The sequence below is a fragment of the Streptomyces coelicoflavus genome (assembly GCF_003112555.1).
Classification (GTDB): Bacteria; Actinomycetota; Actinomycetes; order Streptomycetales; family Streptomycetaceae; genus Streptomyces; species Streptomyces coelicoflavus.
This window is the reverse complement of sequence record NZ_BEWB01000009.1, coordinates 339,925-396,478: the sequence shown is the minus strand read 5'-3', so window position 1 is coordinate 396,478 and position 56,554 is coordinate 339,925. Positions and strand designations below refer to the sequence as shown.

47 protein-coding genes and 2 tRNA genes (2 of these 49 running past the window's edge) are annotated in these 56,554 nt (G+C 73.1%); 19 read left to right on the top strand and 30 right to left on the bottom strand.

Features of this window, described 5'->3' with window-relative positions:
• A protein-coding gene (locus tag Sco07f_RS23580; RefSeq protein ID WP_108989106.1) for a DUF309 domain-containing protein crosses the window boundary here: on the bottom strand, positions 1-38 show its beginning. 502 nt of this gene lie to the left of the window's left edge; 38 of the gene's 540 nt are visible here — the first part of the coding sequence; its start codon is at positions 36-38; its stop codon lies beyond the left edge, outside the window.
• 99 nt (positions 39-137) lie between these two features.
• Between Sco07f_RS23580 and Sco07f_RS23575 the strand changes: the two genes are divergently transcribed.
• Positions 138-211, top strand: a tRNA-Pro gene (locus tag Sco07f_RS23575).
• A gap of 623 nt (positions 212-834) precedes the next feature.
• On the opposite strand, the gene Sco07f_RS23570 is transcribed toward Sco07f_RS23575, so the two are convergent.
• From Sco07f_RS23570 to iolC, 6 genes are read right to left on the bottom strand one after another with little or no spacing between them, the layout of a single operon-like run.
• On the bottom strand, positions 835-1,257 hold the full coding sequence (locus Sco07f_RS23570; RefSeq protein ID WP_108989105.1) for an ankyrin repeat domain-containing protein: 423 nt from the start codon (positions 1,255-1,257) through the stop codon (positions 835-837).
• A 43-nt stretch (positions 1,258-1,300) separates the two neighbouring features.
• Positions 1,301-2,086: a GntR family transcriptional regulator gene (locus Sco07f_RS23565; protein ID WP_007389178.1), complete on the bottom strand. Its 786-nt coding sequence runs from the start codon at positions 2,084-2,086 to the stop codon at positions 1,301-1,303.
• Between the two features lie 52 nt (positions 2,087-2,138).
• Positions 2,139-4,013 (bottom strand): 3D-(3,5/4)-trihydroxycyclohexane-1,2-dione acylhydrolase (decyclizing), encoded by a 1,875-nt coding sequence (iolD, locus tag Sco07f_RS23560; RefSeq protein WP_108989104.1) that lies wholly within the window; start codon positions 4,011-4,013, stop codon positions 2,139-2,141.
• Complete coding sequence (gene iolB / locus Sco07f_RS23555) at positions 4,010-4,906, bottom strand: 5-deoxy-glucuronate isomerase (protein ID WP_108989103.1); 897 nt, start codon at positions 4,904-4,906, stop codon at positions 4,010-4,012. The genes iolD and iolB overlap by 4 nt, the downstream gene beginning before the upstream one ends.
• Before the next feature lie 25 nt (positions 4,907-4,931).
• Entirely contained in the window at positions 4,932-5,828 is an 897-nt protein-coding gene (locus tag Sco07f_RS23550; protein ID WP_054101918.1) for a Cgl0159 family (beta/alpha)8-fold protein, read from the bottom strand.
• A gap of 13 nt (positions 5,829-5,841) precedes the next feature.
• The gene (gene iolC, locus Sco07f_RS23545; RefSeq protein WP_007389140.1) at positions 5,842-6,804 is read right to left on the bottom strand and encodes a 5-dehydro-2-deoxygluconokinase; all 963 of its coding nucleotides are present in this window, start codon (positions 6,802-6,804) and stop codon (positions 5,842-5,844) included.
• 252 nt (positions 6,805-7,056) lie between these two features.
• Between iolC and Sco07f_RS23540 the strand changes: the two genes are divergently transcribed.
• From Sco07f_RS23540 to Sco07f_RS23520, 5 genes are all read left to right on the top strand, one after another.
• Positions 7,057-8,079, top strand: a complete 1,023-nt coding sequence (locus Sco07f_RS23540) for a sugar ABC transporter substrate-binding protein (RefSeq protein ID WP_108989102.1) — start codon at positions 7,057-7,059, stop codon at positions 8,077-8,079.
• Positions 8,079-9,155: an ABC transporter permease gene (locus tag Sco07f_RS23535; protein ID WP_007389142.1), complete on the top strand. Its 1,077-nt coding sequence runs from the start codon at positions 8,079-8,081 to the stop codon at positions 9,153-9,155. Before Sco07f_RS23540 ends, Sco07f_RS23535 begins: the two co-directional genes overlap by 1 nt.
• Before the next feature lie 6 nt (positions 9,156-9,161).
• A complete protein-coding gene (locus Sco07f_RS23530; protein WP_108989101.1) occupies positions 9,162-10,169 on the top strand; it encodes an ATP-binding cassette domain-containing protein in 1,008 nt (335 codons plus the stop codon).
• Between the two features lie 2 nt (positions 10,170-10,171).
• Positions 10,172-11,074, top strand: a complete 903-nt coding sequence (locus tag Sco07f_RS23525; protein ID WP_108989100.1) for a sugar phosphate isomerase/epimerase family protein — start codon at positions 10,172-10,174, stop codon at positions 11,072-11,074.
• Between the two features lie 134 nt (positions 11,075-11,208).
• A complete protein-coding gene (locus Sco07f_RS23520) occupies positions 11,209-11,622 on the top strand; it encodes a VOC family protein (RefSeq protein WP_054101922.1) in 414 nt (137 codons plus the stop codon).
• Positions 11,623-11,655: 33 nt separating this feature from the next.
• Here the strand turns inward: Sco07f_RS23520 and Sco07f_RS23515 are convergent, their stop codons facing one another.
• Positions 11,656-12,660, bottom strand: a complete 1,005-nt coding sequence (locus Sco07f_RS23515) for a Gfo/Idh/MocA family protein (protein ID WP_007389145.1) — start codon at positions 12,658-12,660, stop codon at positions 11,656-11,658.
• Between the two features lie 71 nt (positions 12,661-12,731).
• Positions 12,732-13,895: a phytanoyl-CoA dioxygenase family protein gene (locus Sco07f_RS23510; protein ID WP_108989099.1), complete on the bottom strand. Its 1,164-nt coding sequence runs from the start codon at positions 13,893-13,895 to the stop codon at positions 12,732-12,734.
• 130 nt (positions 13,896-14,025) lie between these two features.
• On the opposite strand from Sco07f_RS23510, the gene Sco07f_RS23505 reads away from it, so the two are divergent.
• Positions 14,026-15,060: a LacI family DNA-binding transcriptional regulator gene (locus Sco07f_RS23505; RefSeq protein WP_108989098.1), complete on the top strand. Its 1,035-nt coding sequence runs from the start codon at positions 14,026-14,028 to the stop codon at positions 15,058-15,060.
• A gap of 110 nt (positions 15,061-15,170) precedes the next feature.
• Here the strand turns inward: Sco07f_RS23505 and Sco07f_RS23500 are convergent, their stop codons facing one another.
• From Sco07f_RS23500 to Sco07f_RS23490, 3 genes are all read right to left on the bottom strand, one after another.
• Entirely contained in the window at positions 15,171-16,334 is a 1,164-nt protein-coding gene (locus tag Sco07f_RS23500; RefSeq protein WP_108989097.1) for a Gfo/Idh/MocA family protein, read from the bottom strand.
• 101 nt (positions 16,335-16,435) lie between these two features.
• Positions 16,436-17,236 carry an ABC-2 transporter permease gene (locus Sco07f_RS23495; RefSeq protein ID WP_108989096.1) on the bottom strand — a complete coding sequence of 267 codons (801 nt, stop codon included), beginning with the start codon at positions 17,234-17,236 and terminating at the stop codon, positions 16,436-16,438.
• A 6-nt stretch (positions 17,237-17,242) separates the two neighbouring features.
• Positions 17,243-18,199 carry an ATP-binding cassette domain-containing protein gene (locus Sco07f_RS23490; RefSeq protein ID WP_108989095.1) on the bottom strand — a complete coding sequence of 319 codons (957 nt, stop codon included), beginning with the start codon at positions 18,197-18,199 and terminating at the stop codon, positions 17,243-17,245.
• A 135-nt stretch (positions 18,200-18,334) separates the two neighbouring features.
• On the opposite strand from Sco07f_RS23490, the gene Sco07f_RS23485 reads away from it, so the two are divergent.
• The gene (locus Sco07f_RS23485; protein WP_108989094.1) at positions 18,335-20,062 is read left to right on the top strand and encodes a sensor histidine kinase; all 1,728 of its coding nucleotides are present in this window, start codon (positions 18,335-18,337) and stop codon (positions 20,060-20,062) included.
• 89 nt (positions 20,063-20,151) lie between these two features.
• A complete protein-coding gene (locus Sco07f_RS23480) occupies positions 20,152-20,808 on the top strand; it encodes a response regulator (RefSeq protein WP_007389157.1) in 657 nt (218 codons plus the stop codon).
• Here Sco07f_RS23480 and Sco07f_RS23475 read toward each other — a convergent pair.
• Together Sco07f_RS23475 and Sco07f_RS23470 are read right to left on the bottom strand one after the other, a co-directional pair.
• A complete protein-coding gene (locus Sco07f_RS23475; protein WP_108989093.1) occupies positions 20,778-21,152 on the bottom strand; it encodes a cupin domain-containing protein in 375 nt (124 codons plus the stop codon). The two genes, Sco07f_RS23480 and Sco07f_RS23475, sit on opposite strands and share 31 nt — an antisense overlap.
• 165 nt (positions 21,153-21,317) lie before the next feature.
• The gene (locus tag Sco07f_RS23470; RefSeq protein WP_108989092.1) at positions 21,318-22,304 is read right to left on the bottom strand and encodes a bile acid:sodium symporter family protein; all 987 of its coding nucleotides are present in this window, start codon (positions 22,302-22,304) and stop codon (positions 21,318-21,320) included.
• Between the two features lie 142 nt (positions 22,305-22,446).
• Here Sco07f_RS23470 and Sco07f_RS23465 point away from each other — a divergent pair.
• Positions 22,447-22,520, top strand: a tRNA-Pro gene (locus tag Sco07f_RS23465).
• Positions 22,521-22,748: 228 nt separating this feature from the next.
• On the opposite strand, the gene absR1 is transcribed toward Sco07f_RS23465, so the two are convergent.
• Positions 22,749-23,828 carry a beta-glucuronidase AbsR1 gene (gene absR1 / locus Sco07f_RS23460; RefSeq protein WP_007389156.1) on the bottom strand — a complete coding sequence of 360 codons (1,080 nt, stop codon included), beginning with the start codon at positions 23,826-23,828 and terminating at the stop codon, positions 22,749-22,751.
• 72 nt (positions 23,829-23,900) lie between these two features.
• Between absR1 and Sco07f_RS23455 the strand changes: the two genes are divergently transcribed.
• Positions 23,901-25,751 (top strand): LuxR family transcriptional regulator AbsR2, encoded by a 1,851-nt coding sequence (locus Sco07f_RS23455; RefSeq protein ID WP_108989091.1) that lies wholly within the window; start codon positions 23,901-23,903, stop codon positions 25,749-25,751.
• A gap of 64 nt (positions 25,752-25,815) precedes the next feature.
• Here the strand turns inward: Sco07f_RS23455 and Sco07f_RS23450 are convergent, their stop codons facing one another.
• Complete coding sequence (locus tag Sco07f_RS23450; protein WP_167468196.1) at positions 25,816-28,497, bottom strand: CHAT domain-containing protein; 2,682 nt, start codon at positions 28,495-28,497, stop codon at positions 25,816-25,818.
• A 194-nt stretch (positions 28,498-28,691) separates the two neighbouring features.
• Here Sco07f_RS23450 and Sco07f_RS23445 point away from each other — a divergent pair, with 194 nt between their 5' ends.
• From Sco07f_RS23445 to Sco07f_RS23435, 3 genes are all read left to right on the top strand, one after another.
• Entirely contained in the window at positions 28,692-30,125 is a 1,434-nt protein-coding gene (locus Sco07f_RS23445) for a S8/S53 family peptidase (protein ID WP_108989089.1), read from the top strand.
• A gap of 71 nt (positions 30,126-30,196) precedes the next feature.
• Entirely contained in the window at positions 30,197-30,772 is a 576-nt protein-coding gene (locus Sco07f_RS23440; RefSeq protein WP_042822734.1) for an RNA polymerase sigma factor, read from the top strand.
• A complete protein-coding gene (locus Sco07f_RS23435) occupies positions 30,769-31,284 on the top strand; it encodes a hypothetical protein (protein WP_087788643.1) in 516 nt (171 codons plus the stop codon). The genes Sco07f_RS23440 and Sco07f_RS23435 overlap by 4 nt, the downstream gene beginning before the upstream one ends.
• Before the next feature lie 26 nt (positions 31,285-31,310).
• Here the strand turns inward: Sco07f_RS23435 and Sco07f_RS23430 are convergent, their stop codons facing one another.
• Both Sco07f_RS23430 and Sco07f_RS23425 read right to left on the bottom strand, forming a co-directional pair.
• The gene (locus Sco07f_RS23430) at positions 31,311-32,534 is read right to left on the bottom strand and encodes a cytochrome P450 (protein WP_087788642.1); all 1,224 of its coding nucleotides are present in this window, start codon (positions 32,532-32,534) and stop codon (positions 31,311-31,313) included.
• 107 nt (positions 32,535-32,641) lie between these two features.
• Positions 32,642-33,439, bottom strand: coding sequence for an N-formylglutamate amidohydrolase (locus tag Sco07f_RS23425; protein WP_108989088.1), 798 nt, complete (start codon positions 33,437-33,439; stop codon positions 32,642-32,644).
• 78 nt (positions 33,440-33,517) lie between these two features.
• Between Sco07f_RS23425 and Sco07f_RS23420 the strand changes: the two genes are divergently transcribed.
• Complete coding sequence (locus Sco07f_RS23420) at positions 33,518-33,859, top strand: DUF5713 family protein (protein WP_007389191.1); 342 nt, start codon at positions 33,518-33,520, stop codon at positions 33,857-33,859.
• A 67-nt stretch (positions 33,860-33,926) separates the two neighbouring features.
• Here Sco07f_RS23420 and Sco07f_RS23415 read toward each other — a convergent pair whose 3' ends face one another.
• From Sco07f_RS23415 to Sco07f_RS23400, 4 genes are all read right to left on the bottom strand, one after another.
• Positions 33,927-36,146, bottom strand: a complete 2,220-nt coding sequence (locus tag Sco07f_RS23415) for an NADP-dependent isocitrate dehydrogenase (protein ID WP_108989087.1) — start codon at positions 36,144-36,146, stop codon at positions 33,927-33,929.
• A 113-nt stretch (positions 36,147-36,259) separates the two neighbouring features.
• A complete protein-coding gene (locus Sco07f_RS23410) occupies positions 36,260-37,321 on the bottom strand; it encodes a mechanosensitive ion channel family protein (RefSeq protein WP_108989154.1) in 1,062 nt (353 codons plus the stop codon).
• 172 nt (positions 37,322-37,493) lie between these two features.
• Positions 37,494-39,008: an amino acid permease gene (locus Sco07f_RS23405; RefSeq protein WP_007389187.1), complete on the bottom strand. Its 1,515-nt coding sequence runs from the start codon at positions 39,006-39,008 to the stop codon at positions 37,494-37,496.
• Between the two features lie 97 nt (positions 39,009-39,105).
• Positions 39,106-40,116, bottom strand: coding sequence for a hypothetical protein (locus Sco07f_RS23400; RefSeq protein WP_087788638.1), 1,011 nt, complete (start codon positions 40,114-40,116; stop codon positions 39,106-39,108).
• Positions 40,117-40,388: 272 nt separating this feature from the next.
• Between Sco07f_RS23400 and Sco07f_RS23395 the strand changes: the two genes are divergently transcribed.
• The 3 genes from Sco07f_RS23395 to Sco07f_RS23385 all read left to right on the top strand — a co-directional run bounded on the left by Sco07f_RS23395 (position 40,389) and on the right by Sco07f_RS23385 (position 44,783).
• Positions 40,389-41,828 (top strand): FGGY family carbohydrate kinase, encoded by a 1,440-nt coding sequence (locus Sco07f_RS23395; protein WP_108989153.1) that lies wholly within the window; start codon positions 40,389-40,391, stop codon positions 41,826-41,828.
• Between the two features lie 259 nt (positions 41,829-42,087).
• Positions 42,088-43,491 (top strand): FAD-dependent oxidoreductase, encoded by a 1,404-nt coding sequence (locus Sco07f_RS23390; protein ID WP_108989086.1) that lies wholly within the window; start codon positions 42,088-42,090, stop codon positions 43,489-43,491.
• The gene (locus Sco07f_RS23385) at positions 43,488-44,783 is read left to right on the top strand and encodes an NAD(P)/FAD-dependent oxidoreductase (RefSeq protein WP_108989085.1); all 1,296 of its coding nucleotides are present in this window, start codon (positions 43,488-43,490) and stop codon (positions 44,781-44,783) included. Before Sco07f_RS23390 ends, Sco07f_RS23385 begins: the two co-directional genes overlap by 4 nt.
• 85 nt (positions 44,784-44,868) lie before the next feature.
• Here the strand turns inward: Sco07f_RS23385 and Sco07f_RS23380 are convergent, their stop codons facing one another.
• Entirely contained in the window at positions 44,869-45,768 is a 900-nt protein-coding gene (locus Sco07f_RS23380) for a lysylphosphatidylglycerol synthase transmembrane domain-containing protein (protein WP_108989084.1), read from the bottom strand.
• Positions 45,769-45,963: 195 nt separating this feature from the next.
• Between Sco07f_RS23380 and Sco07f_RS23375 the strand changes: the two genes are divergently transcribed.
• Positions 45,964-47,844, top strand: a complete 1,881-nt coding sequence (locus Sco07f_RS23375) for an ABC transporter ATP-binding protein (RefSeq protein ID WP_167468183.1) — start codon at positions 45,964-45,966, stop codon at positions 47,842-47,844.
• 42 nt (positions 47,845-47,886) lie between these two features.
• Here the strand turns inward: Sco07f_RS23375 and Sco07f_RS23370 are convergent, their stop codons facing one another.
• From Sco07f_RS23370 to Sco07f_RS23340, 7 genes are all read right to left on the bottom strand, one after another.
• The gene (locus tag Sco07f_RS23370; protein ID WP_007389195.1) at positions 47,887-49,668 is read right to left on the bottom strand and encodes an ATP-binding SpoIIE family protein phosphatase; all 1,782 of its coding nucleotides are present in this window, start codon (positions 49,666-49,668) and stop codon (positions 47,887-47,889) included.
• 116 nt (positions 49,669-49,784) lie between these two features.
• Entirely contained in the window at positions 49,785-51,389 is a 1,605-nt protein-coding gene (locus tag Sco07f_RS23365) for a glycoside hydrolase family 13 protein (RefSeq protein WP_108989082.1), read from the bottom strand.
• Positions 51,390-51,533: 144 nt separating this feature from the next.
• Positions 51,534-52,409 (bottom strand): carbohydrate ABC transporter permease, encoded by an 876-nt coding sequence (locus Sco07f_RS23360; protein ID WP_007389199.1) that lies wholly within the window; start codon positions 52,407-52,409, stop codon positions 51,534-51,536.
• Positions 52,410-52,427: 18 nt separating this feature from the next.
• Positions 52,428-53,387 (bottom strand): carbohydrate ABC transporter permease, encoded by a 960-nt coding sequence (locus Sco07f_RS23355; RefSeq protein ID WP_007389200.1) that lies wholly within the window; start codon positions 53,385-53,387, stop codon positions 52,428-52,430.
• 67 nt (positions 53,388-53,454) lie between these two features.
• Complete coding sequence (locus Sco07f_RS23350; RefSeq protein ID WP_007389201.1) at positions 53,455-54,870, bottom strand: extracellular solute-binding protein; 1,416 nt, start codon at positions 54,868-54,870, stop codon at positions 53,455-53,457.
• Positions 54,871-55,021: 151 nt separating this feature from the next.
• The gene (locus Sco07f_RS23345; RefSeq protein ID WP_108989081.1) at positions 55,022-56,035 is read right to left on the bottom strand and encodes a LacI family DNA-binding transcriptional regulator; all 1,014 of its coding nucleotides are present in this window, start codon (positions 56,033-56,035) and stop codon (positions 55,022-55,024) included.
• 94 nt (positions 56,036-56,129) lie between these two features.
• Positions 56,130-56,554 carry the 3' end of a discoidin domain-containing protein gene (locus tag Sco07f_RS23340; protein WP_108989080.1) on the bottom strand. It continues 3,865 nt past the right edge of the window, so only the last 425 of its 4,290 coding nucleotides appear in the window; its start codon lies off the right edge, out of view — the gene reads right to left on this strand; it ends in the stop codon at positions 56,130-56,132.

Here is a 56,554-nt window from a genome sequence, read left to right as displayed (position 1 = left end):
GCGGTGCGGTCCATGGGGCTGTCGGCAGGGCTGTCCATGGCACCGATTGTCCCTCGCCCGAGCCCGCTTAGGCGCGGCCCGGTGTGTGGGGTAAAGTGCTGTCGCGTGATCACGCGGTGCACCGCGTGTGAGCACACCGGGACGTGGCGCAGCTTGGTAGCGCACTTGACTGGGGGTCAAGGGGTCGCAGGTTCAAATCCTGTCGTCCCGACTCATAAGAGTCGCAGGTCAGGGGCCGTTTCAGAGAGATCTGAAACGGCCCCTGACCAGTTTCAGCACGATCGGGCTGCGGTGCTCGAGGTTGGAGTGACCGCAGGCTTCGGCGCACAGCGGGATGATCCGGTGCCCGAAACGCTGCCCGAAGAGCCCTTCCCCCGACCGGCGTCGGAACACGTAGGTCAGTAGGACGGCTGTGATTTCCGGACGGGCTCTTTTCCATGCGCACGCGACATCCAGGCAGGACACCCGACGAGGATCGGGACTCGGCACGCCTTGGCGTGCCCCTCTCCACCCAGGACGCGCGCCTGGCTCCGTCCACCGTGCAGCGCTCGGCCGCGCGCGATGCCACGATGCCGGTGCAGCGGATGGCGGCGGGTCACATGGTCCAGCGCTGGCACAACGACAGGTCGCGAAAGTGAGTGCGAACTCGCCCTGGACAACTTCCCGGTCCAGGAGTTGGCCAAGCAGCTGAGGGCCAAGACCGCGTGGATCGAGGAAGAGGTCGAAGCAGCCACGGCCCGTTCACGTGCCCTGGCCGGCGGCGGCCGACAGGGCATCGCCGCGACCACGGCCCGTCAGCAACGGTGCTGGACGGCGCACGGTTCCCGCCGGCGGTCAGTCCCGGGGCCGCGCCCCCGCCGCGACGAGCAGGTCCACCGTCTCCTGGTGCGAGCCGTGCGAGGCCCACTCCAGCGGCGTCCAGCCGGTGCCGTGGTCCTCGCGCAGGTTCGGGTCGGCTCCGTGCTCGAGGAGTGCGCGGACCGCCTCGACGTGCCCCCAGCAGGCGGCCCCGCACAGCGGTGTGCCCTCCGAGCCGATCCCGCTCTCCGTGTCGGGCCGGGCCCCGGCCGCGAGCAGCACGCGGACGATGCCGGCGTCCCCGTTCACGGACGCGAGGTACAGCGGGGTGCTCCCCGCCGGGTCCGCCGTCTCGGCCGGTGCCCCGGCCCGCAGCGCCGCCCGCACCCGCGACTGGTCACCGACGAGCGCGGCGTCGGTGAGCCGCCGGGACAGCTTCTTGTGCTTTCGCCTGTTCACCCGCGCCAGCCTATGCCGCGCGGTCGCGGCTCGGGCCGTCCGGTCAGTTCCTGACCAGGAGCTGGAAGTCGAACGCGTACCGGGACGCGCGGTAGACGTGTGTGCCGTACTCGACCGCCCGGCCGGTGTCGTCGTACGCGGTGCGCTGCATGGTGAGCAGTGCGGCGCCCTCCGTCTCGCCGAGGCGTTCGGCCTCGCCGGGGGAGGCGATGCGGGCGCCGACGGTCTGGCGGGCGCTGTGCAGGGTGATGCCGGACGCGCGCATCATCCGGTACAGGCCGGTCGACTCCAGCCGGGCGTCGTCGAGTTCCAGCAGGCCCGCCGGAAGGTAGTTGCACAGCATCGCCACCGGCTGGCCGTGGGTGAGGCGCAGTCGTTCGAGGACGGTGACCTCGGCGCCCTCCGCGACGCCGAGGGCCGCCGCGACCTCGGCGGCGGCCGGGACGCCCTCGTTGCGCACCACCCGGGTGCCCGGGCCCTGCCCGGCCGCCTCCAGGTCGTCGTAGAGGCTGCTCAGTTCCAGGGGGCGCTTGACCTGGCTGTGCACCACCTGGGTGCCGACCCCGCGCCGCCGCACCAGGAGCCCCTTGTCGACCAGGGACTGGATGGCCTGCCGGACCGTGGGCCGGGACAGGCCGAGGCGGACGGAGAGGTCGACCTCGTTGCCCAGCAGGTTCCCCGGTGCGAGGACGCCGTGCTCGATCGCCGCCTCCAGCTGCTGGGCCAGCTGGTAGTAGAGCGGCACCGGACTGCCCCGGTCCAGGGCGAAGTCCAGGGCGCCGGTCGCGGGGGCGGTCACGGCACGTGCGGGGTCGCCGGTCTTCGCCATGGACCTACCTCCCTTGGGTGGGTGATGTGTGTCGGGGCGGCGGGCGGAGCGGTCAGAGGTGGTGGCGGCGGTCGGCGACCGCGCGCTCGTAGCTCTTCCGCGCGCCGGTGGCGGCCTCGCGCCCCGACACCTCGGCCACCGGCACGTCCCACCAGGCCTCCGCCGGGAGAGCGGTCCGCGCGGGCGCCGTCTCGACGTACACACACGTCGGGCGGGTCGCCGCCCGCGCCGTCGTCAGCGCCTCGCGCAGCTCCCGCACCGTCTTGGCGCGCAGGACGTCCATGCCGAGGCTGGCCGCGTTGGCGGCGAGGTCGACGGGGAGCGGGGCGCCGGTGAAGGAGCCGTCGGCGACGCGGTGGCGGTAGTCGGTGCCGAAGCGCTCGGCGCCCACCGACTCGGACAGGCCGCCGATGGACGCGTAGCCGTGGTTCTGGACGAGGACCAGCTTCACCGGCAGGTTCTCCTGGACGGCCGTGACGATCTCCGTCGGGTTCATCAGGTACGTGCCGTCGCCGACCAGGGCCCACACGGGGGTGCCGGGCGCGGCCTGCTGGACGCCGAGCGCGGCCGGGATCTCGTAGCCCATGCAGGAGTAGCCGTACTCCAGGTGGTACTGGCGCGGGGAGCGGGCCCGCCACAGCTTGTGCAGGTCGCCGGGGAGCGACCCGGCCGCGTTGATCACCACGTCCTCGTCGCCGACCACCGCGTCCAGCGCGCCCAGCACCTGCGTCTGGGTCGGCACCGCGCCGTCGTCGTTGGCCCGGAAGACGGCCTCGACCGTCTCCTCCCAACGGGCCTTCCCGGCGCGGTACTCCGTCTCGTAGGCCGCGTCCACGCGGTGGCCGGGCAGGGCCTCCGCCAGCGCCGTGAGCCCGGCCCGCGCGTCGCACACCAGGGTGCCGGCGGCGAGCTTGTGGGCGTCGAAGGCGGTGATGTTGAGGTTCAGGAAGCGGACGCCCGGGTGCTGGAAGAGGGTGCCCGAGGCGGTGGTGAAGTCCGAGTAGCGGGTGCCGACGCCGATCACCAGGTCGGCGGTGCGGGCGAGTTCGTCGCTCACCGCGGTGCCGGTGTGGCCGATGCCGCCGAGGTCGGCCGGGTGGTCGTGGCGCAGGGCGCCCTTTCCGGCCTGGGTGGAGGCGACCGGGATACCGGTGGCGTCCACCAGCGTCCTCAGGGCCCCCTCGGCCTCGCTGTGGTGGACGCCGCCGCCCGCGACGATCAGCGGGCGGGCGGCGGAGCGGATCGCCTGGACGGCCTCGGCCAGTTCCGCCGGGTCGGGCGCGGGGCGGCGTACCCGCCAGATCCGGTCGGCGAAGAACTCCTCCGGCCAGTCGTACGCCTCGGCCTGCACGTCCTGCGGCAGCGCGAGGGTGACCGCGCCGGTCTCCGCCGGGTCGGTCAGTACGCGCATCGCCTTGAGCGCGGAGGCGAGCAGCGCCTCGGGGCGGGTGATCCGGTCGAAGTACCGGGACACGGGCCGCAGGGCGTCGTTGACCGACACGTCGGCCTCGACGGGATGCTCCAGCTGCTGGAGCAGCGGGTCGGCGGCGTGCGAGGCGAAGTAGTCGCCGGGGAGGAGCAGGACCGGCAGGCGGTTGACCGTGGCGAGGGCGGCGCCGGTGACCAGGTTGGTGGCGCCAGGGCCGATGGAGGTCGTCACGGCCTGGGCGGACAGGCGGTTGAGTTGGCGGGCGTGGCCGACGGCCGCGTGCACCATGGCCTGCTCGTTGCGGCCCTGGTGGTACGGCATCGCCTCGCGGTACTCGACGAGTGCCTGGCCGAGGCCGGCCACGTTGCCGTGGCCGAAGATGCCCCAGGTACCCGCGATCAGGCGGTGCCGCGCGCCGTCGCGTTCGGTGTACTGCGCGGCCAGGAAGCGCACCAGGGCCTGGGCGGTGGTCAGTCGGCGGGTGGCGGCGACGCTCATGCGGACCTCTCCGGTGCGGTGTAGAGCGGGAGTCGGGGGTCGACCGGCTGGTCGGGCCAGGTGTCCCGGATCCAGGCGTGGTCGGGGTGGTCGCTGATCAGCCAGGCGCGCTCGGGCTCCGGGCCGGCCATGACGTTGAGGTAGTACATGTGGTGGCCGGGGACCGCCATCGACGGTCCGTGCCAGCCGTCGGGGATCAGTACGACGTCCCCGTTGCGCACTTCGGCCAGCACGTCCGTGCCCTGTCCCCGGCCGGAGGGGGAGACGCGCTGGTAGCCGAGGCCCGGGATGCCGTCGTGGTCCGTGAACTCGAAGTAGTAGATCTCCTCGAGCACCGACTCCTCGCCGGGCCGGTGCTCGTCGTGCTTGTGGGGCGGGAAGGAGGACCAGTTGCCGCCCGGGGTGAGCACCTCGACCGCGATCAGCCTGTCGCACTCGAACACCCCTGCCGCGCCGAAGTTGTTGACCTGCCGCGAACAGTTCCCCGTGCCGCGCAGCTCCACCGGGACCGAGGACGCCGGGACGTACCGGGCGGGCAGGCGCCGGGTGCAGCGGGCGCCGGTCAGGGCGAACCGGCCGCCGCCGGCGGACGTCACCGTCGTACGGGCGTCGCGCGGCACGTACGCGAAGTCGGTCACGCCGCCGAACACGCTGTCCCGGCCGGTGAGTTCGAAGGTGTCCTCGCCGGAGTCGTCGGCGACCCCGACCGTGCAGCCGCCGCTCAGCGGCAGGACGATCCACTCGCTCCCGCCGCTGTCGAAGGTGTGGCCGCCGCCGGGCGGCAGGTTCACCACGCGCAGGCTGGAGTAGCCCCAGCCCGCGCTCTCGGGTGTCACGTCCACGGCGTACGGGCCGTCCGCAGCGGCCTTGCCCGCGGGAAGGTGATACGTCATCCCCTGCTCCTCCGCCTCTCCTCGTTCACAGCAGTCCGACGGCCGTGTCCACCGCCTGTTCCACGCTGCCCTCGGCCGGGTAGAGCAGCGAGCGGCCGACCACCATGCCCTGCACGGTGGGGAGCCTCAGGGCCTTGCGCCAGCGTTCGTAGGCCGCGCTCTGGTCCGCGGGGGAGCCGCCTATGTCGCCGCCGAGCAGGACGGCGGGCAGCGTGGAGGTCTCCAGGACCTCCGCCATGTCGTCCGGGTCGTGGGTGACGGGCAGTTTCAGCCAGGTGTAGGCGGAGGTGCCGCCGAGGCCCGAGGCGATGGCGATGGACCGGGTGACGGCCTCGGCGGACAGGTCGTTGCGGACCCGCCCGTCGACCCGGCGGGAGATGAACGGCTCGACGAACAGGGGCAGTCCACGTGCCGCCATGGCGTCGACCGCCCGGGCGCTCGCCTCCATCGTGTCCAGTGAGCCGGGGTCGTCGTAGTCGATGCGCAGCAGCAGCTTGCCCGCGTCGAAGCGCAGCCGGTCGATGTCCTCGGCGCGGTGGCCGGTGAAGCGGTCGTCCATCTCGAAGGCGGCGCCCGCGAGGCCGCCCCGGTTCATCGATCCCATGACGACCTTGTTCTCCAGCACCCCGAGCAGGAGCAGGTCCTCGAGGACGTCGGCGGTGGCCAGCACCCCGTCGACGCCGGGGCGGGACAGCGCGGTGCACAGGCGTTCCAGCAGGTCGGCCCGGTTGGCCATGGCGAGCCCGCGGGCGCCGACGCCGAGCGCGCCGCGCGCCGGGTGGTCGGCGGCCACGATCATCAGGCGGCCGGAGTCGCCGATCAGCGGGCGGCGCACCCGGCGGGCCGCGGCCTCGGCGATCGCCTCCGGGTGCCGGGCCCTGACCGCGGTGAGGTCCGGGATGCTGGAGATGCTGGGGGACAAGACGTGGCTCCGTTCAGGGAGTGGCTCGCGCGAGGAGGTCGTCGACCTCCGCCTCGGTGGGCATCGCGGAGGAACAGGCGAGGCGGGAGGCGACGAGGGCGCCGGCCGCGTTGGCGTACCGCATGATCCGCTCCAGCTCCCAGCCGGAGAGCAGACCGTGGCACAGGGACCCGCCGAACGCGTCGCCCGCGCCGAGGCCGTTGACCACCTCGACCGGGACCGGCGGCACCTCGGCGGACCGGCCGTCGCGGTGGACGGCGAGGACACCCTTCGGACCCTGCTTGACGACGGCCAGCTCCACACCGGCCGCCAGCAGTGCCTCGGCGCAGGCCCGGGGTTCGCGCACGCCCGTGGCGATCTCGCACTCGTCCAGGTTGCCGACCGCGACGGTCGCGTGCCCGAGCGCCTCGGCGTAGTACGGGCGGGCCTCGTCGGGGTCGGTCCAGAACATGGGGCGCCAGTCCAGGTCGAAGACCGTGGTGCCGGACTTCGCACGGTGGGCGAGCGCCGCCAGCGTCGCCGTACGGCTCGGCTCCTCGCTCAGCCCGGTGCCGGTCATCCAGAAGATCGAGGCCGCGCGGACCGCGTCCAGGTCCAGCTCCTCCGGGTGGATCTCCAGGTCCGGGGCCTTGGGGCGGCGGTAGAAGTACAGCGGGAAGTCGTCCGGCGGGAAGATCTCGCAGAACGTCACCGGGGTCGGGTACGCGGCGACCGGGGTGACCCAGCGGTCGTCGACGCCGAACTCCTTCAGCGCGCCGTGCAGATAGGCCCCGAAGGGGTCGTCGCCCGTGCGGGTGATGACGGCCGCCGTGCGGCCGAGCCGGGCGGCGGCGACCGCCACGTTGGAGGCCGATCCGCCGAGGAACTTGCCGAAGGTCTCAACCTCGGCCAGGGGCACGCCCGTCTGGAGAGGGTAGAGGTCGACCCCGATGCGGCCCATCGTGATCAGATCGAAACGCGGGACTGACTCGGCCATGTGCGACGCTCCTTTGGCTGGGCGGGGGCCTGCCGCCTCCCAGGTGTATGACTCCCGGACGACACTGTCAAGACTTTGTACTTACATTCGGACCTGCGAGTGAAATGATGTCTTGACAAAGTATTGACAGTGGGCGTCACAAGGACTTGTATCCGGTCCCAGCGCAGCAACAGCCATTCTTCTCGGGTCCGGCACCCGGGTCTGGTACACGGCTCTCCCGTCGCACAGTCGCACAGTGAGGTGCAGGAAAAGATGGACCGCTCTTCGCACGCCCGCTCCCGCAGATTCGCCCCCGCCGTGGCCCTCGCCGCCGCCGCGGCCCTGACCCTCGCCGGCTGCTCCAGCAGCTCGGGCGGCAAGAAGGCCGACGAGGAAGGCGACTCGGGGGCATCCGCGGGCAAGGCGAACACCCCCCGCATGACCGTCGCCCTGGTCACCCACCAGGCACCCGGCGACACCTTCTGGGACATCGTCCGCAAGGGCGCCCAGGCCGCCGCCGACAAGGACAACGTCAAGCTCGTCTACTCGGCCGACCCGAACGCGGGCAACCAGGCCAACCTGGTGCAGAACGCGATCGACCAGAAGGTCGACGGCATCGCCGTCACCCTCGCCAAGCCGGACGCCCTCAAGAGCGTCCTCGCCAAGGCGGAGAAGGCCGGCATACCCGTGGTCGGGCTCAACTCCGGTCTGGCGGACTGGCAGAAGCTCGGCCTGATGGAGTTCTTCGGCCAGGACGAGAGCGTGGCGGGCGAGGCGCTCGGCAAGCGGCTCAACGAGGACGGTGCCAAGAAGGCCGTCTGCGTCATCCACGAGCAGGGCAACGTCGGTCTGACCCAGCGCTGCGACGGCGTGAAGAAGACCTTCGAGGGGTCCATCGAGAACCTCTACGTCAACGGCACCGACATGCCCTCGGTGAAGTCGACCATCACCGCCAAGCTCAAGCAGAGCAGCGACATCGACCACCTCGTCACGCTGGGCGCCCCCTTCGCCATGACCGCCGTGCAGTCCGTGGACGAGTCCGGCAGCAAGGCCGAGGTCGCCACCTTCGACCTCAACAAGGAACTGACCGGCGCCATCGAGAAGGGTGACATCGAGTTCGCCGTCGACCAGCAGCCCTACCTCCAGGGCTACCTCGCCGTCGACGGACTGTGGCTCTACAAGAACAACGGCAACTACAGCGGCGGCGGTGAGCAGCCGGTGCTGACCGGCCCGGCCTTCGTCGACAAGTCCAACGTGAAGGCCGTCGCCGAGTTCGCCTCGAAGGGCACCCGGTGATGAGCATGGCCCCACAGGCTGAGCCGGCGGTGGTCGCACCGCCGGCCCCCGGCCCCAAGGAGACCGACGGACGCACCCGTGAACGCCCCCTGGCGCTGCGGCTGCTCGCCCGGCCCGAGGTCGGGGTCTTCCTCGGCGCGGTCGCCGTGTTCGTCTTCTTCCTGATCGCCGCCCCCACGCTCCGCGACGGCGGCTCCATGGCGACGGTGCTGTACCAGTCGTCGACCATCGGCATCATGGCGCTGCCCGTCGCCCTGCTGATGATCGGCGGCGAGTTCGACCTGTCGGCCGGTGTCGCCGTGGTCACCTCGGCGCTCACCGCCGCCATGCTCAGCTACCAGCTGACCATGAACGTCTGGATGGGCGTGATCGTCGCCCTCGTGGTCTCGCTCGCCGTCGGCGCCTTCAACGGCTGGGTGCTGGTGAAGACCGGACTGCCGAGCTTCCTGGTCACGCTGGCCACCTTCCTGGTCCTCCAGGGCGTCAACCTCGCGGTCACCAAGCTCGTCACCGGCAACGTCGCCACCGACAACATCAGCGACATGGACGGCTTCGACCAGGCCAAGGCCCTGTTCGCCTCCTCCTTCGACGTGGGCGGCGTCGAGGTGAAGATCACGGTCGTGTGGTGGCTGGTCTTCGCCGCCCTCGCCACCTGGGTGCTGCTGCGCACCAAGTACGGCAACTGGATCTTCGCCGTCGGCGGCAGCCAGGAGTCCGCCCGCGCGGTCGGCGTGCCGGTCACCTTCACCAAGATCACACTGTTCATGCTGGTCGGCTTCGGCGCCTGGTTCGTCGGCATGCACCAGCTGTTCTCCTTCAACACCGTGCAGTCGGGTGAGGGCGTCGGCCAGGAGCTGATCTTCATCGCCGCCGCGGTCATCGGCGGCTGTCTGCTGACCGGCGGCTACGGCTCCGCGATCGGCCCCGTCTTCGGCGCCTTCATGTTCGGCATCGTGAACCAGGGCATCGTCTTCGCGGGCTGGAACCCGGACTGGTTCAAGGCCTTCCTCGGCGTGATGCTCCTCGGCGCCGTCCTCATCAACCTGTACGTCCGCCGCGCCGCGACCCGGAGGTGATCGGAAATGACCAGCAAGACCCCCGGGACCCCTCGCACCGACGGAACCCCCGGCACCCACGGCACCGTCCTGGCCGACCCCGCGCCCGAGCGGGGCCGTCCCCTCGTGGAACTGCGCGATGCCGGCAAGGCGTACGGCAACATCCGCGCCCTGCACGGCGTCGACCTCGCCGTCCACCCCGGCAGGGTGACCTGCGTGCTCGGTGACAACGGTGCCGGCAAGTCCACCCTCATCAAGATCATCTCCGGGCTGCACCAGCACACCGAGGGCGAATTCCTCGTCGACGGCGAGGCCGTGCGCTTCGGCAGCCCGCGCGACGCCCTCGACCGCGGCATCGCCACGGTGTACCAGGACCTCGCCACCGTCCCGCTGATGCCGGTGTGGCGGAACTTCTTCCTCGGCTCCGAGATGACCAAGGGCCCCTGGCCCGTGCGCCGCCTCGACATCGCCCGCATGAAGCGGACCGCCGACGAGGAACTGCGCAACATGGGCATCGTCCTGGACGACCTCGAACAGCCCATCGGCACCCTCTCGGGCGGCCAGCGCCAGTCCGTCGCCATCGCCCGCGCCGTCTACTTCGGCGCCCGCGTCCTCATCCTCGACGAGCCCACCGCCGCCCTCGGCGTCAAGCAGTCCGGCGTGGTGCTCAAGTACATCGCCGCCGCCCGCGAACGCGGCCTCGGCGTCGTCTTCATCACCCACAACCCCCACCACGCCTACATGGTCGGCGACCACTTCAGCGTGCTGCGCCTGGGCACCCTCGAGCTCAGCGCCGCGCGCGCCGACATCACCCTCGAAGCGCTCACCAACCACATGGCGGGCGGCGCCGAACTGGCCGCCCTCAAGCACGAGCTGGCGCAGGTCGGCGGCGTCGACGTGGAGGCGCTCCCCGACGACGCGGCCGCTGCGGCGAAGGCCGCCGCACCCGATACTGCCGAGAGGACCGACGCCGCCGAGTCCGACGCCGCCGTGTCCGACAGCACCGCATCCGGCACCGCCGAAGGGAAGGCCTGAGCATGCCCTCTGCCCTCGACCGCATCCGCGTCGGCTCGGCCCCCGACTCCTGGGGCGTCTGGTTCCCCGACGACCCCCAACAGGTCCCCTGGGAACGGTTCCTGGACGAGGTCACCGAGGCCGGCTACGACTGGATCGAGCTGGGCCCCTACGGCTACCTCCCCACCGACCCGGCCCGGCTCACCGACGAGGTGACCCGGCGCGGCCTGAAGGTCTCCGCGGGCACCATCTTCTGCGGGCTGCACCGCGGCCCCTCCGAGTGGGACGCCACCTGGGAGCAGGTCGGCCGCGTCGCCGCCCTCACCCGGGCGATGGACGCGAATCACCTCGTCGTCATCCCGTCCTTCTGGCGCGACGACAAGACCGCCGAGATCCTGGAACCGCCGGAGCTGACCGGCGAGCAGTGGACCCACCTCACCCGGGGCATGGAACGCCTCGGCCGCGAGGTGCGGGAGACCTACGGCCTGGACATCGTCGTCCACCCGCACGCCGACACCCACATCGACACCGAGGAGCACGTCGAGCGCTTCCTCGACGCCACCGACTCCGACCTCGTCAACCTGTGCCTGGACACCGGTCACTACGCCTACTGCGGCGGCGACAGCGTCAAGCTGATCGAGACCTACGGCGAGCGCATCGGCTACCTCCACCTCAAGCAGGTCGACCCGGAGATCCTCGCCGGGGTGCGGGAGGGCGGGGTGCCGTTCGGGCCGGCGGTGCAGCGCGGCGTGATGTGCGAGCCGCCCGGCGGCGTGCCGGAGCTGGGCCCGGTGCTCACGGCGGCCCAGGAACTCGGCGTGGACCTCTTCGCCATCGTCGAGCAGGACATGTACCCCTGCGAGCCGGACAAGCCGCTGCCCATCGCGGTGCGCACCCGGAAGTTCCTGCGGTCCTGCGGCGCCTGAGCCGGGGGTGCCGGCGGGCGGTGGCCGGCGGGCGGCCGTCCCGCCGGCGCGCCGCTCGGCGGGCCGTTGTCAGTGCCGCGCGCTAGCGTGCGCAGCACTGACACCCATACCTCGGCCCGCTCAGGGAGGCAGCCATGACCTCGCGTCTCAACCCGTACCTCAGCTTCGACGGCGACGCCCGACAGGCGATGGAGTTCTACGAGCAGGTGTTCGGCGGCACCCTGGCGCTGAACACGTTCGGCGAGTCCGGCATGCCGGACCCCGCCTTCGCCGACAAGGTCATGCACGCCATGCTGGAGACGCCGGGCGGCTTCACCCTGATGGCCGCCGACACCCCGCCCGGAATGGAGTACCGGCCGGGCAGCAACTTCTCGGTGAGCCTCAGCGGCGACGACGCGACCGAGCTGCGCGGATACTGGGAGAAGCTGTCCGCCGGCGGTTCCGTCGCCGTGCCCCTGGAGAAGCAGATGTGGGGCGACGTCTTCGGCATGTGCACGGACCGGTTCGGCGTCCCCTGGATGGTGAACATCAGCGAGCCGGCGAGCTGACCCCGCCGGCCCGCCAGGACCCCGTGCGCCCGCTCAGCCGCGCCGCACCTCGGCGATCGTCACCGGCCGGTGCTCGTGCAGCGACAGCGTGCACGCCTCGGCGATCCAGCCCGCCTCCAGCGCGTCCTCGACCGTGCAGGGGGAGGTGCGGGTACCGGCGACGACCTCGGTGAACGCGGTCAGCTCGGCGCGGTAGGCGGCGGCGAAGCGGTCCATGAAGAAGTCGTGCGGAGTACCGGCCGGGAAGGTCGCGCCGGGCTCCACCGAGCGCAGCGGCAGCTTGTCCTCCAGGCCGACGGCGATCGAGTCGTCGAAGCCGTGGATCTCCATGCGGACGTCGTAACCACGGGCGTTGTGACGGCTGTTGGAGACGACGGCGATGGTGCCGTCGTCCAGGGTGAGGATCGCGCCGGTGGTGTCCGCGTCGCCCGCCTCCCGGATGAAGCCGGCGCCGCGGTTGCCGCCGACGGCGTACACCTCGCTCACCTCCCGGCCGGTCACCCAGCGGATGACGTCGAAGTCGTGCACCGAGCAGTCTCGGAAGATGCCCCCGGAGGCGGCGACGTAGGCGGCCGGCGGCGGCGCCGGGTCCAGCGTGGTCGACCGTACGGTGTGCAGCGTGCCCAGCTCACCGCCGAGCACCGCGGCCCGCGCGGCGGCGAACCCGGCGTCGAAGCGGCGGTTGTAGCCGATCTGGACCGGCACGTCGTGGCCCGCGAGCGCCTTGAGCACCTCGACGCCCTCCGTCATGGTGCGGGCGACGGGCTTCTCGCAGAAGACGGGCACGCCCGCCTCGACGGCGGCGAGGATCAGAGCCGGGTGGGCGTCCGTCGCCGCCGCGACCACCACACCGTCCACGCCTGCCGCCAGCACCGCCTCGGGGGAGTCCGCGACCTCGGCGCCGAACCGCTCGGCGGCTGCCCGCGCGGCGTCCGCGAACGGGTCGGCGACGACCAGCGAGCCGACGGCTTCGAGTCCGGCGAGGGTCTCGGCGTGGAAGGCGCCGATGCGGCCGAGGCCGAGGATTCCGATACGCATGCGCTTCGCTGCTCCTTGTGTGGGGTGGTGCGGGGTGTCCGTGCCGGGGTCCGCGCCCCGCCGGGCCCCGGTCACCGGCTCTCGCGTCGTTCGTGGCCCGCCCGCAGCTCCGCGCGGAGCGCGTCCGGTGTCCACTCCTCGCGCAGCGCCCGCCGTACGAGGTCCGCCTGGGAGGGCGGGGCGAGACCGTCGACCGGCGGGTCCCGGTCGAGGTTGGTGGGGAAGGGGTAGCCCTCCGCGCTCGCGGCGATCACCCGCTCCAGCCATCCCTCGCCCACGCCCTCCGCCTTCCGTCTCAGCAGCACCGGGTACACGGAGTTCACCACCGCCTCCCGGTCCACGGTCTCCATGGCGCGGCCGAACGGCGAGGAGATCTGCAGCAGGTTGGCCATGCGCCGGACGTCCGTCGAGCGGTTGGCACCCGCCGCGTGGAACACCGCGGGGTTGAAGAACACCGCGTCGCCCTTGGCCAGCGGCAACTGCACGCGGTGCGCCTCGAAGTAGGCCCGGAACTCCGGCAGCCGCCACGCCAGGTAACCCGGCTCGTACTTCTGGGAGTGCGGCAGGTACATCGTGGGCCCCGACTCCACGGGCATGTCGCAGTGCGCGACCGCGCCCTGGAGCGTGAGCACGGGGGAGAGGCGGTGCACGTGCGCCGGGTAGGCCGCCGCGGCCTCGGCGGACAGGAAGCCGAGGTGGTAGTCGCGGTGCACCGTCTGGGCCGCGCCGCCCGGATTGACCACGTTGATCTGGGAGGTGACCTGGTGGCCGGGACCCAGCCAGGCCCGGGCGACCAGGGACAGGGGCTCGTTGGCGTAGTAGTCGGCGAACGCCTCGGGGTCGTGCAGGGCCGCCTTCTCCAGGGCGTTCCACACCCGGTCGTTGGCCCCCGGCGCGGCGAAGTGGTCACCGGCGGCCGCACCCGAGGCGCGCTGCCCGGCGATCAGCGCGTCGAACACCGCGGTGGCCCGGTCGACCACCGCCGGGTCCGGGAAGGCCCCCGCGAGGACGACGATGCCGGGGCCGTCGGCGAGGGCGTGGACGAGTTCGGCCGCCGTGCGCGCGTCGTCGCGCAGCTCCCCGGCGGCGTACACGGGGACGTTCTGCCGCACGGCGGCCGCCCGGGGGTACGCGGCCGGGTCGGTCGGCCGCTCGACGAGTGCGCGGAAGGCGCCGAGATCGCAGTCCTGTGCGGACAGCCGGAGGCGCTGGGCGGGGACGGGCGCTGGGGGCATCGTCGTCCTTTCGCTGACAGGGGCGACGCGGTGCTGTCATTCTTGTCCTGACAAACGCGTCGAACAACCAGCAGGCGGCCATCAAAAACCCCTCAGCCTGTGCCGCGCCGACGAAGCCGAGGAGCCGGTCATGGGACACCCCTTCCCGATCCGGGAGATCGCACGTCAGGCGGGCCTGAGCGAGGCCACCGTCGACCGGGTGCTCAACGGCCGGGGCGGGGTGCGCGAGAGCACCGCGTACGAGGTGCGCCGGGCCATCGCCGATCTGGACCGCCAGCGCACCCAGGTCCGGCTGGTCGGCCGCACGTTCATGTGCGACATCGTGATGCAGGCCCCGGAACGCTTCTCCACCGCCGTGCGGACCGCGCTGGAGGCCGAACTGCCCGCCCTGCACCCCGCCGCGGTGCGCTGCCGCTTCCACTTCCGCGAGACGGGCCCGGCGGACGAACTGACCGGCACCCTGGACCGGATCGCCCGTCGCGGCTCGCAGGGGGTGATCCTCAAGGCCCCGGACGTCCCCGAGGTGGCCGCCGCCGTGAGCCGGCTGACCGCCGCCGGTGTCCCCGTCGTCACCCTGGCCACGGACCTGCCCACCAGCCCCCGGGTGGCCTACGTCGGCATCGACGACCGCGCGGCCGGCGCCACCGCCGCCTATCTCATGGGCGAGTGGCTCGGCGACCGCCCGGGCAACGTCCTCACCAGCCTCAGCAGCGGCTTCTTCCGCAACGAGGAGGAGCGCGAGATGGGTTTCCGCGGTGTCATGCGGGCCCGCCACCCCGGACGGGCCCTGGTCGAGACCGCCGAGGGCCAGGGACTGGACGCCACCCAGTACGACCTGGTCCGGGCCGCGCTGGAACGCGACCCCGGCATCCGCGCGGTCTACTCGATGGGCGGCGGCAACATCGCCACCCTGCGCGCCTTCGCGGACCTCGGCCGCCCCTGCGACGTGTTCGTCGCCCACGACCTCGACCAGGACAACACCCGGCTGCTGCGCGAGCGGCGCCTGTCCGTCGTCCTCCACCACGATCTGCGCCAGGACCTGCGCGAGGCCTGCCGGCACGTGATGCGGGCCCACGGCGCCCTGCCGCCCGCCGGTCCGGCGCGGCCGTCGGCGATCCAGGTCGTCACACCGCACAACATGCCGCCCGACACCGCGACCGCGTGACGCGTGCCGCCGCCCCGGACGGATGCCGGCAGCCCCTGGCGGCCCCGGGCGGGTGGTGGCGACGGCCGACGGCGGCGTCGCGATCACGACGCGGGCCCGACGCGGCGCCGTCACCCGGGCAGTTCGGGACTGACCCAGGCGCCGCGCTCCGCCGACCGCGTCATCGCGTCCAGCACGGCCGCGCTGTGCACGGCGTCCGTCGGGGTCGCGCCGTACGGGGTGCCCTCCGCGATCGAGCGCAGGAAGCGGTGCGCCTCCACCACCTTCAGGTCGTCGTACCCCATGGCGTTGGCGGCGCCCGGCTGGAAGGCGGCGAACTCGCCGTGCCCGGGGCCGACGTAGACCGTGCTGACCGGCTGGTCCTGGTAGGCCGTGCCGCGGCTGACGCCCAGTTCGTTCATGCGGCGGAAGTCCCAGTACACGGCGCCCGTGGTGCCGTGCACCTCGAAGCCGTAGTTGTTCTGCTCGCCGACGGAGACCCGGCAGGCCTCCAGGACTCCCCGGGCCCCGGAGGCGAAGCGCAGCAGGCAGTTGACGTAGTCCTCGTTCTCGACCGGCCCCGGCTCGCCGCCCGCGGCCCGGGAGTGACCGGCGGTGGGCGCGGTCGGCCGGGCCCGCTCGGGCAGGAACACGGCCGTGTCGGCGGTCAGGGACGCGATCTCGCCGAGCAGGAAACGGGCCAGGTCGGCGCCGTGCGAGGCCAGGTCGCCGAGCACCCCGCTGCCCCCGCGCTCCCGCTCGAACCGCCAGGTGAGGGCCCCCTCGGGATGGGCCGCGTAGTCGCTGAAGAGGCGGATGCGGACATGGGTGACGGTGCCGATCTCGCCGGCCGCGATCAGGTCGCGGGCCGCCTCGACGGCGGGCGCGTTGCGGTAGTTGAAGCCGACCGAGCCCTGCACCCCCGCCTCGGCCACCGCGTCCGCCACCGCGCGGGCGTCCGCGGCGGTCAGCCCGACCGGCTTCTCGATCCAGATGTGCTTGCCCGCCCCGGCCATCGCCACGGCGATCTCGCGGTGCAGGAAGTTCGGGGCCGTGATGCTGACCGCGTGGACCCGCGGATCGGCGGCCACCTCGCGCCAGTCGCGGGTGGCCGAGGCGAAGCCGAACCGCTCGGCGGCCTCCTCGGCCCGCCCCGGCACCTCCTCGGCGACCGCCACCAGCTCGGGGCGCAGCGGGAGGTGCGGGTAGTGGTGCCGGACACGGGCGTACGCCTGGGTGTGCACCCGCCCCATCCAGCCGAAACCGACGACGGCGACACCGAGCGCGTCCACCATGAGAGCCCCTCTGCGAACCGGTCCCTGCTCTGACCCGCCCACCCTCCGGGGCACGTCCGCATCATGTCAACCTTTTGACAGGACAAAGCTCCGGCGCGGGGTCAGGCGTCGCGCCGGCGCAGCACCGCGGACCCCGCGCCGTAGCAGACGAGCGACCACACCACGACGACCGCCAGCGCGGCGCCGCCGCCGTAGGGGTCGTGGTCCTGCGTGAGCAGCACGGTGCCCGCGACGCTCGGCATGTAGTCGGAGGCGGTCTCCAGCCATCGCGCGCCCACGACGCCCATCAGCTGGGGCAGCGCGAGCAGCACCATGATGAGGGTCGTGATCGTCCCCGCCGCGCTGCGCAGCAGGCTGCCGATGCCCACCGACATCACCGCGAGGGCGGCCAGGTACACACCGGCACCGAGTGCGGTGCCGAGGAGTTCGCCGCCGGTGTAGTCCCCGTGACCGCTCATCAGCGGCGCCGCGACGAGGGTGCCCAGCACACTGAACACGCAGCCCGCCACCGCCACGACGGCCGTGACGACGATCGTCTTGGACCGCAGCATCCGGCCGCGCGCCGGGACGGCCTGCAAGGTGGTGCGGACGGAGCCGCTGGAGTACTCGCCGGTCAGCGCCAGGGTGGCCAGGACCACCACGGTGAGCTGGGAGATGAGGAACGCCTGCGACGCGTGGTGCGGAGCGGGCATGGTGACGTCGATGCCCTTCTTCGCGCTGGCGTCGGCCGACGCGCCGACCATCGCCGCGAAGCCCACGGTGAGCAGGAGACCGACGGCGAGGTTCCACCAGGTGGCCCGCACGCTCCACAGTTTCGTCCACTCGAACGCGAGCGCGCCCCGGAACCCGCCGCCCCTGCCGGGGCCCGTGGGCCGGGGGAGAGGTGTCGTCGTCTTCGTCATGGCGGATCAGACCTTCGGAGTGGTGGTGGGGGTGTCGAGGAGCGGCGAAAGGGCGGGCGAGCCGAACTCCACGCTGTCCGCGGTGAGTTCCATGTACGCCTGTTCCAGACTGGCCCGGCGCATGCTCAGCTCGTGGACGGGGATCCGGTGGGTGAACGCCAGGTCGCCGATCTCCCGCAGGGTGGCGCCGACGACGACGAGTTCGCCGGGTTCCAGACCCCCGTCCCGGTCGACCCGCAGGCCCCGCCGGAGCAGTTCCCGCTCCAGGGCCTCGGGCTCGGGCGTCCGCACGCGGGCGGCGGTCAGCGAACTGCCCGCGATCACCTCGTCCATGGGGGCGTCCGCGAGGATCCGTCCCCGGCCGATGACCAGGAGGTGGTCGGCGGTCTCCTGCATCTCGCTCATCAGGTGGCTGGAGACCAGCACCGTCCGCCCCTCCCCGGCCAGCGAGCGCATCAGCTCCCGCACCCACCGCACGCCGTCCGGGTCGAGCCCGTTGACCGGCTCGTCGAAGAGCAGCACCTCCGGATCGCCCAGCAGGGCCACCGCGATCCCCAGCCGCTGGCCCATCCCGAGGGAGTACGAGCCGACCCGCTTCCCGGCGACCTCCGTGAGTCCGACGGTCTCCAGCACCTCGCCGACCCGGGAGGCCGGGATGCCGTTGCTGCGGGCCAGACCGAGCAGATGACGGTGCGCCGAGCGGCCGGGGTGGCAGGCCCGCGCGTCCAGGAGCGCGCCGACGCTGCGCAGCGGGTGGCGCAGTTCCCCGTATCTCCTGCCTCCCACCAGCACCCGGCCCGAGGTCGGTGTGTCGAGGCCGACGGCCATCCGCATGGTGGTCGACTTGCCCGCGCCGTTCGGCCCGAGGAAGCCCGTGACCTTCCCCGGGGCGACGGTGAACGAGAGGTCCGAGACGGCCGCCTTGTCGCCGTACCGTTTGGTCAGCCGTTCCGACGTGATCATGGTGCGATCGCTCCTTCCAGTGGCATGCCCGGAACGCTAGGGAGACAGGGGCGGCGGTGACATCCGGCGAAAGGCAGCGAACGCATCGACTTTCGGCAGGTCCCGGGGCGGGAGGCGGTCTTGTAGCGTTCCGGCATGCGCAGATGGCAGGACATACGCCGGCTCACCGGGCAGCTCCTGCGTGACGTGGCCGCCGACCGCCCCTTCACCCGGCCCGGCGACCACGGGCTGCTCCTCGTCCTGCTGGCCCCGTCCGCCCTGGACACGAGGGTGCCCGCCGCCGCCCCGGCCGTCTGGCTGACCGCCTGCCTGGTCGTCACGGTCGGGGTGGCGCTGCGGCGTGCGGCTCCTCCGGTGTCCCTGCTGGCGGCGGCGCTGCTCGCCCTCTTCCTGCCGTGGTTCGGCGCCGGTGCCTGGCCCGCGGTGGCGGCGGCGGTGCTGAGCTGGAGCGCGGGCCGCCGAGTGTCCCGGATCCGGCCCGCCCAACTGGTCTTCGCCGGTGCCACGGTGACCGGGGTCCTGCTGGTCGGCGCGGTGGCCGAGGCCAAGGACGCGCTGAGCCTGCTGATGCTCCAGTTCGCCTCCTGCGTACTGCCGTGGTGGGCCGGCAACTGGCGCAGGCAGCGCGCCGCGCTGGCCCACGCGGGCTGGGAGCACGCCGAACGACTGGAGTGGCGGCAGCGCTTCGTCGCCGAGCAGGCGCGGCACCGGGAACGGGCCCGCATCGCGCAGGACATCCACGATTCCCTGGGCCACGAGCTGAGCGCCATGGCCCTGCTCGCCGGCGGACTCGAACTGTCCAGGGAGCTGTCCGGCGAACACCGGGCCGTCGTCGGCCAGTTGCGGGAGCGCTGCACCCTCGCCACCGAGCGGCTGCACGAGGCCATCGGGTTGCTGCGGGAGGACGGCGGCTCCGCCGGCCCCTCCCTGGTGCCCGCCCACGAGTCGATCGCCGGGCTGGTGCGCCGGTTCGAGGGGGCGGCCGCGCCGGTGGACTTCCGGGAGGAGGGCGCGGCCCCCGCGGCCCCCGAACCCGGTGTGCCCACCCTGGCCGGCCTCGCGGCCTACCGGGTGGTCCAGGAGGCCCTGACCAACTCGGCCAAGCACGCGCCCGGCGCACCGGTCTCCGTACGGGTGCTCCACCGGCCGGACGAGACCGTGGTCTCGGTCGTCAACGAGACGCCGCGCCGCGCCGGGAGCCGCGCCGCCACCGGCAGCGGTGCCGGACTGATCGGCCTGGACGAACGCGTGCGCCTGGCGGGCGGCACGCTGCGGGCGGGCCCGCGCGGGAACGGCTTCGAGGTGCGCGCACGGCTCCCGCACATCCCGTCGGCGCCACCACCGAGGGCCGCCGCTCCGCACGGTGCCGACGCGACGAGCCGGTCGCCGGGGGCGCCCCGGGCCGTGCTCGCGGACGACGAAGGGGACGCGTACGCGGCACCGGCCGGGGACCCCGCCCGCGCCGACGGCGCCCGGCCGGGGCGGAGCACCGCGCGGACGGCGCTGCTGCGCACCAGGGCCCGGCTGCGCGGCGACGCCCGGCGAGCCGCGTTGCTGCCCGTGCTGCTCGGCGTCGCGATCGCGGCCCTGCTCACCGGCCTCTACGTCGCCACCTCGGCGACCACGTCACTCGCGCCCGGGGACTACGGACGCGTCCGGCTCGGCGAGACGCGCGCGGAACTCGAGGCGGTCCTTCCGGCACGGCGGATCGGCGAGCCGCCGCCCACCCTGACCGAACCTGCCGCTCCGCCCGGCGCCGCATGCGAGTACTACCGGGCGAGCGAGGGCCTGTTCGACCTCACCGGCACGATGTACCGCCTGTGCTTCACGGACGACGTCCTGGTCACCAAGGACAGACTCTGAACGCCCCCGCAGAGGCCTCCTCCCACAGAGGCCGCCGCCCCCGGGACAAGCCCCGGGACAGCCCCCGACACCACCACCGGAAGGACCGGATGATCCGCGTACTGGTCGCCGACGACGAGAGCATCGTGCGGGCCGGCGTCCGCGCCATCCTCACCACCGAGCCCGGCATCGAGGTGGTCGCCGAGGCCGCCGACGGACGTGAGGCCGTCGAACTGGCCCGCAGACACCGACCCGACGTGGCACTCCTGGACATCCGGATGCCGGAGCTGGACGGTCTGGCGGCCGCCGGCGAATTGCGGACCACCAACCCGGACACCGCGGTGATCGTCCTCACCACGTTCGGCGAGGACCGCTACATCGAGCGGGCCCTGGACCAGCAGGTGGCCGGGTTCCTGCTCAAGGCGTCCGACCCCCGGGACCTGATCTCCGGGGTGCGCGCGGTGGCGGCCGGGGGTGCCTGCCTGTCTCCGTTGGTGGCCCGCCGGCTGATGACCGAGCTGCGCCGGGCGCCCTCGCCCCGCTCCTCGGCCTCGGGCGAGCGGGTCGCCGTACTGTCCGAACGGGAGCGCGAGGTCCTGGCCATGCTCGGGTCCGGCCTGTCGAACGCCGAGATCGCCCGGCGCATGTACCTGGTCGAGGGCACGATCAAGGCGTACGTCAGCGCCATCCTCCAGCAGCTGGGGGTGCGCAACCGGGTGCAGGCGGCCATCGTCGCCTACGAGGCCGGGCTGGTCGAGGACGCCTGACCGAGGTTGATCGCGTACGCCTTGCGCAGTGTCTCGTGCACCGTCCACGTCGTACGGTCGCCCTCGCGCAGCACGGCCAGGTCTCCCGGTCCGACGGTGAGGGTCGGGCCGTCCGCCACCTCGATGGTGGCCGAGCCGCTCAGCACGACGAACATCTCGTCCGCCTCGGTGTCGGTGACGACGCCCGGTGTGATCTGCCAGACGCCCCGCACCTGACGTCCGTCCGGTGACTCCCAGACCACCCTGCCGGTCACCTCGGGCGTGCCGGACACGATCTGGCCGGGGGAGAGCGGCTCGGGTTCGAGCTCGGCGTCGGGCACGTGGACAACGAAGCTGTGGGTCATGCCGCGACGCTAACCGGACCGTGCGGGGCGCCGGGGGCGACAGGGTGTGCGGGATCCGGCCGGGTGCGCGGACACTTCGTCGCGGCCGCCCGGCCGACCGCGGGTCACGGCCCCCCGCTCAGCCCACCGCAGGTCACGGCCCCGCTCGGCCGACCGCAGGTGCTGTCACCGCCCCCGGCGCGACAACCACGCCGCGACCACCGCACCGGAGACGTTGTGCCAGACGGAGAACACCGCGGCCGGCAACGCCGCCAGGGGGCTGAAATGGGCGGTGGCCAGCGACGCGGCGAGGCCCGAGTTCTGCATGCCGACCTCGAAGGCCATGGCGCGACTGCCGGGCTCGCCCAGCCGGCCGAGGCGCCCCGCGCCGTAACCGAGGGCGAGTCCGAGCCCGTTGTGCAGCACGACGGCGACGATGACCAGCCCCGCGGCCGACTTGATGGCGTCCGCGCTGCCCGCCACGACGACCGCCACGATCACGGCGATCGTCAGCGCGGACAGCCACGGCAGTGCCGGCAGCGCCCGCTGGACGTACCGTCCCGCGAGGAGCCGTACGACGACGCCCGCGAGGACGGGTAGTAGCACCGTCTTGAGGATGTCGGTGACCATGGACCCGGCGTCCACCGGCAGGTACGCGCCGGCCAGCAGCAGCGTCAGCGGCGGGGTGACCAGCGGAGCGACCAGCGTGGACACGGTCGCGACGGAGACCGACAGGGCGACGTCGCCGCGGGCCAGGTAGGTCACCACGTTGGAAGCCGTACCGCTGGGCGCGCACCCCACCAGGATCACGCCCGCGGCGAGCTGGGGCGGGAGGTCGAGCAGGTGGGCGATCGCCCAGCCGAGCCCCGGCATGATGACGTAGTGCGCGACCAGACCCAGTGCCACCGCCCAGGGACGCTTCACGACCCCGCGGAAGTCCTCCGGGGTCATGGTGATGCCCATGCAGAACATCACGACGCCGAGCAGGTACGGCACCGCCTCGCTCCACCCGGTGAAACTTCCGGGGAGCAGCAGGCCGAGGGCGCCGGCCAGGAGGACGAGGACCGGGAAGACGGTGACGGCACGCCGCGCGGAGCGGTCACCGGTCCCGTCGCCGCCGAGGTGTCCGGTTCCGTCGGTTCGGTCTGTTCGTTCGGTTCTTTCGGTACGCACCGTGCGAGGTAACGCCCGGTGGGCGGGGCGGTGCAAAGCCGTCTCGCCATGTGATCGTCCGAGCGGGTGGCCGCCTGCTTCGTCCCCGCACCGAATGGGGTAGGCTTGACCAGCGCGATCACGGACAACGCGGATCGCGCACCGGGACGTGGCGCAGCTTGGTAGCGCACTTGACTGGGGGTCAAGGGGTCGCAGGTTCAAATCCTGTCGTCCCGACGGTATGCGAAGGGTCTTCGCGGGCGGAAGCTCGCGGAGACCCTTTTCACTTGGGTACGGGCCCCGCCCCGCCCGGTCTCCTCGGACGAATGGCCGTGTCCGCCGCCCCCCAGCGGCGGACACGGCGTGGGCCGCGGAACGTCCGCCCTCCCCCGAAGGAGACGTTCCGCGGCCGGCCCCCGGCGCCGGTCCATGACCACGGCGCCCGGGCGTCTGCGAGTCGTGCGGTCACCAGTACATGACCGCCGTCTCGCCCGCACCCCACGAGGAGTACAGGCGCACCCGGACGACGTAGCGGCGGCCCTTGACGAAACGGGCCCTGATCGTGGCGTTGCGGGGGTCTCCCCCGTCGTCCTGTCCGGCGAAGTAGCGGGGCACGCCGTCCCGCTCCTCGAAGACGACGACGACGGCGTCGCTGTCGCCGAAGGTGCCCACGGTGTATTCGCGGGTCTCCGGCGGATCCACCCGGAAGTCGGCCTGCTCGCCGGGCCCGAGGCCCAGCGGCACCGAGCGGAAGGGCACCAGCGGACCGGGCCGTCCGGCGGGCGGGTACCAGCGCAGGGCGAACTCCTTGTCGGCGGCGGAGAGGACACCGGGCGGTCGCAGACCGGAACGGTAGTGCTCGGGCTCCAGTATCAGACCCGACGGGAACGGGTACTCCATGATCGACTGCGGGTCCCAGACGGGGCCGTTGGCCTCGTCGTCGTCGAGCTTGCGCAGGATGTTGTGGAAGGTCCGCTCCCGGCTCCAGTGGTTGGGCGGGCCCGCCAGCTCGGCGTAGACCGCCTCGTCGTCCCAGAGGATGCCGGCGAACGGACTCTGGTGCTCGTGCAGCATGCCGAGTGCGTGCCCGATCTGGTGCAGGGCCGTCGCGCGCTCACCCGGTGCGGTCAGGTCCCAGCCGAAATTCATCGTACGGTCGTTCAGACCGACCCGGAGCGCGTCCTTGCCCACCGCCGACCAGGACCCGTCGCCGGGCTGGAAGCCGATGCGCAGCTCCGCCTCCGACCGGTCGTGGACCTCGGTGAGACCGATCCCGATGCCGAGGTCCCGCCACTCCCGGAAACAGTCGCGCACGACGTCCCGCTGCTCCTCGGTCCCCACCCACGAACCCCGCCGGGGCCGTCCGGTGCCGGGCATCGGGACCACCGAGGCGTCGATGTCGCCGCCGAGGAAGCAGTAGTGCAGCACGGTTCCGTTGACCCACATCCGCTGCCCGCCGACGAGCGCGGCGGCACGCTCGGCGGCCAGCCCCGGCGCGAGCACGGGGGCGGGCTGCCGCGCGAGCGAGCAGTAGCGTGCGGTCATGGTCGTCAGGGTGCCGTCCGGCCCGCCCCCGGCGCCTGAGTCGAGGGGTACTCAAGTCACCCTGTATCAAGGATGAGTAGGCCGACTCATGTTCCCGTGACGACTGTGACGACTTCTCCGCGGGACACGAAGGCGCTGGACGCCCCCTGGCCGTTCACCGGGCGGGTGGACGAACTCGAGCTGGTGCGGCGGTCGGTGGCGGCCGGACGGAGCGGCCTCGTGGTGACGGGCCCGGCCGGTGCGGGCAAGACCAGGCTCGTCACGGAGGCCGTACGCGGCGCGGACTGCGCCAGGGTTGCCGGGACGCCCGAGACCCGGGGCATCCCCTTCGCCGCCTTCGCCCACCTGCTGCCCGAGACCGTCACCCTGCACCGGGCGGTCCACCTCCTGTCCGGTGTGCGGCTGCTGCTGGTCGACGACGCCCATCTGCTCGACGACTCCTCCGCCGCCCTGCTGCACCAGCTCGCCGTGCACGGCCGCACCCGCCTCCTGGTCGTCGCCACCGACGGCGTCCCCGCACCGGACGCCGTGTCGCGGCTGTGGTCCGGGGAACTGCTGCCGCGTCTCGCCCTGGCACCGCTGCCCCGCGAGGACACCGCGGAACTCCTCACGGCGGGCGCGGACACCGTCCTGGAGCCGCTCACCGTCGACCGGCTGCACCGTCTGAGCCGGGGCGACCTGCGGCTGCTGCGCGAACTGCTGACCGCCGTACGCCAGGAGGGGCTGCTCGTGCCGGTGCCGGGCACGGACCTGCGCGCGTGGCGGGGTCCCGTGCCGGTCACCCGGGCGGTGCGGGAGCGCACCGCCCGGGTCCTCGACCGCGTCCGCACCGAGGAGCGGGAGACCCTCGACCGTCTCGCCTTCGCCGAGCCCCTGCCCCTGGACCCGGACCTCGACGCCCTCGACCTGCGGACCCTGGAGGACCTCGAGGCCGAGGGCCTGGTCACCGTCGACGGCGACGGTGCCACCCGTCTCGCGCACCCGCTGCACGGCCCCGTGCTGCGTGCCGCCGCGGGCCGGCTGCGCGCCCGGCGCCTGGCCCGCGCCTCCGACCGCACCGGACCCGCCCTGGAAGCGGAGCGGGCCCTCCTCGCCCTGCGCGTCGCGCAGGCGGACGTACGGCCGGTCGAGACCCCCGTGGGGGACTGGCTGGCCGCCGAGGGAGCGCCACTGCCGGCCGCCTACCCGGCGCTGCGGGCCCGGTACGCACGGCTGGGCGGCCGGCTGCGCGACGCCGCGGCCTGGGCCCGCGCGGGCCTGCGGGACGGTCACGACGACGCGGCCTGCCGCGACGAACTCGCCCTGGCCGTCGCACAGTCGGGCGACGAACCGGCAGGGAGCGGCGGTACGGCGGGAGCCGGCGCCGCCTGGGCCGCCGCCGCGCGCGGTGACCTCGACGAGGCGGTCCGGACGGCCGCCGCGGGCGACCCGTACGACGCCGTCCGGTTCGGCGCGCCCGAGCGGGTGACCGGCCGGCTGACCGGTGTCTTCGCCGCGCACGCCGACGCCCTCGAGCGCCGGGACGGACCGGCGCTCGACCGGGTCGCGGAGGAACTGGAAGCGCGTGGCTTCCTGCTGTTCGCGGCCGAGGCGAGCGCCCAGGCGGTGCCCGCCCACCGCGACCCCCGGGCCGCCCGCACCGCCCGTACCCGGGCCGCCGCCCTCGCCCGGCGCTGCCAGGGCGCCCGCACCCCCGCGCTGTCGGGCCTGGTGCTCGGCGAACTCACCGCCCGTCAGCGGCAGATCGTCACGCTCGCCGCCGCGGGCCTGAGCAACCGGCAGATCGCGGAGCGGCTCACCCTCTCCGTCCGCACCGTCGGCAACCACCTCTACGGCGCCTACACCCGCCTCGGCGCGGGCGATCGCGGCGCCCTGCCCTGGCTGACGGACCTGCCGGAACTGCCCGAGCCGCTGCCCGCCTGACCCGGCGGCCGGGGCACCCGGTGCCCCGGGCCATTACCTCGAGCCATTACCTCGGGCCCATACCTCAGGCCGCCCCGAACGCCGTGAACGCCCACCCCGTCGCCTGGTGCACCGCGTCGTCCGGCAGCGAGGCCCGCGCGTCGCGCAGCGCCTCCGCCAGGGACAGGCCCGCGTCCAGCCCCTTGTGCAGCGCGAGCATCAGCGGCACCGCGGCGGCGTCGTTGACCGGCGCGGTGCACGCCACCACCCCGGCCGTACCCAGCGGCAGCAGCGCCGTGACCAGGCCGAGCAGCTCGTCGGCGCCGACCGACGCGAAGCGCGCCGTGTCGCAGCAGGGCAGGATGATCCGGTACGGGCTGCGGTCGAGCCGCTCGAAGTCGTGCACGATGAGCGGCCCGTCCGCCATCCGCAGCGAAGAGAACAAGGGGCTGTCCGCCCGGAAGGTCCCGTGCGCCGCGATGTGAGCCAAAGCGGCCCCGTCCAGCTCCCGCAACACCCGCGGCACCCGCGCCGCGTCCTCCTCCAACACGGTGGGCCCACCGCCCGGGACCGGGCCGGCCGCCACGAACGCACTCCCCGCACCCCCCGCCGAGGCAGGGACCCCGAGTGGGGCCTCGTACCCGCCCCCGGCCGCCGGCGTCCGCGCCGCCCCGTACCGCTGCGCGAGTTCCGTGATCTCGGCGCCGCCGGTCGCCAGGCCCGGGCCGCGGACCAGGACCTGACGGCCGCCGGGCGGGGGTGAGGTGTCCCGCGCGCGCAGCCAGCTGCTCGCCGACGGCGACACGCTCAGGACCCGTTCGCGCAGGGCGGGCAGCAGGGCCCACGGCACCCGGTGCAGGCGGCCGGGCGGGACCACGACGACCGGCCCGGAGCCGAGGTGCGCCGCGGCGGGGCCCAGCAGCAGGTGCTGGAGCCGCGCGCCCGCGGCCTCCACCAGCGGCAGCCGCGCCTCGGCGCCCGGATGCGCCAGCCGCCGCAGACCGGCCTGTACGTGCTCCGCCTCCGCCTCCGCGTCGGCCAGCAGTCCGGCCTCGAACCGCCGCACCCGCCCCTGCCCGCACAGCAGCACCTGCACCCGTCCGTCGAGCACCGCCAGCTCCACCAGCCGGACGTCGTCGCCCAGCCGCCGCAGCAGCCGGCGAACGTCGAACCGGTCGCCGTCGTCCGGTGCCTCGCCCCGCATGTGCAGGGTACGGGAGCGGATCTCCCGTTCCAGGCGCCGCTGTTCGCGCTCCAGCGCGGGAGCGGGCCGGCCGCCGTCCGAACGGGCCTCCTCCGCCCGGGCCGCGAGCTCCCGGAACGCCGTCATGGCGGTCAGCAGCACCGGATCGGCCGGCGGCCGGGTCGGCGGCGCCGACAGCACCGTCGCCCGCCAGCGCTCGCTCCAGCCCAGCAGCCGCCGCGGCCCGCCCGAGACCAGCGACGCCCGCTGTGCCAGCGCCGCCAGCTCCGCGCCCTGCGCGGTGGCCCGGGCCCGCAGCTCCGAGGCGCCCAGCGTCATCCGGTGGTCGTCGAGGACGTCAAGACCGCGCCGGCAGGCCTCCAGCACACCCCGCGCCGACCCGGCCGCCCGCGCCCGCAGCGCCTGCGCCGCCCAGCCCGTCATCCGCGCCAGCGGCGGCCCGCCGTGCCGGCTGCGCGCGGCCACCGCCAGATGCCGTTCCGCGTCGGCCGTCCAGCCGAGGTCCAGCGCGATCCGGCCCGCCAGCAGCGAGGCCTCCGGCGCGGCGGGCGCCCCGAAGGCAGCCAGCCGCTCCGCCACCGCCGCCGCGTCCGCGACCAGCCGGCCCGACCCGCGCCCCGTGGCGACCCGGGCTTCGAGCAGCACCAGCCGGGCGTGCGTCTCGTACCAGGTGCGCCGCTGCCCGGCGAACAGCCGCACGGCGACCGCGGCGCGCGCGAGCGAGGTCTGCGGCTCTCCCGCCAGCCGGGCCGCCCGCGCGGCCACCAGCAGCAACTCCGCCTTGCGGGTGGACTGCCCGCCGATCCCGTCCAGCGCCGCGACCGCCGCGTCCGCCTCCGCCAGCGCCTCTGTGGTGAGCCCCGCCGCCATCAGCACCTCGCAGCGCCGGATGGTCAGCATGAACGTCGGCGTGCCCAGCTTCGCGTACCGCTCCGCCGCCTCGTCGAGCAGCCGCAGCGCCGCCGGCACGTCACCCGACCGGAACGCCGCGAGTCCCCGGCTCTCCACCGCGTCGGCCTTGTCGTGCTCCTGGCCCGTGGTGTCCCACAGCGCCTCCGCCGCCGTGAAGTCGGCGTCGGCCCGCTCCACCGCGCCCTGGGCCAGGTGCACGGTCGCCCGCAGCGTCAGCGCCCGCGCCGTCCAGATCACGTCGTCCACCTGACGCAGCACCGGGATCGCCCGCCGTACGTCCTCCAGCGCCTCGCCGTGCCGGCCCAGCACCCACCACACGTACGCCCGCCGGTACAGCACCCGCGCGCGCGTGTGACCGCTCCCGCGCGCCACGCCCCGCTCGAACGCCTCCAGCCCCGCCCGCGTACGCCCGGCGTGCACCAGGGCGACCCCGAGCGTGGCCAGCACGTCCGCCTCCCGCTCGGCCGACTCCGCGCGGGCGGCGAGGTCGCGGGCGCGCCGCAGATGGGCCAGGGCCAGCCGGGTGTCGCCGAAGTCCCGCTGCCAGATGCCGATCACCTGATGGGCGACCGAGGCGTGCAGCGGCGAGGGATCGGCGCCGAGCAACTCCTCCGCCCGCGTCAGCGCTTCGCCCGGGGCGGCGAACACCATCGGCAGCAGTTCGAGAACCGAGTCGTTTCGCGCTGTCACCCCACGGATGGTAGTGCTCCGGAAGGACGCCACACAGGTTCGAGTCTGTATCAATCGGCCACCCCGGGACTCTGATTGACGACCGCAGCCACCACCCTGGTCACGACCGCGGGCCCACACCGTCGTCACCGCCGCCGGCTCAGTGGAGGACAAGAATGGCACCACAGCGTTTCCGCGAGCAGTTCGACCAGATCCAGCGCTCGATGCCGGACGTCCCGCTGGCGATGGGCCCGGACGATTCCGCCGAGTTCCTCTACGAGAAGGGCGTCGTCCTCGCCCGCGACGGCGAGGAGGCCCGCCTCGTCGAGGACACCGTGCGCGACCACTTCACCACCATGTCCGACCTGACACCGGACCACGTGCGCCGGGCGAGCCCCGAGACCAACCGGACGGGCATCACCCGCATCCAGGTCGCCGACCCGGCCGAGGGCGACGGCGGCGGCGATCCCACCGTCGCCCACGCCCTGCGCTCCCTGAGGACCATGGAGGGCCGCGCGGGCCGCCGGCTGATCAGCCGCAACCACGTCGTCTCCATCGCCGTCAACGCCTGCCCCGGCGACGAACCCGTGCCCGTCCCGCTGAGCGAGCCGCCCAACCCGGCCCCCGACGGCACGCCGTACGACGCCGAAACCGCCGTCGGCGTCCTCGTCATCGACACCGGCCTCATGCACGACTACCGGTCCTACCCGCTGCTGGCCCACACCGAGGGCGACGCCCAGATCAGGGAGTGCGACGACGACGGCGTCCTGTGCCAGTACGTCGGACACGGCACCTTCATCGCCGGACTGGTCGCCGCCGTCGCGCCCAACACCGACGTGACCGTCCGCAACACCCTCAACGACGCGGGTGCGATCCTCGAGTCGGAGCTGGGCGAGAAGCTCTTCGAGGCCGTCGACCGCGGCGGCTGGCCCGAGATCCTCAGCCTCTCCGCCGGCACCTCCAACGGCCGCACCGACGGACTGCTCGGCGTCCACGCCTTCATGGAGGAACTCCGCGACCAGGGGACCCTGTTGGTGGCGGCCGCGGGCAACAACGCCAGCGCCACCCCCTTCTGGCCCGCCGCCTACGCCACCCTGCCCGGCTGGGAGAACTCCGTACTGTCGATCGGCGCGCTGCGCTCCGACGGCGAGTTCGGCGCCTGCTTCAGCAACCACGGCGGCTGGGTGCGGGCCTACGCCCCCGGCGAGCGCCTCACCAGCGCCCTCACCGGCTTCGGGACGCCCGTGCCGTACGTCTACCAGCACTCCACGTACGACGCCTGCCGGTTCGGCTTCGCCTACGCCTGCACCTGCCAGTACCCCCGCCACAACGGAGTGCTGAGCGAACCGGGGGAGGCGCCCGCCAAGCCGGACCAGGTGATGTTCGAGGGGCACGCGCGGTGGAGCGGCACATCCTTCGCCACCCCGGTGGTCGCGGGTCTGGTCGCCTCGCACATGACGGCGCACAAGGAGACCGACCCGCGCGCCGCCGGCCGGCAACTGCTCGCTGCCAACACCGAGTACGCCGAGGTGCGCGGTGCGCACGTGCCCGCGATGCTGCCGCCCACCTGGCACCCGCTCCCCGTGGACCCGTCGGCCGGTGGGTCGTGAACGGCCTGATGGCGGTCGGAACCACCCGCTCCACGGCGTACGATGGCACGTCGTACACGAGGGGTGGGACCGTGGACCGTGCAGATGTCGGGGCGCTCGTCCAGTCGGCGGCCGACGGGGACGCGGCGGCCTGGAAATCACTGGTGGACGGGCTCGGCCCGCTCGTGTGGTCCGTGGCCAGGTCGCACGGGCTGTCCGACGCCGACGCGCACGAGGTGTACCAGACCGCCTGGTTCCGCTTCGCCCAGAACCTGGGCCGGATCCGGGAACCGGAGAAGACCGGCTCCTGGCTGGCGAGCACGGCACGGCACGAGTGCCTGAAGCTGCTCAAGGCCTCCAGGCGGTGGACGCCGACCGACGATCCACAGCTGCTCGACCGGCCGAGCGACGACCGTACGCCGGAGGAGTCGGTGCTCGACTCCGAGGAGGCCGCCGCGCAGACCGAGCGCGTACGGCTGCTGTGGCAGGAGTTCGAGGAACTGGGTGAGCGGTGCCGCCAGTTGCTGCGGGTACTGATCTCCTCGCCACCGCCCAGTTATCAGGAGGTGTCCGCCGCGCTGGGTATCGCGGTGGGCAGCATCGGGCCGATGCGCCAGCGCTGTCTGCGCCGGCTGCGGGCCCGGCTGGAGGCACGGGGGACGAAATGAGCGACCTGAACGACGAGTACGACGAGTACGACGAGCGGGACGGGCAGGACGAGCGCGCGTACGACGAGCGCGACGGCGAGCTGCACGACGGTCTGCTCGAGGAGGAACTGCGGGAGGCCGCCGCGATCCTGGACCCGGTCCCGGCCGGCCTGCGGCGCGTCGCGGTCGACGCGTTCGCCCTGCACGACCTGGAGGCCCGCGTCGCCGAGCTGACCTTCGACTCGCTGGTGGACGCCATCCCCGTCAGGGGCGAGTCCGACCCGCCGCGGATGCTGACCTTCAGCACGGACGGGGTGACCGTCGACGTCGAGGTGACCGCGGACGGCATGATCGGCCAGCTGCTGCCGCCGGGCCCCGCCGGTATCGAGGTGCTGAGCGGCCCGCGGACGCACACGCGGCTGACGGCCGACGACATGGGCCGGTTCACCGGCGAGGCCCCGCCGGCCGGCCCGTTCGCACTGCGGCTGCGGACCGGCCGGGAGGTGGTCGTCACGGAGTGGCTGCGGGCCTGAGCGCACCGGCGCCCCCCTACCCGGGTCTACCAGGTGCAGGGCAGCGTGCGCGGACCTCTGATCATGGTCTTGCGGCGCCAGGCCACCTGGTCGGCGGGGACCGCCAGCCGCAGCCCCGGCAGCCGGTCCAGGAGCGTGTCGACGAGCAGTTCGGTCTGCATCCGGGCGAGCACGGCACCCGTGCAGAAGTGGTGCCCGTTGCCGTACGCCAGGTGCGGGTTGGGCTCGCGGTCCAGGTCGATGCGGTCCGGGTCCGGGAAGACGTCCGGGTCGCGGTTGGCGGCCAGGTAGGAGACGTACACGGGTTCGCCGGCGGCGATGCGCGTGCCGTGCACCTCGACGTCCTCCAGGGCGATGCGGGCCAGGCCCACCGAGGTGCGGTGCGAGATCCAGCGCAGCAGCTCGTCCAGGGCCGTGCCGCGCGCCTCGGGCCGCTCCCGCATCCGCGCCATCAGCTCCGGGCGGGTGAGCAGCAGGTACAGCATCTGGCCGACGTTGTGCGTGACGGCCTCGCCGCCGATCTGAAGCGGCCCCGCGAGCCCAACCGCCTCCGTCTCGCCGACCTCGCCGCGGCCCACGGCGGCGCCGAGCATGGAGTACACGTCGTCGCCGTCGCTGTCCGCCCGGGCGCGGACGGTCTCGGTGATCCACCCGTACAGGCCCTGCTTGGCCCGCTCTGCCGCCTCGGCGCCGCCGGAGGTGGAGATGATCTGCCGGGTCCAGGAGTGCACGCGCTCCCGGTCGGCGGCCGGAACGCCCATCACCTCGCTGACGACGGCGATCGGGAAGGGCTCGAGCACCCGTTCGACCAGGTCCGCGGCCGGCCCCTCGGCGAGCATCCCGTCGACCAGACCGTCGAGGATCTCCTGCGCCCGGGGCCGCAGCCGCTTCGTGGCGCCCACGGTGAACGCCCCCGCGACCGCCCGCCGCAGCCGGTTGTGGTCGGGCTGGTCGGCGAAGGCGAGCGAGCCGGGGCGGGGCTTGAAGTGCGGGGCGAGCCGTGTGATCTGCCGCTGCGTCACCTCGGCCCGTCCGAAGCGCGGGTCGTTGGTGATCGCCTTCACGTCGTCGTACCGCGTCGCCAGCCAGGCCCAGCCCTCGCCGTGCGGGAGCCGGACGCGGGTCAGCGGCCCCTCGCGCATGAGATCGGCGAGGACCGGGTCGAACTCCGGGCCGTCCAGGTCGAGGGCGGGCCAGTCCCGTACCGGGGGCGGCGTCTGGCCGGTGAGCGTCGTGGTCTCCTGCGTCATCCCCCCACCCTCGCCGCGCACCCGCCCGGGTGTCGCGCGGGAGTGCTCCAGCCGAGGGCGGGGGGCCGGGGGGCGGGCGATGGTCGGCGGGTCGGCGGGTCGGCCGGTCAGGCGGTCACGGAGTCCACGAGGGCCGCGAGCGACTCGGCGAGCCGGGACAGGCCCGGCCCGGCCGGACCGCCCGGCTCGGTCATGTAGGTGTCCCGGCGGATCTCCACCATCAGCGCGCCGACCTCGGCCCGCCACCCGTAGAAGTCCAGCGGCACGTACGTCCCGCCGAACGGGCTGTCCAGGCCGGTCTCCCCGCACGGGGCGAACGCCGTCCGGGCCGCGGCGAGCAGCGCGGGCGGCGTGTGGAACGCGTCGGTGCCCAGGCAGACGGGCGGGCGCGGCCCCTCGCCGTGCAGCTCGTAGGGGAGCGGCTCGGTCGGGTAGGAGTGCACGTCGATGATCACGGCCCGTCCGGTGGCCGCGAGCCGGTCGGCGACCGCCTCGGTCATGGCCCGCGCGTACGGCCGGAAGTATTGCTCGAGCAGCGGCTCGGGATCGGTGCCGTCCGGGCGCAGCACCTCGCGGTGCGAGGTCCGGGTGTACACGGCGCCCATCCCGACGGCCGTCATCTCCTCCCGCTCGTCCGGGAACCGCTCCGGGTCGACCACCAGCCGCGACGCCCGGTTCACGAACCGCCACGGCGTGAGACCGGCCAGTGCGGCGGCCCGCCCCGCGATCTCGGCGGTGTGCGAGTCGGTCATGTGGTCCAGCTCCCGCTCCAGCTCCGTGTCGGACAGGACGATGCCGGGCCGGACGTCGGCGGGGACCGTGCGGGAGGAGTGCGGCACGTGCAGGAGCACGGGGGAGTGCGGGGCACCCGGCAGCAGTTCGAAGGCGGGCGGGGCGTCGGTCACGGGGCGGCTCCGAGGGCGTGTCAGTGGGGTGCGGCAGGATCACGGGGACGGTACCGGGCAGCGAGGACAGGGGGCTTCATGCCGATCACCAACCAGCGGGTGGCCGCACACCGGTTTCTGGCGGGACTGTACGAGGACGACTACTTCCCGCACCGGGTGGTGGACCGGGGCCGCGACATCCTGCTCCGGCTGTGCGCCCGCGTGGAGGCGGACCGGCCGGGCGACCTGACGGCGCTCTACGCGCTGACCCATGCGGCCACCGAGGAGTTCAACGAGCTGGAGGCGGCCTTCGAGGAGGCGGGCAGCGAGATCGAGACCACGGCCCGGGAGGAGATCGGCGAGGCCTTCTGGTTCGTCGCCCAGGCCTACGGTTTCGCGGACGCGGACCCGGAGGAGCTGATCGCGCCGCGGGAGTGGTGAAGCGGCGGCACCCCGCCTCCGAGAGGACGGAGACGGGGTGCCGGGGTCCCTGCGGGCCCGGGGAGGATCAGGCGAAGGACGCCAGCGCCTCGTTCCAGGTGGCCGACGGGCGCATGACCTCGGCGGCCTTGGCCGGGTCGGGCTGGTAGTAGCCGCCGATCTCGGCCGGCTTGCCCTGGACGGCGTTCAGCTCGCCGACGATCTTCTGCTCGTCGGCGGTCAGCTTCTCGGCGAGCGGGGCGAAGGCCTTGGCCAGGTCCGCGTCGTCGGTCTGCTTCGCCAGCTCCTGCGCCCAGTACAGGGACAGGAAGAAGTGGCTGCCGCGGTTGTCGATGCCGCCGACGCGACGGGTCGGGGACTTGTCCTCGTTGAGGAAGGTCGCCGTGGCGCGGTCGAGGGTGTCGGCGAGGACCTTGGCCTTGGTGTTGCCGGTGGTCTCGGCGTACTGCTCCAGGGACGGCACCAGGGCGAAGAACTCGCCGAGCGAGTCCCAGCGCAGGTAGTCCTCCTTGACCAGCTGCTGCACGTGCTTCGGGGCCGAGCCGCCGGCACCGGTCTCGAACAGGCCGCCGCCCGCCATCAGCGGGACGACCGACAGCATCTTGGCGCTGGTGCCCAGCTCCAGGATCGGGAACAGGTCGGTCAGGTAGTCGCGCAGCACGTTGCCGGTGACCGAGATGGTGTTCTCGCCGCGGCGGATGCGCTCCACCGACAGCTTCGTGGCCTCGACCGGGTTGAGGATCCGGATGTCCAGGCCCTCGGTGTCGTGCTCCGGCAGGTACGCCTTCACCTTGGCGATCAGGTTGGCGTCGTGGGCGCGGCCCTCGTCCAGCCAGAACACGGCCGGGTCGCCGGTGGCGCGGGCCCGGGTGACGGCCAGCTTCACCCAGTCGCGGATCGGCGCGTCCTTGGTCTGGCAGGCGCGGAAGATGTCACCGGCGGAGACCGTCTGCTCCAGCACCGCGTTGCCCGCGGCGTCGACCAGGCGGACCGTGCCCGTGGTGGGGATCTCGAAGGTCTTGTCGTGGCTGCCGTACTCCTCGGCCTTCTGTGCCATGAGGCCGACGTTCGGGACCGAGCCCATGGTGGAGGGGTCGTAGGCGCCGTTGGCGCGGCAGTCCTCGATGACGGCCTGGTACACACCGGCGTACGAGGAGTCCGGGATCACGGCGAGGGCGTCGTGCTCGCCGCCGTCCGCGCCCCACATGTGACCCGAGGTGCGGATCATGGCCGGCATGGAGGCGTCGATGATGACGTCCGAGGGCACGTGCAGGTTGGTGATGCCCTTGTCGGAGTCGACCATGGCCAGCTCCGGGCCCTCGGCGAGCTCCGCGTCGAAGGACGCCTTGATCTCGGCGCCCTCGGGCAGGGACTCCAGGCCCTTGTAGATGCCGCCCAGGCCGTCGTTCGGGGTGAGGCCGGCCTTGGCGAGCACGTCGCCGTACTGGGCGAAGGTCTTCGGGAAGAAGGCGCGCACCACGTGGCCGAAGATGATCGGGTCGGAGACCTTCATCATCGTGGCCTTCAGGTGCACCGAGTACAGGATGCCCTCGGCCTTGGCACGGGCGACCTGCGCGGTGAGGAACTCGCGCAGCGCGGCGACGCGCAGCACGGAGGCGTCGACGACCTCGTCCTTCTTCACCGGTACGGAGTCGCGCAGCACGGTCGTGGTGCCGTCGTCGCCGACCAGCTCGATCCGCAGGGTGCCGTCCTCGGCGATGACCGCGGACTTCTCGGTGGAACGGAAGTCGTTCTCACCCATGGTCGCGACGTTGGTCTTGGACTCGCCGGTCCAGGCGCCCATGCGGTGCGGGTGGGTCTTGGCGTAGTTCTTCACCGACGCCGGGGCACGGCGGTCGGAGTTGCCCTCGCGCAGGACCGGGTTGACCGCGGAGCCCTTGACCTTGTCGTAGCGGGCGCGGACGTCGCGCTCCTCGTCGGTCTTCGGGTCGTCCGGGTAGGCCGGCAGCGCGTAGCCCTGGCCCTGCAGCTCGGCGATGGCCGCCTTGAGCTGCGGGATGGACGCCGAGATGTTCGGCAGCTTGATGATGTTGGCGGCGGGCGTCTTGGCCAGCTCGCCGAGCTCCGCGAGGGCGTCCGGGATGCGCTGGTCCTCGGTGAGGTACTCCGGGAACAGGGCGATGATGCGGCCGGCCAGCGAGATGTCGCGGGTCTCGACCGCGACACCCGCCTGCGAGGCGTACGCCCGGACCACCGGCAGGAACGAATACGTCGCCAGGGCCGGGGCCTCGTCAGTGTGTGTATAGATGATGGTCGAGTCAGTCACCGGGTGCTCCGCTCCACGTCTGCAACATTGCTCGACATCAAGATATCTCGTGATCGACCGCGACTCGACAGGGGTGGCCGGAGATTCCGGCCACCTCCGGGTCCGCCTCCGGGTCACAGGAGCGGCGCGGCGTCCTCGCCCGCCCGCTGCTGCGGAAGCACTACGGCCCCCTGCTGGAGCGCGACCGTCCGGGCGGGCGACGGGATCCGGATGCCCTCGGACCGGTAGCGCCTGTGCAGGCGCTTGATGAACTCGTGCTTGATCCGGTACTGGTCGCTGAACTCGCCCACGCCCAGGATCACCGTGAAACCGATCCGCGAGTCGCCGAAGGTGTGGAACCGGATCGCCGGCTCGTGGTCGGGCACCGCGCCGCCGACCTCCGTCATCACCTCGGCGATCACCTCGGTCGTCACCCGCTCCACGTGCTCCAGGTCACTGTCGTAGGACACCCCGACCTGGACCAGGACCGTCAGCCGCTGCTCGGGCCGCATGAAGTTGGTCATGTTCGACTTCGCGAGCTGCCCGTTCGGGATCACGACCAGGTTGTTGGACAGCTCGCGCACGGTGGTCTGGCGCCAGTTGATGTCCTCCACATAGCCCTCCTCGCCGCTGCTGAGCTGGATGTAGTCGCCCGGCTGCACGGTCTTCGAGGCGAGGATGTGGATGCCCGCGAAGAGATTGGCCAGCGTGTCCTGGAGGGCCAGCGCGACCGCCAGACCGCCCACGCCCAGGGCGGTGAGCATCGGCGCGATGGACACGCCCAGCGTCTGAAGCATCACCAGGAAGCCGATGGCCAGCACCAGGATCCGGGTGATGTTGACGAAGATCGTGGCCGACCCGGCCACCCCGGACCGCGACACCGTCACCGTCCGTACCAGACCGGCCACCACCCGTGCCGCCGTCACCGTCGCCACGAAGATCAGCAGCACCTGGAGCACCTGGTTGACGCTGTGCTGCACCGTCCGCGTCAGCGGCAGCGCGGCCGCCGCACCGGCCACTCCGCCCGCGACCGCCGCCCACGGCGCCATGGTGCGCAGGGCGGCCACGATCACGTCGTCGCCGCCCCAGCGGGTGCGCCCGGCGTGACCCGCCAGCCAGCGCAGCAGCAGCCGCAGCAGGAACGCGCCCAGCAGACCCGCCCCCAGCGCGATGCCGGCGGGCAGCAGGTGGTCCATGGTCGGGTCCTCGGTCACCGGCCGCCTCCAACGGAATGTCCATGGAATGTCCACGGGATGTCAGGGATGCGCGATCCGGCGGAACCGCAAGGCAGTTCGACCGGTGCGAGGGCTCATCCTGCCGCATCCCGGGCGGTGTTCCGTACCGTGCCGGGGAGCGGAACGGGGCGTTTCAGACGATGCCCTCGGCGAGTTCCGCCTGCTCACGGTCGTCGCCGTAGGCCGCGGTCGTCGGGGTGCCGTACGAACGGCGGGCGACGAACCACCACACCGTGGCCAATACCAGTACGACGACGAGGGCTACGACGGCGTAGTTCATCGTGTCGACCGTCACCGGGGACGACTGGGGGAGGCAGAACAGCACGGTGACCAACGCCACCCACACCACCGCGACCCACCCGACCGGCCTGCTCCAGCGGCCCAGGTTCCAGGGCCCCGGCGTGAACCGGTCGCCGGCCCGCAGCCGCAGCAGCACGGGGATGGCGTACGCCGGGGTGATGCCGATGACGTTGATGGCGGTCACCGCGCCGTACGCCGTCGCCGAGTACAGGGACGGCAGGGCCAGCAGACAGGCCACCGCCACCGACAGCCACACCGCGGCCACCGGGGTCTGGGTGCGGGCGGAGACCTTGCGCCACAGCGACGAGCCGGGCAGGGCGCCGTCCCGGCTGAACGCGAACACCATCCGGCTCGCGGCCGCCACCTCGGCGTTGCCGCAGAACAACTGCGCCACGATCACCACGAGGAGCAGCGCGCTCGCACCGTCCGTGCCCAGGGCGTCGAGGAGGATCTGCGCGGGCGGCACCCCGGTCGCGGTGTCCCGGGTCGCGTCGTAGTCCTGGATGGCGAAGGTCAGCCCGGCCAGCAGCACGAACCCGGCGAGCCACGACACCCAGATGGCCCGCACGATGCCGCGCGCCGCCGACACCGAGGCGTTCGAGGTCTCCTCGGACAGATGGGCGGAGGCGTCGTAGCCGGAGAAGGTGTATTGCGCGAGCAGCAGGCCGATCGCGGCCACGTACAGCGGGTTCTCCCAGCCGGTGTCGTTGACGAACTCGGTGAAGACGAAGGACGCCGACTGGTGGTGGTCGGGGACGATCACCAGCGCGCCGACGATCAGCGCGACACCGGCCAGGTGCCACCACACGCTGATGGAGTTGAGCACGCTGACCAGCCGCACGCCGAACAGGTTGAGCGTGGCGTGCAGCAGCAGGATCACGACGAAGATCAGCATCGTCTTCTCCGGCGTCGGCTCGAAGCCCCACTGGAGGTTCAGGAACGCGCCCGTGAACAGCGCGGCCCCGTAGTCGATCCCGGCGATCGCGCCGAGCAGTCCCAGCAGGTTCAGCCAGCCGGTGTACCAGCCCCAGCGGCGGCCCCCGAGCCGGTCGGCCATGTAGTACAGCGCGCCGGACGTCGGATACGCGCTGGTCACCTCGGCCAGCGCCATCCCGACGCACAGCACGAACAGGCCGACGCCCGCCCAGCCCCACAGCATCACGGCGGGCCCGCCGGTGCCCATGCCGAAGCCGTACAGGGTCATGCAGCCGGACAGGATCGAGATCACCGAGAAGCTGATCGCGAAGTTGCCGAAACCGCCCATGCGGCGGGCCAGCACGGGCCGGTAGCCGAGTTCGCGCAGGCGCTGTTCCTCGTCGCTGACGGACGGTTCAGAGGATCGGGACATGGCAGACCTCCGGGGACGGAAGGGTGTGGGGGTGTGGGGTCGGTGGGTTGACGGGGACCGGTGGGGTGATGGGGGCGACGGGGTGCGGGGCGGGGCGTCAGGGGCGTCCTCGGGACCGGCCTCGGCCGCCGGCGGCCGCGCGGCTGCGCGTGCGGGCCTGGAGGAACACCTCGACCGCCCGCCGCGCCGAACCGTCGCCCGGGGTCCGGCAGGCCCAGGGCAGTGGAGTCCAGTAGGGGCCGAGCGCGTCGAACACCCGGTTCGCCTCCCGGAACCGGAGGGCGCCCCACAGCGCGTGGGCCAGGTGGTTCAGATCCGGCAGGGCACGCTCGTCCCGCGGGCAGAGGGTGAACCAGGAGTCGAAGGCCTGCCCCGCCTCACGGGTGGCGTCCTCCGCCACCCAGTGCAGCTCCAGTGCCGCCTCCCGCGCGCCCGAGCGGCGGTAGCGCTCCACCCGCACGTACAGCGGCAGCAGGTGCAGCGCCGAGCCCGGCGGCGCCGAACCCGCCGCCCAGTGCGCGAACCCCGCCGCCCGGGCGAGGCGTTCGGAGCCGCCGCGCGGATACAGGAACTGGAGCATGCGGTGGTGTGCCTCGCGGTTGTACGGGTCCCGCTTGCCGGCCTCGGCGAGCAGACCCCACGGCCCCGGGGGCAGCATCGGCTCGGGTGGCGCCACCCGGTGCTCCTCCCAGCGCTGCTCCTCGTCCAGCCGGGCCAGCGCCAGCAGGCACACCCACGGCACCGGGTCGTACGGCGCCGAGCGCGTCGCCGCGTCGCAGGCGTGCCAGGCCTGCAACCACAGTTCCCGGGTGCGGGGATGGTCCTCGCGGTGCGCCCGCAGCGCGCGCTCCACGACCACCCGGGCGTGCATCACCGCGGCGGCCACGCTGTGCGGCTCCTCCGCGAGCCAGGCCCGTACCACGTCCGTACCGGCCGCCGACGCCGCCAGCACCTGGGTGCGCCGCGTCCACTGCGACCACGAACCGGTCTGCTCCAGCAGGATGCGCATCGACATCCAGCGCCCGGCCCGCACCTCCTGGAGGGCGGAACGCAGCGCCGTGTCGTGGCCGGCGGGATCGTAGGCGGGCTGTGCTCCGTCTCTGGCCATCACGCGCCCGCTGTCGGGAGCGGAACGGGCCGGACGGCAGCATGGAGTAACAACAGCCCTCCCCGGGGGCGGTGATGCGTTGGTCGAGCGGTCGGCGCACACTATAGAGGCGGAGGTTCCGCCTCTGTTCGGTTTTGGCGCAGCCAGGCACATCCGTTGCCACCAGCGGGAACTGACTGGCAGTCAGCCACTCTTGACGGGGTGTGTCCACGGAGGCAGGCTGGCGGGCAGTGATCGCCGAGACCGTCGGCGCCGGAGCCGGGAGGTGCGCGATGCCGGACGCGGTGCTCGCCGTCGACCAGGGCACCTCCGGCACCAAGGCGCTGGTGATCTGCCCCGAACGCGGCGTCATCGGCACCGGATTCGCCGAGGTCCGCCCCCGTTACCTGCCCGGTGGCCTGGTGGAAGCGGACCCGGAGGAGCTGTACGGCTCGGTGGTCGACGCCGGGCGCCGGGCACTCGCCGACGCGGCCGAACCGGTCACCGCGCTGGGCCTGGCCAACCAGGGCGAGACGGTGCTCGCCTGGGACCCGGACACCGGCCGCCCGCTCACCGACGCACTGGTCTGGCAGGACCGCCGCGCGGAACCCCTCTGCGCCGAACTCGACCACCACTCGGACGAGTTACGGCAGTTGACCGGCCTGCCCCTGGACCCGTACTTCGCCGCGCCGAAAATGGCCTGGATACGACGGCACCTCACCCGCGCCGGCCACGTCACCACCTCCGACAGCTGGCTGGTCCACCGCCTCACCGGCGCCCACGTCACGGACGCGGCGACCGCCTCCCGCACCCAGCTCCTCGACCTCGACCGCGCCGAGTGGTCGCCCCGCGCCCTGGAGCTGTACGGCCTCGGCGGCGAACGGCTCCCGGAGATCGTGGACAACGCCGCCCACGCCGGCACGACCAAGGCCTTCGGCCCCGAACTGCCGCTCACCGGCCTCGCCGTCGACCAGCAGGCCGCCCTGCTCGCCCAACGCGTCACCGAACCCGGCACCGCCAAGTGCACCTACGGCACCGGCGCGTTCCTGCTCGCCCACTCCGGCGGCACACCGAGGCGGGGCGCCTCGGGGCTCGCCGCCTGCGTCGCCTGGCGGCTCGGCGGACGCACCGACCACTGCCTGGACGGCCAGGTGTACACGGCCGCCTCCGCCGTCCGCTGGCTCACCGACCTCGGCGTCATCACCGGCGCCGCCGACCTCGACCCCGTGGGCGCCGCGGTCCCCGACGCCGGCGGCGTCACCTTCGTCCCCGCGCTGGCCGGACTCGCCGCCCCCTGGTGGCGCGGCGACCTGCGCGGCTCGCTCACCGGTCTCGGCCTGGACACCGCCGCCGGGCACCTGGTGCGCGCCCTGTGCGAAGGCATCGCCGCCCAGGTCGCCGAACTCGCCGACGCGGCGGCCGCCGACCTCGGCGCCCCCGTGACCGTCCTGCGCGCCGACGGCGGCCTCACCCGCTCCGCGCTGCTCATGCAGACCCAGGCCGACCTGCTGCAACGCCCCGTCGAGGTGTCCGCGCTGCCGGACGCCACCGCGCTCGGCGTCGGCACCCTCGCCCGGCTCGGCGCCGACCCGTCCCGCACCCTCGCCGAGACACTCCCCGCCACCGGCCCCACCACCGTCTACGAGCCCCGCGTCACCCCCGACGAGGCCACCGAGCGCCGCACCCGGTTCCGCAGGGCGGTCACCGCGCTCCTCGCCGGGGAACGGGCATGAGGAGCGGCCTCCGGTCGGGCACGACCGGGCCCGCGGCTGCTCCGCCGGGTCCGTGCGTGCCGGACACCGGGCGGTGCGGCCACCGGTCCGGCCCGCGTCGCCCGGGCGGGACCCGGGCCGCGTCCGCCCCACCGGGGCCGGGCACGCTGGACGCCGAGCGTTTCCCGGGCCGGGGGCAGCGGCAGTCCGGGCCGGCCTCGCGGCGGCCTTCGGGGACGCGTCGTGCCCCGGGCGGTGCGTGGGCCGAAGGGAGCCCCGCATGACCGTCACCGCGTCGGGCACCCTGCCCGTCGAGCCGTACGACGTGGTGGTCGTCGGTGCCGGGGTCGTCGGGTGCGCGATCGCCCGGCGACTGGCACACCACCCGGGCCTGCGGGTCGCCCTCGTCGAGGCGCAGGACGACGTCGGGCAGGGCACCTCCAAGGCCAACACCGCCATCCTGCACACCGGGTTCGACGCCGTGCCCGGCTCGCTGGAGGCCCGGCTCGTGCGGGATGGCTCCCGCGAACTCGCCGCGTACGCCGCCGAGTCGGGCATCCCCGTCGAGCGCGTCGGCGCCCTGCTCGTCGCCTGGGACGAGGAGCAGCTCGCGACGCTGCCCCGCCTCGCCGAGAAGGCCCGGCGCAACGACTGCCACGACACCCGCGTCCTGGGCCCCGCCGACCTCTACGCCCGCGAACCCCACCTCGGACCCGGCGCCCTCGGCGCCCTGCACGTGCCCGGCGAGAGCATCGTCTGCCCGTGGACGACGACCCTGGCGTACGCCGTCCAGGCGGTCCGCGGCGGAGTCGACCTGCACCTCAACTCGCCCGTCGCGCACGCCGGTCACCCGGACGGCGTCCACCGGCTCGACACCCCGCGCGGCCCGCTGCACGCACGGCGGCTCGTCAACGCCGCCGGACTGCACGCCGACACCCTCGACCGGAGCCTCGGGCACGACGACTTCTCCGTCACCCCGCGCCGGGGCCAGCTCGTCGTCCACGACAAGTTCGCCCGCGCCCTCGTCCACCACATCCTCCTGCCCGTCCCCACCGCCCTCGGCAAGGGCGTCCTGGTCGCCCCCACCGTCTACGGCAACGTCCTGCTCGGCCCCACCGCCGAGGACCTGGACGACAAGCGCGACACCGGCTCCACCGCCGAGGGCCTGGCCCGCCTGCGCGAACAGTGCCGCCGCATCCTGCCCGCACTGCTCGACGAGGAGGTCACCGCCGTCTACGCGGGCCTGCGCGCCGCCACCGAGCACGACGACTACCGCATCGCCGCCCACCCCGGGCACGGTTACGTCACCGTCGGCGGCATCCGCTCCACCGGCCTCACGGCCTCCCTCGCCATCGCCGAGCACGTCACCGGCCTGCTCGCCGGCACCGGCCTCGACCTCGGCCCCCGGCGCCCGCTCGAACCGGTCCGCATGCCCAACCTCGGCGAGGCCTTCCCCCGCCCCCACCAGCGGCCCGAACTGGTCGCCGCCGACCCGGAGTACGGCACCCTGGTCTGCCACTGCGAACGCGTCTCCCGGGGTGAGATACGCGACGCCCTCGCCGGGCCGGTCCCGCCGCGCTCCCTGGAGGGACTGCGCCGCCGCACCCGGGCCGGGGCGGGGCGCTGCCAGGGCTTCTACTGCGGGGCGGCGGTACGGGCGCTGTTCGAGGAGGGGCCGGGGTGACAAGTCGACAGGTCGACGTGCTGGTGGTCGGATCCGGGCCCGCCGGGCTCGCGACCGCCGCCCGGCTCGCACGGACCGGCGTCCGCGTCGAGGTCCTGGAGCGCGAGCAGTCACCCGGCGGAGTGCCGAGGCACTGCGCGCACCGGGGCTTCGGCAGCCTGCCGCACGCGCTGACCGGCCCGGCCCACGCCCGTCTCCTCGCCGAATCGGCCGAGCGCGCCGGCGCCCACGTACGCACCGGCGTCACCGCCCTCGACTGGGCGGGCCCGCGCGCCCTCACCACCGTCGGCCCCCGGGGCGCCGAGACCCTCGTCGCCCGTGCCGTCGTCCTGGCCACCGGCGCCCGCGAACGCCCCCGCGCCGCCCGCCTCGTCCCCGGCACCCGTCCCGCCGGCGTGTACACCACCGGCGAACTGCAACAGGCGGTCCACCTGTACGGACAGCGCATCGGCACCCGCGCGGTGATCGTCGGCGCCGAGGACGTCTCCCACGCCGCCGCCGACACCGTACGGGCCGCCGGAGCCGAGGTCGTCGCCCTGGTCACGGAGCTGCCCCGGGCCCCCGCCGCCCCCGTACGGACCGTGACGGCGCGCCTGCGGTTCCGCACCCCCGTCCTCACCGGCACGACGGTCACCGAACTCCTCGGCCGCGGCCGCCTGTCGGGCGTGCGCGTACGCCACCGCGACGGGCGTACGGCCACGCTGCGCTGCGACACCGTCGTGTTCACCGGCGACTTCGTCCCCGACCACGAGCTCGCCCGGCGCGGCGCGCTGACCCTGGACCCCGGTACCCGCGGGCCCGCCGTGGACGGCGCCCTGCGCACCTCGCGGCCCGGCGTCTTCGCGGCCGGCAGCGTGCTGCACGCCGTCGAGAGCGCGGCCACGGCGGCCGGTGAGGGTGCCCACGTCGCGACCGCCGTACGCGACTGGCTCACGGACGGCACGGGACCGGACAGGACGGACCCGACGGACCAGACGGATCAGACGGACCGGAGGGACCCGGCAGACCCGGCAGACCGGTACTGGCCCGCCGGTGTCCCCCTGGTCGCCGACCCGCCCCTGCTGCGCATCGTCCCGAACCGCGTCGCCCCGGCCGACCGCCTCCCGTACCTCCTGCGCACGGCGGTCCCGCTGACCCGCCCGGTCCTGCACATCACCCAGGACGGCCGCCCCCTGCACCGCGAGCGGTTCCCGCTCACCACGGCCGTCCCGCACCGCCCGCTGACGCTGACGGCGCACTGGACGCACCGGGTCGATCCCGGCGGCGGGCCGGTGCACGTCACCGTCACCTGACCCTCCGCCCCTCCGCCCCTCCGCCCCTCCGTCCCTACAAGTCCTGCGTCCCTCCGCCCCTTCGGCCCTGTGCCCCTCGGCCCCCTCAGATCACCCGCAAGCGCACCAGCGCCGCCAACGTCAGCGCCCCCGGCAACAGGGGCAGCCACACCGTCAGCAGCCGGAACGCCAGTACCACCGCCGTGGCCACGGCCGCCGGACCGCCCGCCGCCACCAGCGCCACGACCAGAGCCGCCTCGACCGAGCCGATGCCGCCCGGTGTGGGCACCAGCGCGACCGCCACCGTCGCCGCGAGATACGCCACCGCCAGGTGCCCGGCCGGCACCTCGAGCCCCAGCGACCGCCCCACCAGGACCAGCGCCGACGCCTGCAACGCGGGGAAGGCCAGCGCGCCGCCCCACAGCGCCAGCGCCCGCGCCGGACGGGTGTGCACCGACCGGGCCTCGCCCAGCGCCGTGCGCAGGAAGGAGGCCAGCGCCCCGCGCAGCCGCGGCAGCAGCGCCAGCGCCACCGCCGCCACCACCGGGACCGCGCCCGCGGCGGCCAGCAGCGGGCCCACGGCCGCGTCGGGCAGCAGCGCGCCGAGCCGCAGCGCGCCGGGGAACGCCAGCAGCAGGGCCCCCAGCAGGGCGAGGCGGCCGACGCTCTCCGCCAGCAGATACAGCGCGAGCGCGGCCGAGGAACGGGCGAGCGGCAGCCCGCACACCGTCATGAACCGCAGGTTCACCGCGCTCGCGCCCAGCCCGGTCGGCAGCAGGTGGTTGGCCGCGCCCGCCGCGAACTGCGTGGCCAGCAGCCGCCGCCGGGGCAGCCGCTCCACCACCGCGCCCTGCCGGGTGCAGGCGGCGGCCACCCAGGTCAGACAGGTCGCGCCGGCCGCGGCCAGCAGCCAGGGCCAGCGGGCCGTGGCGAGATGGCCGAACCCGTCGGCCAGCACGGACCGGTGCCGCACCGCGACCACGCCCACCAGGAGCAGCGGAAGCACACACAGCACCCGGCGGACCGGGACCCGGTGCAGGAGTGGCTTCTCGGAGACTCGAACCGCTGTCGTCACACCACAAGACATTCCCCCAGGAGCGCCAACTACGGATGGCCGACGCGCGGACACCTCCTTACGGACCGGGGGACGCGCCGCCGCGCCCTTGACCTCAAGGAAGGTCGAGGTTCTACGGTCGTCCGCATGAGTATGGAGACCACGGCGTGGACGCAGCTCTACAGCGTCATGCACGCCAAAGACGAGCGCCGCCCCTTCGCCCGCGCCACGCTGCGCCGCATCGGCGCGTTCGCCCGCCCGCACCGCCGCCGCATCGTCCGCTTCGTGCTGCTCGGGGTGGCGACCGCGCTGCTCGCCGTCGCCACCCCCGTCCTGGCCGGAAAGGTCGTCGACGCGATCGTGTCGGACGGCGACGAGGGCACGGTCGTGCGCCTCGCCCTGCTCATCGCGCTCATCGCCGTCGCGGAGGCGGTGCTCGGCATCTTCTCCCGCAGGCTCTCGGCGACGCTCGGGGAGGGACTCATCCTCGATCTGCGCACGGCCGTGTTCGATCATGTGCAGCGCATGCCGGTCGCGTTCTTCACACGCACTCGTACGGGAGCGCTCGTCTCCCGTCTCAACAACGACGTCATCGGCGCCCAACGCGCCTTCAGCAACACCCTCTCCGGCGTGGTCAGCAACGTGGTCACCCTGCTGCTCACCCTCGCCGTCATGCTGACCCTGTCCTGGCAGATCACCCTGCTCGCCCTGGTGCTGCTCCCGGTGTTCGTGCTCCCGGCGCGCCGGATGGGCCGCCGCATGGCCCGCATGCAGCGCGAGGCCGCCGCGCTCAACGCCGACATGGGCACCCGCATGACCGAGCGCTTCTCGGCGCCCGGAGCCACCCTGATCAAGCTGTTCGGCCGCCCGGAGGAGGAGTCCGCCGAGTTCGCCGACCGCGCCCGCCGCGTCGCCGACATCGGCGTGCGCACCGCCACCGCCCAGGCCGCCTTCATCACCGCGCTCACCCTGGTCTCCGCGCTCGCCCTCGCCCTCGTCTACGGCCTCGGCGGCTGGTTCGCCCTGCGCGGCACCCTCGACCCGGGCGCCGTCGTGGCGCTGGCCCTGCTGCTGACCCGCCTGTACGCACCGCTCACCGCGCTCGCGGGAGCCAGGGTCGAGGTCATGAGCGCCCTCGTCAGCTTCGAGCGGGTCTTCGAGGTCCTGGACCTGACCCCGCTCATCGACGAGAAGCCCGACGCCCGCCCGGTCCCCGACGGCCCCGTCGCCGTCGAGTTCGACGACGTCCGGTTCGGCTACCCGTCCGCCGACAAGGTCTCCCTCGCCTCGCTAGAAGAGGTCGCCACCCTGGACACCCGCGGCGGCGAAGAGGTCCTGCACGGCCTCTCCTTCCGCGCGGAACCGGGCCAGACGATCGCCCTCGTCGGCTCGTCGGGCGCCGGCAAGTCCACCATCGCCCAGCTCCTGCCGCGCCTGTACGACGCCGACGGCGGCACCGTCCGCGTCGGCGGCGTCGACGTGCGCGAGCTGAGCGCGCGGTCCCTGCGCGACACCGTCGGCATGGTCACCCAGGACGGCCACCTCTTCCACGACACCGTCCGGGCCAACCTGCTGCTCGCCCGGCCCGGCGCCGGCGAGGAGGAGCTGTGGGAGGCGCTGCGCCGCGCCCGCCTGGCCGACCTCGTACACTCCCTGCCGGACGGGCTGGACACGGTGGTCGGCGAGCGCGGTTACCGGCTCTCCGGCGGGGAACGCCAGCGCATGACGATCGCCCGGCTGCTCCTGGCCCGTCAGCGGGTCGTCATCCTCGACGAGGCCACCGCCCACCTCGACAACACCTCGGAGGCCGCCGTCCAGGAGGCCCTCGCCGAGGCACTGCACGGCAGGACGGCCGTCGTCATCGCCCACCGGCTGTCCACGGTCCGCGCGGCCGACCGGATCCTGGTGGTCGAGGCCGGCCGCATCGCGGAGAGCGGCACCCACGAGGAACTCCTCGCGGCCGACGGCCGCTACGCCCAACTGCACCGCACTCAGTTCGACCGGCCCGAACCCGTCAAGGCCGCGTAGACGGGGCGTGGGGACGGGCCGCGTGGACGGCCCGTGGGGACGCTATTGCGGGCCGGCCGCGCCGGCCCGCAACGGCAGGTCCTGCTCCGCCCAGACGACCTTCCCGCCGGGCGTGCGGCACGAGCCCCAGCGACGGCACATCATGTTGATCAGCTGGAGACCGCGCCCGCTCTCGTCGCTCACGTCAGCGTGCTGGATCTGCGGCAGATCGGGACCGGAGTCGGAGACCTCCACGGACAGCCGTTCGTGCCGAAGCAGCCGCAGTTCCCCGGGGGCGTTCCCGTAGCGCAGGGCGTTGCCGACCAGCTCGCTCACCACCAGCTCCGTGGTGTCGACCAGTTCGTCCAGACCCCACCGCTCCAACTGCTCGCGCACCGCCGTACGGGCCTGCCCGGCGGCCTTGCCGTCCGGCGGCAGCGCCCGTACGTACACGTCGCAGTCCGGACCGAGCGGCCGGGCGGACGCGGCCAGCACGATCGCGTCGTCCGACCGGTCGCCGCCCACCCGCTCGGCCACCGCCCGGCACTCCGTGCCGTCCTCGGGCACCCCGCCGCCGACCGCCTCGCGCAGCCGCTCCAGCTGGGTGCCCAGGTCGGCCGTGCGCGACCTGATCAGCCCGTCCGTGTACAGCGTCAGCCGGCTCCGCTCGGGCACCGGCCGCTCGACCGGGTCGTACGGGATCACCCCCGTCCCCAGCGGCGCCCCCGCGGGCACGTCCAGGAACGAGACGGCACCGTCGGGCGCGGTCAGCAGGGGCGGCGGGTGCCCGGCGCTGGCGATGCGGAAGGTGCTGCCGTACGGGTCGTAGACCGCGCACAGACACGTGGCGACCTGGTCCTCCTCCAGGTCGCGGGCGGCCAGGTCGAGCCGGGCCAGCAGCCGCTCGGGCGCGATGTCCAGCGCCATCAGGGTCCGGGCCACCGTGCGCAGCCGGCCCATGGTCGCGGCGGCGGCCAGACCCCGCCCCATCACGTCGCCCACCATCAGCGCGGTACGGCCGCTGGGCAGCGCGACCACGTCGAACCAGTCGCCGCCCACGGCGGCCGGATCGGCGGCCGGGTCGTAGCACGAGGAGACGTCCAGACCCGGGGTGCTCGGGCTGGAGCGGGGGAGCAGCGCCCGCTGGAGGGTGACCACGTGGTCGCGCTCACGCCCGTAGAGCCGGGCGTTGTCGATGTACACGGCGGCCTTGGACGCCAGCTCCATGGCCAGCGCCACGTCGGTCCGGTTGAACGGCGCCCGGTGGCCGGCCCGGACGAAGTCGGCGAGCCCCAGCAGCACCCCGCGGGCGATCAGCGGCACCGCCAGGTAGGAGTGGACGCCCGCCCGGCGCATGATGTCCGACGACTCGCGCGAGGGGGCGATCACGGCGAAGTCCGCACGCGTCATCCGGGACACCAGCACCGGACGGCGGGTGGTGAGACACCGCTGCCCCAGCCGGTCGGCGGTGTGCACCGAGAGCTCGCCCACGGGATCGGGCGCCAGGTTCAGACCCTCGACCTCGGACACCGCCATGGCCCTGAGGCGAGGTGGGTCCCCTCCGGTGGCCCGGTCCCCCTCCTGGAACCGCAGCACCGAGTCGAGAAGGTCCACCGCGGCGCCGTCGGCCAGCTCCGGCACGGTGAAGTCGGCCAGCTCCTCCGCCGTCCGCCGGACGTCGAGCGTGGTGCCGATGCTCAGGTCCGCCGCGTTCAGCCAGGCCAGCCGCCGTCGCGCGCCCAGCGCCTCCGACACCGACCGCAGCGCGCCCCGCGCCGCCCGGTGCCCGCTGACGAGGGGATTCCGGGGGTGGCGCAGCCCGCCCAGCCACGGTCGTTCCCGCACGCGTCGCCTCCTCCCACGGCCTCCTGTCCTGATTCTGCCCTGCCACGGGACGAGCGGCGACGGCGGCACCCCCCGGCGGAGCCCGCTCCGCGCGGAAGGTGCCGTTCCGGTGTGGCTCAGGCGTCCAGCCACACCGCCGTGTCGGACGGCAGCCGGCCGGCCTCGTCCAGGGGCCCGCTGACGAGCAGGACGGCGCCGTGCGCGGGCAGCTCCACCGGCGCGGGGGACAGGTTGACGACGCACACCGGGCCGCCCGCGCGCCGGAACGCGAGGACGCCGTCCGGCGCGGGCAGCCAGTCCAGCGGGCCGTCGCCGAAACCCGCCGTGGAGCGCCGCAGGCGCAGGGCCTCGCGGTACAGCGAGAGCATCGACTCCGGGTCCGCGGCCTGCCGGTCCGCCGCGTACGCCGCCCAGCCCTCCGGTTGGGGCAGCCAGGGCTCGGTCTCCGACCCGAACCCGCAGTACGGCGCGTCGCCGTCCCAGGGAAGGGGGACACGGCAGCCGTCCCGCCCCGGATCGACGCCTCCGGAACGGAAGTGCATCGGGTCCTGGATGCGCTCGCGCGGGATGTCCGCCTCGGGCAGTCCCAGTTCCTCCCCCTGGTACAGGTAGACGGAGCCGGGCAGGGCCAGGGTCAGCAGCGCGGCGGCCCGCGCCCGCAGGGTGCCCAGGGCCAGGTCGGTCGGGGTTCCGAAGGCCTTCTTCGCGAAGTCGAAGCCGGTGTCCGCACGGCCGTACCGGGTCACCGTGCGGGTCACGTCGTGATTGCACAGCACCCAGGTGGCCGGGGCGCCGACGGGCGCGTGCTCGGCCAGGGTGTCGTCGATGCTGCGGCGCAGCAGCTCCGCGTCCCAGGGGCAGGACAGGAAGTTGAAGTTGAAGGCGGTGTGCAGTTCGTCGGGGCGCAGATAGCGGGCGAAGCGCTCGGCGTCGGGCAGCCACACCTCGCCGACGAAGACGCCCCCGTACGCGTCGGCGACCCTGCGCCACGAGCGGTAGATGTCGTGCAGCTCGTCCTGGTCGATGTACGGGTGCGGGTCGACGCCCTCCACGAAGTCCGCGAGCGCGGGATCCTTCGCGAGCAGCGCCGCGGAGTCGATGCGTACGCCCGCCACCCCGCGCTCGAACCAGAAGCGCAGCACGTCCTCGTGCTCCCGGCGCACCTCGGGGTGGGCCCAGTTGAGGTCGGGCTGCTCCGGGGTGAACAGGTGCAGGTACCACTCGCCGTCCTCGACCCTGGTCCAGGTGCGGCCGGAGAACTGCGAGGGCCAGTCGTTCGGCGGCAGTTCGCCGTGCTCACCGCGGCCGGGCCGGAAGTGGAACCGCTCCCGCTCCGCGCTGCCCGGGCCGGCCTCCAGCGCCGCCCGGAACCAGGCGTGCTGGTCGGAGACGTGGTTGGGGACGATGTCGACGATGGTGCGGATGCCCAGCTCCCGCGCCTCGGCGATGAGCTTCTCGGCCTCGCCCAGGGTGCCGAACGCCGGGTCGATGGTGCGGTAGTCGGCGACGTCGTACCCGCCGTCGACGAGCGGTGAGACGTACCAGGGGGTGAACCAGACGGCGTCCACGCCCAGTTCGGCGAGGTGGGGCAGTCTCGCCCGCACGCCCGCGAGGTCACCGGTGCCGTCGCCGTCGCCGTCGGCGAAACTGCGGGGATACACCTGGTAGATGACGGCGTCGCGCCACCAGTCTTCGGTGCGGTGCGAGTTGGGGGCTGCCACGTGACGGTCCTTTCGGGCAGGGTGGATCTTCGCCGCCGGCCCGGACAGAGCGGGGCGTCGGACGGGCCGGCGGCGAAGGTTGACGGGACGAACCGGGGGGGGAGGGGAGGAAGGGCGGGCGGCAGGCGCCCCGCCCCGGAGTCCTCAGCCCTTGAGTCCTCCGGCGGTGAGTCCGCTCATGATGTTGCGCTGGAAGATCAGGAAGATGATGAGCGTCGGCAGCGAGGCCATGGTGAGCGCGGCGATCAGCACGTTCACGGGCACCCCGGTGGACAGCGAGTAGATCCCCACGTTCAGGGTCTGCTTCGCCGGGTCGGGCAGGGTCAGCATGGGCCAGAGGAAGTCCTTCCAGACGCCCACGATCGCGAAGATGGACACCACGCCGAGGATCGGCCGCGAGATCGGCAGCACGATCGACCGGAGCGTGCGCATCGGAGAGGCACCGTCCATGGCGGCGGCGTCGAGCAGCTCCCGGGGGATCGAGTCGAAGAACCGCTTCAGCAGGAAGATGTTGAAGGCGTTGGTGACCGAGGGCAGCCAGATCGCCCACGGCGTGTTCAGCAGGTTGCGCTCGAAGATCGGCACGTCGAGCACCGTCAGGTACTGCGGCACGACCAGCACGGTCGCCGGGATCATCAGCGTCGCCAGCATCAGGCCGAGGATGGCCTTGCCGAAGACCGGCCTGAGCTTGGACAGCGAGTAGGCCGCCGCCACGTCGAACACCAGCTGGAAGGCGAGCGCGCCGAACGCGTAGAACAGGGTGTTCCCCAGCAGACCCGCCAGGTCCATCACGTTCCAGGCCTGTGAGTAGTTGTCGGGCTCGAAGGACTCGGGGACCAGCGTCGGCGGGGTTTGTACGGCTTCCTGGGTGTTCTTGAAGCCGCTGGAGACCATCCAGTACATCGGGCCGAGGAAGACCACGGTGAACAGGGCGACGACGAGGCCGAAGACCACCCAGTACAGCCGTTTCCCGCGGGGCCGGGCGAGCTGGGCCGGTGAGATGAGCGTGCGTGTGGACATCTGTGGTTTCCCCCGGCTCTACTCGTCCTCGGCGCGGCTGAGCTTCACGTACGCCGCCGAGACACCGGCCAGCAGCACGAGGAGCAGCAGGCCGAGGGCCGCCGCGGCACCGTAGTTGTTGAAGTTGAAGGCGTACTGGTAGATGAGGTAGACGACGGTGGTCGTCGAGCCCTCGGGGCCGGCGCCGCCGGTGAGCAGGAAGGGCTCCACGAAGACCTGCATCGTGGCGATGATCTGCATCAGCAGCATCAGCGACAGGATGAGCCGCGTCTGCGGGATGGTGACGTGCCAGATCTTGCGCAGCAGCCCGGCACCGTCCAGTTCCGCCGCCTCGTACAGCTCGCCGGGGATGCCCTGGAGCGCGGCGAGGTAGATGAGCGCCGCGCCGCCCATGTTCATCCAGGTCGACGCGATCACCACGGACAGCATGGAGAGGTCGGGGTCCTGAAGCCACTGCTGCTCGGGCAGTCCGAAGAAGCCGAACACCTCGTTGAGCAGGCCGTAACCGGGGTCGTACAGGTACTTGAACAGCAGCACGGAGGCGACCGGGGGCAGCATCACCGGCAGGTAGACGAGCAGGCGCAAGTACCCCTTGCCGTGCCTCAGCTCGTTGATGACGATCGCGACGACGAACGGCACGGCGAAGCCGAAGACCAGGGCCAGCACGGTGAACAGCGCGGTGTTGCGCCACGCCTGCCAGAAGGCCGGGTCGTTGAAGACCGTCTCCAGGTTCTCCAGGCCGACCCAGGAGACCTCGCCCTGGTCCGTCTTCTGGAAGGCGAGGAAGAACTCCCGGACCATCGGGTACCAGGAGAAGAAGGCGAAGCAGAGAACCGCTCCGATCAGGAAGCCGTGCGCGGTGAGGTTGCGCTTCAGGCTCCTGGCGAACGCCCCGCCGCGCTGGGGCGGTCCGTCCACCGGCGGCTGGGCGTGGCGTGCGCTCGCCGCCTTGCTCGGGGTCAGGCTGGGGGCCGACATCGTCGCTCCTTGGGGCTGATCTCATGGGCCCCGGGGGGCGGTGCGGCCCGCCCCCCGAGGGAGCCGGTCACTGCGTGGCCAGTACCTGGTTGACCTGCTGCTCCGCGGTGGAGAGCAGCTTGTCGATGTCGGCGTCCTCGTTGGTGAGGAGGCCGGACATCAGGTTGTCCAGGACCTTGTAGACCTCCTGGGCCTTCGGCGGCTCGGCCAGGCCCGGGACCGGGTTGTCCATGAACGCCTTGAAGTTCTCGACCGGCATGGTGGAGTGCTCGAGCCGGGCCGCGTCGTCCTTCTTCTTCGACTCGTTCAGCCAGAAGTTGGGCTGCGGGAGGCCCACCGGCAGGTCGTCCTGCTTCTTGCGGGCCCAGTCGAACTGCCCCTTGCCGACGGTGAGGTTCTCGAAGTTCAGCCAGGCGACGGCCGCCTTGATCTTGTCGGAGGAGATGCCCTTCTTGATCATGTAGCTGTTGCCGCCGGCGAGGGTGTTCTTGCCGCCCGGTATCGGGCCCATGCCGAAGTTCTCGTAGTCGGCGCCGAGTTGCTGGACCATGTACGTGACGTCGTCCGGGGCGGCGAGGAACATGCCGAGCTTGTCGGTGGCGACCTGCTTCTGGAGGTCGCCCCACTTGAGCAGCTGGGTCTTGCCCATGCTCTCGTCCTCCCAGCGCATGGCGTGGAGGTTCTCGGCGACCTCCTTGCCCACCTCGTTGTTGAAGGTGGCCTTCTTGCCGCTCTCGTCCACGACGTCGGCGCCGCGGCTGTACATCTGGGCGGTGAAGTGCCAGCCGCCGGTGTTGCCCGCGCTGTACTCGCCGAAGCCGGCGATGCCGTCGCCCAGGCCGGCGATCTTCTTGGCGGCGGTGCGGACCTCGTCCCAGGTGCGCGGCGGGGCGTCCGGGTCGAGCCCGGCCTGCTTGAAGAGCTTGCGGTTGATCAGCAGGCCCATCGTGTAGTTGCTGGTGGGCAGGCCGTAGAGCTTGTTCTCGTGCTTGAGCGAGCCGAGGACGTTCGGGTCGATGTCCTTGAGGGCGGGGACGGTCTTGTCGTTGACGTACGCGGTGATGTCCTCGGCGCCGTCGTTGTCCAGCACCTGGGGCAGGTCGGTGAAGTACGTGTAGAAGACGTCGGGCTGCGACTTGGCCTTGAGCATCGCCGTGAAGCGCGGCGGCTCCAGACACTGGCCGGGCGTGGAGCGGCCCTCGATGGTGACGTTCGGGTAGATCTCGTTGAACGCCTTGACGTCCTCCTGCCACTCCTTCAGCTCGGCCGCCTTCGCCTTCGGCGGCATGCAGTCGATGGTGATCGTCACCTTGGTCTTCGGGTCCAGCGGGGCAGCCGGGTCGGAGGACCCGCTGCCGCCTTCGGAACCGCCGCCGTCGTCACTGCTGCTCGTGCCGCAGGCGGCCAGAGCGGTCAGGGTGAGAGCGGAGACGAGCGTGATGGCGCCGGCACGGCGAGTACGGCGGAACCGAGCACTTCTCATGGGTGGTCCCCTTCGGGCATGAACGTGGAAGGCGCCCCACCGCCGATGCGTTGTGGGGCGCCGCTCACTCAACCACCGTGAACAAGTGAACGCAATATCTCGCGCTGATTTCGTAATTGTTTGACAGTCCGTTGTAGAAGTCGAGGTTCCGCTACCGGGTGGAAACCTGTGCGGTGGAGCCGCGGACGACGAGTTCCGGTTCGAAGAGCAGCTCGCGGTGCGGGACTTCGGTGCCTTGGATCTGTGCGCAGAGGAGGTCTACGGCGGCGCGTCCCATGGCTTCGATGGGTTGGCGGACGGTGGTGAGGGGTGGTTCGGTGCAGGTCATGAAGGCGGAGTCGTCGTAGCCGACGACGGAGACGTCGTGGGGGACGTGGTGTCCGCGGCGGCGGGCTGCGCGGACGGCGCCGAGGGCGAGGGGGTCGCTGGCGCAGATGATGCCGGTGACGCCGCGTTCGAGGAGGCGGGTGGCGGCTGCCTGGCCGCCTTCGAGGGAGAACATGGCCCGCTCCACATGGGTGTCGGGCAGGACGCCGTCCGAGGCCTGCGCGGCCTCGCGGGCGGCCGTCAGCTTCCGCCGCGACGGGATGTGGTCGGAGGGGCCGAGGACGAGACCGATCCGCTCGTGCCCAAGCGACGTCAGGTGCCGCCAGGACTGCCCCACGGCCACGGCGTCGTCGCAGGCGATGCAGGGGAAGCCGAGGTCGGGTATGGAGGCGTTGACGAGCACCACGGGGATGTTGCGCTCGGCGAGCAGCCGGTAGTGGTCGTGCGGGGCGTCGGCCTGGGCGAACAGTCCGCCGCCGGCGAAGACGACCCCCGACACCTGCTGCTGGAGGAGCAGTTCGACGTAGTCGGCCTCGGAGACGCCGCCCTTGGTCTGGGTGCACAGCACGGGGGTCAGCCCCTGCTGCGCGAGCGCGCCGCCGATGACCTCGGCGAACGCGGGGAAGATGGGGTTCTGCAGCTCGGGCAGGACCAGTCCGACCAGACGGGCGCGCTCGCCCCGCAGCTGGGTGGGCCGCTCGTAGCCCAGGACGTCCAGCGCGCTGAGCACGGACTGCCGGGTCGCCGCCGAGACCCCCGGCTTGCCGTTGAGCACCCGGCTGACCGTGGCCTCGCTGACCCCAACCTTCTTCGCCACCTGAGCAAGTCGTCGCGTCACGAACGCAAGACTAGCGCAAGTCTCCGCAAGAGACTTGCGCCAGTCGGTGACCTGTCCGACAACAACGGTTGCCGGCCCCTGTCGCGGGCCAGGTCTACGGGTTGCGGACGATCTTGAAGGTGGACGTCGTGTTGCGGATGTCCACGGCGTTGTCGCTGAGCCTCAGCCCGTTGAAGGTGACCTCACCGACCGCCGGCCCCTGCCCGGCCTCGGGCATCTCGTTGGCCCACAGGCCGAATCCGGACTTGGCGTCGAACGCGTCACCGCTCTTGTGCGCGCCCGTGACGGAGACGTCGGTGAAGACCGTGTCCTTGATCGGATACTGCGGCTGCCCTCCCACGTAGTTCGTCTGGAACATGATGCCGCTGTAGGTCGGGTCCACGATGTCGACGTTGTTGACCCGGATGCCCTGGAACACCTTGGACGCCGAGAACACCCAGATGCCGGGGAAGGTCTGCCCGCCCCAGAAGTGCCCGCCGGCCCGGACGATCGAGACGTTCTCGAAGGTCGTCGGGTCGG

Bases quoted from the DNA above. Each gene is read 5' to 3' on its own strand.
- Sco07f_RS23420 (WP_007389191.1), top strand. From the start codon at position 33,518: ATGCCGATCACCAACCAGCGGGTGGCCGCACACCGGTTTCTGGCGGGA.
- Sco07f_RS23500 (WP_108989097.1), bottom strand. From the start codon at position 16,334: ATGGTGGACGCGCTCGGTGTCGCCGTCGTCGGTTTCGGCTGGATGGGG.
- Sco07f_RS23410 (WP_108989154.1), bottom strand. From the start codon at position 37,321: ATGGACCACCTGCTGCCCGCCGGCATCGCGCTGGGGGCGGGTCTGCTG.
- iolD (WP_108989104.1), bottom strand. From the start codon at position 4,013: ATGAGCGTCGCCGCCACCCGCCGACTGACCACCGCCCAGGCCCTGGTG.
- absR1 (WP_007389156.1), bottom strand. From the start codon at position 23,828: ATGACCGCACGCTACTGCTCGCTCGCGCGGCAGCCCGCCCCCGTGCTC.
- Sco07f_RS23405 (WP_007389187.1), bottom strand. From the start codon at position 39,008: ATGTCCCGATCCTCTGAACCGTCCGTCAGCGACGAGGAACAGCGCCTG.
- Sco07f_RS23510 (WP_108989099.1), bottom strand. From the start codon at position 13,895: ATGCCCCCAGCGCCCGTCCCCGCCCAGCGCCTCCGGCTGTCCGCACAG.
- Sco07f_RS23475 (WP_108989093.1), bottom strand. From the start codon at position 21,152: ATGACCCACAGCTTCGTTGTCCACGTGCCCGACGCCGAGCTCGAACCC.
- Sco07f_RS23400 (WP_087788638.1), bottom strand. From the start codon at position 40,116: ATGGCCAGAGACGGAGCACAGCCCGCCTACGATCCCGCCGGCCACGAC.
- Sco07f_RS23395 (WP_108989153.1), top strand. From the start codon at position 40,389: ATGCCGGACGCGGTGCTCGCCGTCGACCAGGGCACCTCCGGCACCAAG.
- iolC (WP_007389140.1), bottom strand. From the start codon at position 6,804: ATGGCCGAGTCAGTCCCGCGTTTCGATCTGATCACGATGGGCCGCATC.
- Sco07f_RS23565 (WP_007389178.1), bottom strand. From the start codon at position 2,086: ATGGCGAAGACCGGCGACCCCGCACGTGCCGTGACCGCCCCCGCGACC.
- Sco07f_RS23430 (WP_087788642.1), bottom strand. From the start codon at position 32,534: ATGACGCAGGAGACCACGACGCTCACCGGCCAGACGCCGCCCCCGGTA.
- Sco07f_RS23435 (WP_087788643.1), top strand. From the start codon at position 30,769: ATGAGCGACCTGAACGACGAGTACGACGAGTACGACGAGCGGGACGGG.
- Sco07f_RS23520 (WP_054101922.1), top strand. From the start codon at position 11,209: ATGACCTCGCGTCTCAACCCGTACCTCAGCTTCGACGGCGACGCCCGA.
- Sco07f_RS23515 (WP_007389145.1), bottom strand. From the start codon at position 12,660: ATGCGTATCGGAATCCTCGGCCTCGGCCGCATCGGCGCCTTCCACGCC.
- Sco07f_RS23450 (WP_167468196.1), bottom strand. From the start codon at position 28,497: ATGGTGTTCGCCGCCCCGGGCGAAGCGCTGACGCGGGCGGAGGAGTTG.
- Sco07f_RS23375 (WP_167468183.1), top strand. From the start codon at position 45,964: ATGAGTATGGAGACCACGGCGTGGACGCAGCTCTACAGCGTCATGCAC.
- Sco07f_RS23350 (WP_007389201.1), bottom strand. From the start codon at position 54,870: ATGAGAAGTGCTCGGTTCCGCCGTACTCGCCGTGCCGGCGCCATCACG.
- Sco07f_RS23455 (WP_108989091.1), top strand. From the start codon at position 23,901: ATGAGTAGGCCGACTCATGTTCCCGTGACGACTGTGACGACTTCTCCG.
- Sco07f_RS23390 (WP_108989086.1), top strand. From the start codon at position 42,088: ATGACCGTCACCGCGTCGGGCACCCTGCCCGTCGAGCCGTACGACGTG.
- Sco07f_RS23535 (WP_007389142.1), top strand. From the start codon at position 8,079: ATGAGCATGGCCCCACAGGCTGAGCCGGCGGTGGTCGCACCGCCGGCC.
- Sco07f_RS23525 (WP_108989100.1), top strand. From the start codon at position 10,172: ATGCCCTCTGCCCTCGACCGCATCCGCGTCGGCTCGGCCCCCGACTCC.
- Sco07f_RS23540 (WP_108989102.1), top strand. From the start codon at position 7,057: ATGGACCGCTCTTCGCACGCCCGCTCCCGCAGATTCGCCCCCGCCGTG.
- iolB (WP_108989103.1), bottom strand. From the start codon at position 4,906: ATGACGTATCACCTTCCCGCGGGCAAGGCCGCTGCGGACGGCCCGTAC.
- Sco07f_RS23490 (WP_108989095.1), bottom strand. From the start codon at position 18,199: ATGATCACGTCGGAACGGCTGACCAAACGGTACGGCGACAAGGCGGCC.
- Sco07f_RS23360 (WP_007389199.1), bottom strand. From the start codon at position 52,409: ATGTCCACACGCACGCTCATCTCACCGGCCCAGCTCGCCCGGCCCCGC.
- Sco07f_RS23495 (WP_108989096.1), bottom strand. From the start codon at position 17,236: ATGACGAAGACGACGACACCTCTCCCCCGGCCCACGGGCCCCGGCAGG.
- Sco07f_RS23480 (WP_007389157.1), top strand. From the start codon at position 20,152: ATGATCCGCGTACTGGTCGCCGACGACGAGAGCATCGTGCGGGCCGGC.
- Sco07f_RS23530 (WP_108989101.1), top strand. From the start codon at position 9,162: ATGACCAGCAAGACCCCCGGGACCCCTCGCACCGACGGAACCCCCGGC.
- Sco07f_RS23505 (WP_108989098.1), top strand. From the start codon at position 14,026: ATGGGACACCCCTTCCCGATCCGGGAGATCGCACGTCAGGCGGGCCTG.
- Sco07f_RS23445 (WP_108989089.1), top strand. From the start codon at position 28,692: ATGGCACCACAGCGTTTCCGCGAGCAGTTCGACCAGATCCAGCGCTCG.
- Sco07f_RS23355 (WP_007389200.1), bottom strand. From the start codon at position 53,387: ATGTCGGCCCCCAGCCTGACCCCGAGCAAGGCGGCGAGCGCACGCCAC.
- Sco07f_RS23485 (WP_108989094.1), top strand. From the start codon at position 18,335: ATGCGCAGATGGCAGGACATACGCCGGCTCACCGGGCAGCTCCTGCGT.